Origin of the sequence: Paenibacillus etheri (genome assembly GCF_001012825.1) — a bacterium.
Lineage (GTDB): Bacteria > Bacillota > Bacilli > Paenibacillales > Paenibacillaceae > Paenibacillus_AQ > Paenibacillus_AQ etheri.
Map to the genome: position 1 here is coordinate 57,672 of NZ_LCZJ02000017.1, position 56,719 is coordinate 114,390.

61 protein-coding genes and 1 pseudogene (1 of these 62 running past the window's edge) are annotated in these 56,719 nt (G+C 42.7%); 52 read left to right on the forward strand and 10 right to left on the reverse strand.

What is annotated here, in order from left to right; all coding sequences use genetic code 11:
• The 5 genes from UQ64_RS05180 to UQ64_RS05200 form a co-directional block, all read left to right on the forward strand.
• Window positions 1-445 carry the 3' end of an extracellular solute-binding protein gene (locus UQ64_RS05180; protein WP_060622433.1) on the forward strand. 1,160 nt of this gene lie to the left of the window's left edge, so the window shows 445 of its 1,605 coding nt (coding positions 1,161-1,605); its start codon lies off the left edge, out of view; it ends in the stop codon at window positions 443-445.
• Between the two features lie 79 nt (window positions 446-524).
• Window positions 525-1,448: an ABC transporter permease gene (locus UQ64_RS05185; protein WP_060622434.1), complete on the forward strand. Its 924-nt coding sequence runs from the start codon at window positions 525-527 to the stop codon at window positions 1,446-1,448.
• A 17-nt stretch (window positions 1,449-1,465) separates the two neighbouring features.
• On the forward strand, window positions 1,466-2,389 hold the full coding sequence (locus UQ64_RS05190; protein WP_060622435.1) for a carbohydrate ABC transporter permease: 924 nt from the start codon (window positions 1,466-1,468) through the stop codon (window positions 2,387-2,389).
• A 42-nt stretch (window positions 2,390-2,431) separates the two neighbouring features.
• Window positions 2,432-4,036, forward strand: coding sequence for an extracellular solute-binding protein (locus UQ64_RS05195; RefSeq protein WP_060622436.1), 1,605 nt, complete (start codon window positions 2,432-2,434; stop codon window positions 4,034-4,036).
• A gap of 20 nt (window positions 4,037-4,056) precedes the next feature.
• Window positions 4,057-6,474: a glycoside hydrolase family 31 protein gene (locus UQ64_RS05200; RefSeq protein ID WP_245237861.1), complete on the forward strand. Its 2,418-nt coding sequence runs from the start codon at window positions 4,057-4,059 to the stop codon at window positions 6,472-6,474.
• A 73-nt stretch (window positions 6,475-6,547) separates the two neighbouring features.
• On the opposite strand, the gene UQ64_RS05205 is transcribed toward UQ64_RS05200, so the two are convergent.
• Window positions 6,548-7,891 (reverse strand): glycoside hydrolase family 30 protein, encoded by a 1,344-nt coding sequence (locus UQ64_RS05205; protein WP_060622437.1) that lies wholly within the window; start codon window positions 7,889-7,891, stop codon window positions 6,548-6,550.
• A gap of 134 nt (window positions 7,892-8,025) precedes the next feature.
• Here UQ64_RS05205 and UQ64_RS05210 point away from each other — a divergent pair, with 134 nt between their 5' ends.
• The gene (locus UQ64_RS05210) at window positions 8,026-8,820 is read left to right on the forward strand and encodes an AraC family transcriptional regulator (protein WP_060622438.1); all 795 of its coding nucleotides are present in this window, start codon (window positions 8,026-8,028) and stop codon (window positions 8,818-8,820) included.
• Window positions 8,821-8,876: 56 nt separating this feature from the next.
• Here the strand turns inward: UQ64_RS05210 and UQ64_RS05215 are convergent, their stop codons facing one another.
• A complete protein-coding gene (locus UQ64_RS05215) occupies window positions 8,877-9,905 on the reverse strand; it encodes a glycosyltransferase family 4 protein (protein WP_060622439.1) in 1,029 nt (342 codons plus the stop codon).
• 183 nt (window positions 9,906-10,088) lie between these two features.
• On the reverse strand, window positions 10,089-10,997 hold the full coding sequence (locus tag UQ64_RS05220) for an alpha/beta fold hydrolase (RefSeq protein WP_060622440.1): 909 nt from the start codon (window positions 10,995-10,997) through the stop codon (window positions 10,089-10,091).
• A gap of 175 nt (window positions 10,998-11,172) precedes the next feature.
• Between UQ64_RS05220 and UQ64_RS05225 the strand changes: the two genes are divergently transcribed.
• The 10 genes from UQ64_RS05225 (at window position 11,173) to UQ64_RS05270 (ending at window position 21,922) form a co-directional block, all read left to right on the forward strand.
• Complete coding sequence (locus tag UQ64_RS05225) at window positions 11,173-11,676, forward strand: GNAT family N-acetyltransferase (protein WP_060622441.1); 504 nt, start codon at window positions 11,173-11,175, stop codon at window positions 11,674-11,676.
• A gap of 224 nt (window positions 11,677-11,900) precedes the next feature.
• Window positions 11,901-13,970 (forward strand): bifunctional rhamnulose-1-phosphate aldolase/short-chain dehydrogenase, encoded by a 2,070-nt coding sequence (locus tag UQ64_RS05230; RefSeq protein WP_060622442.1) that lies wholly within the window; start codon window positions 11,901-11,903, stop codon window positions 13,968-13,970.
• Window positions 13,971-14,008: 38 nt separating this feature from the next.
• Entirely contained in the window at window positions 14,009-14,767 is a 759-nt protein-coding gene (locus UQ64_RS05235; protein ID WP_060622443.1) for a DeoR/GlpR family DNA-binding transcription regulator, read from the forward strand.
• A gap of 26 nt (window positions 14,768-14,793) precedes the next feature.
• Complete coding sequence (locus UQ64_RS05240; RefSeq protein ID WP_060622444.1) at window positions 14,794-15,522, forward strand: (Fe-S)-binding protein; 729 nt, start codon at window positions 14,794-14,796, stop codon at window positions 15,520-15,522.
• Window positions 15,519-17,072 carry a LutB/LldF family L-lactate oxidation iron-sulfur protein gene (locus UQ64_RS05245; RefSeq protein WP_060622445.1) on the forward strand — a complete coding sequence of 518 codons (1,554 nt, stop codon included), beginning with the start codon at window positions 15,519-15,521 and terminating at the stop codon, window positions 17,070-17,072. Before UQ64_RS05240 ends, UQ64_RS05245 begins: the two co-directional genes overlap by 4 nt.
• On the forward strand, window positions 17,065-17,793 hold the full coding sequence (locus tag UQ64_RS05250; RefSeq protein WP_060622446.1) for a LutC/YkgG family protein: 729 nt from the start codon (window positions 17,065-17,067) through the stop codon (window positions 17,791-17,793). Before UQ64_RS05245 ends, UQ64_RS05250 begins: the two co-directional genes overlap by 8 nt.
• Before the next feature lie 55 nt (window positions 17,794-17,848).
• Complete coding sequence (gene rhaB, locus UQ64_RS05255; protein ID WP_280818154.1) at window positions 17,849-19,294, forward strand: rhamnulokinase; 1,446 nt, start codon at window positions 17,849-17,851, stop codon at window positions 19,292-19,294.
• A gap of 109 nt (window positions 19,295-19,403) precedes the next feature.
• Window positions 19,404-20,678: an L-rhamnose isomerase gene (gene rhaA, locus UQ64_RS05260; RefSeq protein ID WP_060622448.1), complete on the forward strand. Its 1,275-nt coding sequence runs from the start codon at window positions 19,404-19,406 to the stop codon at window positions 20,676-20,678.
• Window positions 20,679-20,794: 116 nt separating this feature from the next.
• Window positions 20,795-21,433 (forward strand): Vat family streptogramin A O-acetyltransferase, encoded by a 639-nt coding sequence (locus UQ64_RS05265; RefSeq protein ID WP_060622449.1) that lies wholly within the window; start codon window positions 20,795-20,797, stop codon window positions 21,431-21,433.
• Window positions 21,434-21,544: 111 nt separating this feature from the next.
• Window positions 21,545-21,922 carry a YkvA family protein gene (locus tag UQ64_RS05270; RefSeq protein ID WP_082650991.1) on the forward strand — a complete coding sequence of 126 codons (378 nt, stop codon included), beginning with the start codon at window positions 21,545-21,547 and terminating at the stop codon, window positions 21,920-21,922.
• A gap of 16 nt (window positions 21,923-21,938) precedes the next feature.
• On the opposite strand, the gene UQ64_RS05275 is transcribed toward UQ64_RS05270, so the two are convergent.
• Entirely contained in the window at window positions 21,939-22,331 is a 393-nt protein-coding gene (locus tag UQ64_RS05275) for a winged helix-turn-helix transcriptional regulator (protein ID WP_060622450.1), read from the reverse strand.
• A gap of 151 nt (window positions 22,332-22,482) precedes the next feature.
• Between UQ64_RS05275 and UQ64_RS05280 the strand changes: the two genes are divergently transcribed.
• The 12 genes from UQ64_RS05280 (at window position 22,483) to UQ64_RS05325 (ending at window position 29,218) form a co-directional block, all read left to right on the forward strand.
• Window positions 22,483-23,157, forward strand: coding sequence for an NAD(P)H-dependent oxidoreductase (locus UQ64_RS05280; protein WP_060622451.1), 675 nt, complete (start codon window positions 22,483-22,485; stop codon window positions 23,155-23,157).
• Window positions 23,158-23,367: 210 nt separating this feature from the next.
• On the forward strand, window positions 23,368-23,778 hold the full coding sequence (locus UQ64_RS05285; protein WP_082650992.1) for a CidA/LrgA family holin-like protein: 411 nt from the start codon (window positions 23,368-23,370) through the stop codon (window positions 23,776-23,778).
• On the forward strand, window positions 23,778-24,464 hold the full coding sequence (locus tag UQ64_RS05290; protein ID WP_060622452.1) for an LrgB family protein: 687 nt from the start codon (window positions 23,778-23,780) through the stop codon (window positions 24,462-24,464). The genes UQ64_RS05285 and UQ64_RS05290 overlap by 1 nt, the downstream gene beginning before the upstream one ends.
• Window positions 24,465-24,555: 91 nt before the next feature.
• Entirely contained in the window at window positions 24,556-24,735 is a 180-nt protein-coding gene (locus UQ64_RS05295; protein ID WP_042126589.1) for a hypothetical protein, read from the forward strand.
• Between the two features lie 385 nt (window positions 24,736-25,120).
• Window positions 25,121-25,672 carry a putative ABC transporter permease gene (locus UQ64_RS05300; RefSeq protein WP_156417453.1) on the forward strand — a complete coding sequence of 184 codons (552 nt, stop codon included), beginning with the start codon at window positions 25,121-25,123 and terminating at the stop codon, window positions 25,670-25,672.
• Between the two features lie 108 nt (window positions 25,673-25,780).
• The gene (locus UQ64_RS05305) at window positions 25,781-26,083 is read left to right on the forward strand and encodes a 2-thiouracil desulfurase family protein (protein WP_280818152.1); all 303 of its coding nucleotides are present in this window, start codon (window positions 25,781-25,783) and stop codon (window positions 26,081-26,083) included.
• On the forward strand, window positions 26,010-26,246 hold the full coding sequence (locus UQ64_RS32530; RefSeq protein WP_280818153.1) for a 2-thiouracil desulfurase family protein: 237 nt from the start codon (window positions 26,010-26,012) through the stop codon (window positions 26,244-26,246). The genes UQ64_RS05305 and UQ64_RS32530 overlap by 74 nt, the downstream gene beginning before the upstream one ends.
• A 78-nt stretch (window positions 26,247-26,324) precedes the next feature.
• Entirely contained in the window at window positions 26,325-26,453 is a 129-nt protein-coding gene (locus UQ64_RS32535; RefSeq protein WP_279306850.1) for a hypothetical protein, read from the forward strand.
• A gap of 209 nt (window positions 26,454-26,662) precedes the next feature.
• The gene (locus tag UQ64_RS05310; RefSeq protein WP_060622492.1) at window positions 26,663-27,136 is read left to right on the forward strand and encodes an NUDIX domain-containing protein; all 474 of its coding nucleotides are present in this window, start codon (window positions 26,663-26,665) and stop codon (window positions 27,134-27,136) included.
• A gap of 18 nt (window positions 27,137-27,154) precedes the next feature.
• Window positions 27,155-27,772, forward strand: a complete 618-nt coding sequence (locus UQ64_RS05315; protein WP_060622453.1) for a histidine phosphatase family protein — start codon at window positions 27,155-27,157, stop codon at window positions 27,770-27,772.
• 219 nt (window positions 27,773-27,991) lie between these two features.
• Complete coding sequence (locus tag UQ64_RS05320) at window positions 27,992-28,402, forward strand: ribosomal maturation YjgA family protein (RefSeq protein ID WP_082650993.1); 411 nt, start codon at window positions 27,992-27,994, stop codon at window positions 28,400-28,402.
• A 24-nt stretch (window positions 28,403-28,426) separates the two neighbouring features.
• Window positions 28,427-29,218, forward strand: coding sequence for a lipid II flippase Amj family protein (locus UQ64_RS05325; protein WP_060622455.1), 792 nt, complete (start codon window positions 28,427-28,429; stop codon window positions 29,216-29,218).
• Between the two features lie 18 nt (window positions 29,219-29,236).
• Here UQ64_RS05325 and UQ64_RS05330 read toward each other — a convergent pair whose 3' ends face one another.
• A complete protein-coding gene (locus UQ64_RS05330; protein ID WP_060622456.1) occupies window positions 29,237-30,013 on the reverse strand; it encodes a hypothetical protein in 777 nt (258 codons plus the stop codon).
• A gap of 197 nt (window positions 30,014-30,210) precedes the next feature.
• Between UQ64_RS05330 and UQ64_RS05335 the strand changes: the two genes are divergently transcribed.
• A complete protein-coding gene (locus UQ64_RS05335; RefSeq protein WP_060622457.1) occupies window positions 30,211-31,068 on the forward strand; it encodes an SDR family oxidoreductase in 858 nt (285 codons plus the stop codon).
• A gap of 368 nt (window positions 31,069-31,436) precedes the next feature.
• Window positions 31,437-31,832: a DUF4265 domain-containing protein gene (locus UQ64_RS05345; protein ID WP_060622459.1), complete on the forward strand. Its 396-nt coding sequence runs from the start codon at window positions 31,437-31,439 to the stop codon at window positions 31,830-31,832.
• Window positions 31,833-31,971: 139 nt separating this feature from the next.
• Here UQ64_RS05345 and UQ64_RS05350 read toward each other — a convergent pair whose 3' ends face one another.
• Window positions 31,972-32,910 carry an alpha/beta hydrolase gene (locus UQ64_RS05350; protein ID WP_060622493.1) on the reverse strand — a complete coding sequence of 313 codons (939 nt, stop codon included), beginning with the start codon at window positions 32,908-32,910 and terminating at the stop codon, window positions 31,972-31,974.
• 209 nt (window positions 32,911-33,119) lie between these two features.
• On the opposite strand from UQ64_RS05350, the gene lepB reads away from it, so the two are divergent.
• The 3 genes from lepB (at window position 33,120) to mle (ending at window position 35,906) form a co-directional block, all read left to right on the forward strand.
• Window positions 33,120-33,617 (forward strand): signal peptidase I, encoded by a 498-nt coding sequence (gene lepB / locus UQ64_RS05355; RefSeq protein ID WP_060622460.1) that lies wholly within the window; start codon window positions 33,120-33,122, stop codon window positions 33,615-33,617.
• Window positions 33,618-33,743: 126 nt separating this feature from the next.
• Complete coding sequence (locus UQ64_RS05360; protein ID WP_060622461.1) at window positions 33,744-34,781, forward strand: HD-GYP domain-containing protein; 1,038 nt, start codon at window positions 33,744-33,746, stop codon at window positions 34,779-34,781.
• Between the two features lie 264 nt (window positions 34,782-35,045).
• Window positions 35,046-35,906 carry an alpha/beta fold macrolide esterase gene (gene mle, locus UQ64_RS05365; RefSeq protein WP_060622462.1) on the forward strand — a complete coding sequence of 287 codons (861 nt, stop codon included), beginning with the start codon at window positions 35,046-35,048 and terminating at the stop codon, window positions 35,904-35,906.
• 72 nt (window positions 35,907-35,978) lie between these two features.
• On the opposite strand, the gene UQ64_RS05370 is transcribed toward mle, so the two are convergent.
• The gene (locus tag UQ64_RS05370; RefSeq protein ID WP_060622463.1) at window positions 35,979-36,296 is read right to left on the reverse strand and encodes a MazG nucleotide pyrophosphohydrolase domain-containing protein; all 318 of its coding nucleotides are present in this window, start codon (window positions 36,294-36,296) and stop codon (window positions 35,979-35,981) included.
• Window positions 36,297-36,392: 96 nt separating this feature from the next.
• On the opposite strand from UQ64_RS05370, the gene UQ64_RS05375 reads away from it, so the two are divergent.
• The 7 genes from UQ64_RS05375 to UQ64_RS05405 all read left to right on the forward strand — a co-directional run bounded on the left by UQ64_RS05375 (window position 36,393) and on the right by UQ64_RS05405 (window position 41,846).
• On the forward strand, window positions 36,393-36,971 hold the full coding sequence (locus UQ64_RS05375) for an LOG family protein (RefSeq protein WP_060622464.1): 579 nt from the start codon (window positions 36,393-36,395) through the stop codon (window positions 36,969-36,971).
• A gap of 107 nt (window positions 36,972-37,078) precedes the next feature.
• On the forward strand, window positions 37,079-37,462 hold the full coding sequence (locus tag UQ64_RS05380; RefSeq protein ID WP_060622465.1) for a hypothetical protein: 384 nt from the start codon (window positions 37,079-37,081) through the stop codon (window positions 37,460-37,462).
• An 86-nt stretch (window positions 37,463-37,548) separates the two neighbouring features.
• Window positions 37,549-38,298 (forward strand): GTP pyrophosphokinase, encoded by a 750-nt coding sequence (locus UQ64_RS05385; protein WP_042187155.1) that lies wholly within the window; start codon window positions 37,549-37,551, stop codon window positions 38,296-38,298.
• Window positions 38,299-38,486: 188 nt separating this feature from the next.
• On the forward strand, window positions 38,487-39,602 hold the full coding sequence (locus UQ64_RS05390; protein ID WP_060622466.1) for a glycoside hydrolase family 9 protein: 1,116 nt from the start codon (window positions 38,487-38,489) through the stop codon (window positions 39,600-39,602).
• Between the two features lie 124 nt (window positions 39,603-39,726).
• The gene (locus UQ64_RS05395; protein WP_156417454.1) at window positions 39,727-40,476 is read left to right on the forward strand and encodes an ABC transporter ATP-binding protein; all 750 of its coding nucleotides are present in this window, start codon (window positions 39,727-39,729) and stop codon (window positions 40,474-40,476) included.
• The gene (locus UQ64_RS05400) at window positions 40,473-41,231 is read left to right on the forward strand and encodes an ABC transporter permease (RefSeq protein WP_060622467.1); all 759 of its coding nucleotides are present in this window, start codon (window positions 40,473-40,475) and stop codon (window positions 41,229-41,231) included. Before UQ64_RS05395 ends, UQ64_RS05400 begins: the two co-directional genes overlap by 4 nt.
• A gap of 120 nt (window positions 41,232-41,351) precedes the next feature.
• Window positions 41,352-41,846 (forward strand): hypothetical protein, encoded by a 495-nt coding sequence (locus tag UQ64_RS05405; RefSeq protein ID WP_156417455.1) that lies wholly within the window; start codon window positions 41,352-41,354, stop codon window positions 41,844-41,846.
• A 102-nt stretch (window positions 41,847-41,948) separates the two neighbouring features.
• On the opposite strand, the gene UQ64_RS05410 is transcribed toward UQ64_RS05405, so the two are convergent.
• Window positions 41,949-42,806 (reverse strand): alpha/beta hydrolase, encoded by an 858-nt coding sequence (locus UQ64_RS05410; RefSeq protein WP_060622469.1) that lies wholly within the window; start codon window positions 42,804-42,806, stop codon window positions 41,949-41,951.
• A 170-nt stretch (window positions 42,807-42,976) separates the two neighbouring features.
• Between UQ64_RS05410 and UQ64_RS29880 the strand changes: the two are divergent.
• A pseudogene (locus UQ64_RS29880) lies at window positions 42,977-43,564 on the forward strand (cupin domain-containing protein); the annotation flags it as partial.
• Window positions 43,565-43,873: 309 nt separating this feature from the next.
• On the opposite strand, the gene UQ64_RS05420 reads toward UQ64_RS29880, so the two are convergent.
• Window positions 43,874-44,869, reverse strand: a complete 996-nt coding sequence (locus tag UQ64_RS05420; RefSeq protein WP_060622470.1) for an acrylyl-CoA reductase family protein — start codon at window positions 44,867-44,869, stop codon at window positions 43,874-43,876.
• Between the two features lie 219 nt (window positions 44,870-45,088).
• Between UQ64_RS05420 and UQ64_RS05425 the strand changes: the two genes are divergently transcribed.
• The 6 genes from UQ64_RS05425 to UQ64_RS05450 all read left to right on the forward strand — a co-directional run bounded on the left by UQ64_RS05425 (window position 45,089) and on the right by UQ64_RS05450 (window position 50,017).
• Entirely contained in the window at window positions 45,089-45,589 is a 501-nt protein-coding gene (locus UQ64_RS05425; RefSeq protein WP_060622471.1) for a GNAT family N-acetyltransferase, read from the forward strand.
• An 84-nt stretch (window positions 45,590-45,673) separates the two neighbouring features.
• The gene (locus tag UQ64_RS05430) at window positions 45,674-47,092 is read left to right on the forward strand and encodes an NAD-dependent malic enzyme (RefSeq protein WP_060622472.1); all 1,419 of its coding nucleotides are present in this window, start codon (window positions 45,674-45,676) and stop codon (window positions 47,090-47,092) included.
• Window positions 47,093-47,733: 641 nt separating this feature from the next.
• Complete coding sequence (locus UQ64_RS05435) at window positions 47,734-48,597, forward strand: sensor histidine kinase (protein ID WP_245237863.1); 864 nt, start codon at window positions 47,734-47,736, stop codon at window positions 48,595-48,597.
• Window positions 48,590-49,036 carry a hypothetical protein gene (locus UQ64_RS05440; RefSeq protein ID WP_060622474.1) on the forward strand — a complete coding sequence of 149 codons (447 nt, stop codon included), beginning with the start codon at window positions 48,590-48,592 and terminating at the stop codon, window positions 49,034-49,036. The genes UQ64_RS05435 and UQ64_RS05440 overlap by 8 nt, the downstream gene beginning before the upstream one ends.
• Before the next feature lie 52 nt (window positions 49,037-49,088).
• Window positions 49,089-49,532 carry a GNAT family N-acetyltransferase gene (locus UQ64_RS05445; RefSeq protein WP_060622475.1) on the forward strand — a complete coding sequence of 148 codons (444 nt, stop codon included), beginning with the start codon at window positions 49,089-49,091 and terminating at the stop codon, window positions 49,530-49,532.
• Between the two features lie 14 nt (window positions 49,533-49,546).
• Window positions 49,547-50,017 carry a DinB family protein gene (locus UQ64_RS05450; protein ID WP_060622476.1) on the forward strand — a complete coding sequence of 157 codons (471 nt, stop codon included), beginning with the start codon at window positions 49,547-49,549 and terminating at the stop codon, window positions 50,015-50,017.
• 28 nt (window positions 50,018-50,045) lie between these two features.
• On the opposite strand, the gene UQ64_RS05455 is transcribed toward UQ64_RS05450, so the two are convergent.
• Window positions 50,046-51,740 carry an ABC transporter substrate-binding protein gene (locus tag UQ64_RS05455; protein WP_060622477.1) on the reverse strand — a complete coding sequence of 565 codons (1,695 nt, stop codon included), beginning with the start codon at window positions 51,738-51,740 and terminating at the stop codon, window positions 50,046-50,048.
• Between the two features lie 111 nt (window positions 51,741-51,851).
• Here UQ64_RS05455 and UQ64_RS05460 point away from each other — a divergent pair, with 111 nt between their 5' ends.
• The 5 genes from UQ64_RS05460 to UQ64_RS05480 form a co-directional block, all read left to right on the forward strand.
• Complete coding sequence (locus UQ64_RS05460) at window positions 51,852-53,351, forward strand: DUF4153 domain-containing protein (protein ID WP_060622478.1); 1,500 nt, start codon at window positions 51,852-51,854, stop codon at window positions 53,349-53,351.
• A gap of 24 nt (window positions 53,352-53,375) precedes the next feature.
• Window positions 53,376-53,900 (forward strand): hypothetical protein, encoded by a 525-nt coding sequence (locus UQ64_RS05465; RefSeq protein ID WP_060622479.1) that lies wholly within the window; start codon window positions 53,376-53,378, stop codon window positions 53,898-53,900.
• 200 nt (window positions 53,901-54,100) lie between these two features.
• Window positions 54,101-54,799, forward strand: coding sequence for a Crp/Fnr family transcriptional regulator (locus UQ64_RS05470; protein WP_060622480.1), 699 nt, complete (start codon window positions 54,101-54,103; stop codon window positions 54,797-54,799).
• Window positions 54,800-54,870: 71 nt separating this feature from the next.
• A complete protein-coding gene (locus tag UQ64_RS05475) occupies window positions 54,871-55,179 on the forward strand; it encodes a hypothetical protein (RefSeq protein ID WP_060622481.1) in 309 nt (102 codons plus the stop codon).
• A gap of 555 nt (window positions 55,180-55,734) precedes the next feature.
• Window positions 55,735-56,719, forward strand: a 985-nt coding sequence (locus UQ64_RS05480; RefSeq protein WP_156417456.1) for a galactose-binding domain-containing protein, incomplete at its 3' end; no start/stop codon positions are given.

Below are 56,719 nucleotides of genomic sequence, written 5' to 3' on the forward strand. Positions count from 1 at the left end.
TGCGATTGGAACGGTAATTAAGAAGAATGATGACAGCACCTATACATTGATGGATCCACCTGCTGGAACCAGCGCAGATGCCTGGTACTGGGATCAGTCTCTTCGAGATTTCGGACCGAAATATGTGAGCCCGTCCTTTGAACAGAAAATCGTTCTTAATCCTGAAAGTGGAGATGGGCTGAAGCTGCAGCTAGATAAGCTGGGTAGTGAATATGTAACAGAGCCTTTCCCTAACGTTATGTACACCTCCGAGGAGTTCGAAGAGCTGCCAACCTTGACCACGGATATCGATGGTTATGTGAATACAATGCGCGCCCAATTTATTAGCAAAGGCGGAATTGATGAAGGCTGGGAGGATTATGTCAAGCAGCTTAATAAAATGGGACTTGAAAAATTAATTAAGATTCGCACAGATGCTTACAGTCGTTATATGAGTGTGAAATAACCTATTCGTCTTTCGAAAAAGGTGCTGCCCTGCATAAATCTGCAGGGTAGCATTCTCTATTTAATAAGGAGGGGATGTCATGAAATCTGATCCAATTCAATTCAGTCGGAAATTCGGACAAATCAAACAAAACTGGGGTCTGTATACTTTGCTTTTTCCTGCAGTAGTCCTTACGTTATTATTCTCATATAAACCAATGTATGGGGTGCTTATTGCCTTTAAGGATTATAGCCCGGCGTTAGGAATAGGCGGAAGCCCATGGGCTGGATTCAAATACTTCGAGAAGTTCTTTAATTCCTATCAATTTTCAGCAACGATTAAGAATACGCTAGTCATCAGTGTGTATAGTCTGATTACGTTTCCGATTCCGATTATGCTTGCGCTGATGGTTAACCAGATGAGGCCAAACCGTTTTAGACGTTTTTTCCAGACGATATCTTATATGCCACACTTTATCTCCACGGTAGTTATGGTGGGCTTAATGATGATTCTGTTCTCACCTAGCACCGGACTGCTCGGCAATATGTATAGTCTTTTTGGAAAAGAAGCACCTGATCTAATGGGCTCTGCCGGGTTATTCAGCAGTGTGTACGTCTGGTCGGATGTGTGGCAGCATGTCGGCTGGGACAGTATTATCTTTATTGCTGCGCTCTCTGCTGTTGACCCTAGCTTGTACGAGGCTGCCACCGTGGATGGCGCAAGTCGGATGCATAAAATCCGTTATATCGATATTCCGATGTTGATGCCAACAGCGATAACATTGCTTATCTTGCGGGTCGGAGGACTGCTTGGGGTTGGATTTGAGAAGGTATATCTGATGCAGAATGATCTAAACATCACCTCCAGCGAAATTCTTTCCACATATGTTTACAAGATTGGCTTGCTCAGCAGTCAGTACAGCTTTTCATCAGCGATCAATCTGTTCAACACTGTTATTAACTTTATTTTATTAATTATGGTCAATCAGATTTCCAAAAAATTAAGTGAAAATAGCTTGTGGTAGAAGGGAGGAGAATTGAAATGGGAGTATTAGAAACAGCACCTAAAGGGAATGCAGGAAAAATAAAGAAGAATCGCTCATCAGATACTATAATGGAAATTGTAATGTATGTAATATCGGCCACTTTTTTAGTCATCTTGATTTATCCGCTGTATTTTATCGTCATTGCTTCGTTCAGTGATCCTTCCGCGGTAGCAGGAGGTCAGGTTTGGTTATTTCCTAAAGGGTTTACATTTGATGGTTATAAAGAGCTGCTTCGTCATGAGAACATTTGGATCGGATATTGGAACACCATCCTGTACACGGTGGTTGGGACTGCAATTGGTTTAGTTATAAATATCTCAGCAGCCTATGCGTTGTCAAGAAAAGACCTTGTCGGTCGGAAATATATATCACTGTTTTTCATCTTTACGATGTTTTTTAACGGGGGATTGATTCCGACTTTTCTAACGATTCGTGATTTTCATCTATATGATACTTTTTTGGTTATGGTACTGCCTTTCTCTGTAGGGGTCTTTAATATTATTGTGGCACGTACTTTTTTTCAGACGAGTATTCCGGGAGATTTATGGGAAGCCGCTCAAATTGATGGTTGTGGCAATCTCCGTTATTTTGCTCAGATTGTTTTACCGCTGTCGAAGGCAATTATTGCAGTACTTGGATTATGGATCGCCGTGGGCTACTGGAATTCATATTTTAATGCCTTGATCTATTTAAAAAATCCAAACATGTATCCTCTACAGCTAATACTTCGAAATATTCTGATCACTAATCAGATGCAGTCTGGTATGGGAACCGGTGAAGCTGCACAAATTGCACTACGTCTCGCTAATATGATGCGGTATTCTGTTATTATCGTGGCAACAGTTCCGATCATGTGTGTGTATCCTTTTGTACAGAAGTACTTTAATCAAGGGGTAATGATCGGTGCAGTGAAGGAATAATCACATTATCATTCTTAAATATCATGGAGGATCAGGACAGTAATGAAAAACCAACAAAGAATGAGTATGCATAAAACAATCACTGTCATTCTTATGGTGACAACGTTGCTTGCAAGCCTTACAGCCTGTAGAGGAGACAATGGGGTTAATACTGTCGATCCCGAGCCTGGTGAATTCAACGAAGCGGGTCTACCCATTGTCAATAAACCAGTGACACTGAAAGTTCTGACGGTGCGGTGGGGAAGCATGGGAGATCATTTCATTCAGAATCAATGGCTGAAGGACTTAGACAAGAATACGAATGTCAACATTGAATGGCAGGTGATGTCCTCCAATGATTGGAATGAACGGAAGTCTATTATGCTTGCAAGTGGTACGCTCCCAGATATCATCTTAGGGAGTGAAGTCTTCAGGGATGCGGATATCGTTAATAATCTCAGCTTATTCCGCCCGCTGGATCATTATATTGAAGAGAATATGCCTAATCTCAAAACGGCCATGCAAGAAACGCCTGAAATGAAAAAAATCAGCACCTTTCCCGACGGGAAGATCTACTCTCTGCCTTCAAGACTACCCTCACGTCCCAAAAGCTCGCGCCAGCCTGTGATTAACAAAACCTGGCTGGACAAATTGGGTTTGAAGGTTCCGGATACGATAGATGATCTATACAACGTGCTTAAAGCGTTCAGAGAACGTGATCCGAATGGAAATGGAAAACAAGATGAGATTCCTGTTATTGAATTAAGTAATGATCTCATCAGTCCCTTCGGAATCGCAGATCTGAACAATAACGCTATGGTGGTTGAGGACGGAAATGCGGTATATTACCCTGTTTCAGAGGCGTACAAAGAAGGGCTTAAATGGGAGCATCAATTATTTACTGACGGGTTGCTTGATAAAGAATTATTCACTCAAGACGAAACGATGAGATCGGCTAAGTTTCTTAATCCAGATGCTCCTATCGTAGGCTTTACATATCAGTGGACTCCGGACGCTGTCTTTGGCAAATGGAGCGATCAGTATGAGACCATTCCACCCCTTGCTGGACCGGATGGCAAACGCTACACCATAGGAAATCCTTATGGAATGAATCTAGAACGCAATGAGCTGCTTATCACCAGTTCTTGCAAATATCCAGAGATTGCCGCTCGCTGGGCCGACGAATTCTATACGAATGAAGCAAGCATTCAGAATTTCTGGGGAGCCATTGGAACCGTTATCCAGAAGAATGACAACGGCACGTATACATTGATGGACCCACCCATTGGCACGAGCGCAGATGCCTGGTACTGGGATAACTCATTGCGGGATTTCGGGCCGAAATATGTAAGTCCCACTTTTGAAAAGAGTATATTTCTAAATCCTAATAACGGAGATGGATTGAAACTCCAGCTAGATAAGCTGGGAAGCGATTACGCAACACTACCCTTTCCCAACGTAATGTACACCGCAGAAGAATTTCAAAAACTACCAACCTTGACCACGAATATAGATAGTTATGTAAATACAATGCGTGCTCAATTCATTATCTTAGGTGTAAACGACGAAGCATGGGCTGACTATGTGAAGCAGCTAAGAGGGATGGGCCTTGAACAATTAGTCAAAATTCGGACGGATGCTTTCAGTCGTTATATAAGCGTAGAATAACAAGGAAAGAGGTTTGCACGATGGACAATACGATGGAAGAGCTAAAGCCTCTGACGCAACTTTTAAAGCTGCATTCTGAACCAAACGCTAATGCCGAAGTGATCATTCAGGGAGAATGCTATCGTTTTACTGTATTAACTCCGGAGCTCATTCGGATGGAGTACAGCGAGGAGGGCTATTTCGAAGATCGGGCGTCGCAGACTGTTGTGAATCGCAATTTTCCGGTTCCAGCGTTCCGCGTAATTGATCTGGGGAACAAGCTTGAGTTGATTACAGATCGTCTGCATTTAACTTATGATAAGAAGCGGTTCTCCCGGCATGGGCTCAGTGTTCGAGTGAAAAACGAAGCAGGTCACCTTATGAGTGTCTGGAATTACGGTGATACAGTACAGGACTTGAGAGGGACGGCACGTACACTGGATAATGCCGATGGTACTATTCAGCTAGAACATGGACTACTCTCGCGTTTTGGATATACATTAGTTGATGACTCGAGCTCACTTTTACTGGAAGAAGATGGACGAGTTGAGCCACGGGAGCAGAACGGCCTCGATCTTTATTTTTTCGGATATGGTCATGATTACCTGAAATGCTTAAAGGATTTCTATCACCTTTGTGGCCGTACACCACTCTTACCACGTTATGCACTGGGGAACTGGTGGAGTCGGTATTATCGGTATTCAGAAGAAGAATACAAATCACTAATGGAGCGGTTTGAACGCGAGCGTACTCCGTTTTCTGTCGCTGTTATAGATATGGATTGGCATCTCGTTGATATCGATCCGCAGTATGGTAGTGGATGGACGGGGTATACATGGAATCGCGAACTGTTTCCTGACCCACAACGATTTTTAGCATGGCTGCATGGAAAAGGGCTTCGAGTGACGCTCAATGTGCATCCAGCAGATGGAGTAAGGGCATTTGAAGATCCTTATCTGGCCATTGCTGCGGAGATGGGCATGGACCCGGAAAAAGGCGATGCGGTAGAATTTGACATCACGGATCCGAATTTTTTACGGGCATACTTTAAGTTTCTGCATCATCCGCTAGAGGATGAAGGCGTGGATTTCTGGTGGATTGATTGGCAGCAGGGCGGCATAACTAAGATCCCTGGACTAGACCCGCTCTGGATGCTGAACCATTATCACTATCTAGACAACGGTCGGCGAGGGAACAGGAAGCTTACTTTTTCCCGTTATGCAGGTCTTGGTAGCCATCGTTATCCTGTGGGATTCTCTGGAGACACTATTGTGACTTGGGAGTCACTGAATTTTCAGCCTTATTTCACTGCTAACGCCGCAAATGTGGGTTATGGTTGGTGGAGCCATGATATTGGCGGGCATATGAACGGTTATTTAGACGATGAATTGGCCATGCGCTGGGTGCAGTTTGGTGTGTTTTCACCTATTTTGCGGTTACATAGCTCAGCGAGTCCATTTAATAGTAAGGAGCCATGGCGGTTTAATAAGATTGCTGAAGATGTGATGAAGGATTACCTGCGCTTACGGCATAGTTTACTTCCTTATCTTTATACTATGAATCGCTACGCCAGCCGCGATAGTCTTCCGCTAGTACGGCCGATGTATTATCATCATGCAGAGCAGAATGAAGCTTACGAAGTGCCAAATGAATATTACTTCGGAACAGAACTTATTGCTTGTCCGATTACCCAGCCGGTCAACCCTAAGATAGGCGTGGCGGAAATCAAAGCCTGGTTACCAAAAGGGATATGGATAGATTTCTTTAACGGAAGAGTGTATGACGGCGGAAGAAAGCTTTCTCTCTATCGTAATCTGGAGAGTATCCCTGTATTGGCTAAAGCCGGGGCTATCGTTCCTCTGGCGGATCTGACAGAATATACCTCTTCAGTGGATAATCCGAGGCATATGGAGGTCCGTGTGTTTGCTGGGGGCAGTGGCCATTTTCATCTCTGGGAGGATGAAGGCGATACTGCGGAGGACCGTGATGAGCAATGGTGCGACACGGAAATGATTCTGGAGGTAGGAGAAAGAGCTAACTTCAAAATACTCCCTGCTCGGGGAAACACAGAAGCTGTGCCTGAACGACGGTCATGGAAGCTATCCTTTGTCGGCTTTGCGGATACAAGGGTCCAGGTATTCGCTGGTGGCACAGAAATCACAACAGACATGGGATATGACGAAGCTACGCATACATTAACGGTCATGATCTCGGATCTAGCGGTCGATCAATCTCTGGAGGTAATGTTCGCTGATGCTCGGATAGCTGTGAATTCAGTAGATGACGAGGTGTTCAACCTTCTGAACCGTGCGCAAATTCTTTTTCAATTGAAAGAACAAATTTACCGTGTTGTCAAAGAATCGGCAACACTGATGGCAACATTAGCGGCTCTAGCTTCGATGGATCTAGAACATACACTGTACGGAGCGTTATGTGAAATACTGACGGCGAGGTTGTAATAAATTATTTTCTCTTTATTAAATAAAGGAGGTTCTCTCTATGCGTTTGGCATAAAGAGAACCTCCTTATCTTTTACTTAATTAGCAGGGTTTGAATGGCATGAGCCGGAATCATGTTCTCAGCCAAGCTGTCGCGGAAGCGTAGAGTGAATGGAAGCTCTTGTTCCGTACGGTTCATAACGATAACAGCAATAGTACCATCTGGGTTGCGGAAAGCAGTTGTTTCAAGCTTATCTGTGTATTTAGAATGCCCGATTCGTTTAGCGCCTGGGCGAATATATTTACTGAAATGCCCGATGTAATAGAAGGAGCTCTCAAATATAATTTCATCATTTTTTGTATCTCCGATAATTGGAGCATCGCAGTAGTTACCTACATGATTAGGTCCGCCTTGCTCGTCCAAGACAATATTCCAGTCGGTCCAGCTCGACATCCAGTTATTCAGATTGCCAATGATGTCATGACCGTAACGTTCACCAGTGTTCCACGAGCCGAGATGAACGCCACCTTCTTGGCAGCCTTCGCTGAAGAACAGCTTCTTGTCTGGGAAACGATCATGTACGGCCGATAGGGCTTCGAAGTGATCGCCGGAGTACCAGTGGAAGCAAATTCCCCAAATGTATTTGGAAGCTTCTTGGTCTTCGAAGGCAACCTTCGCACGGTCATATACGCGCTCCTTGTTATGGTCCCAGATCATAACCTTTACATGAGCCAAACCAGCTTGTTCCAAGGCTGGACCTAAGTAATCACGAACAAAATCCTTTTCTTCTTCGGCCGTATAAAGACAAGAATCCCATATTTGAACAGCCTTTGCTTCGTTCTGAACACTAACGGCCCAAATATCGATGCCTTCAGCCGCGTAAGCCTGAATATATTTTACGAACATGTTGGCCCAAGCCTCACGGTATTCAGGCTTAAGCGCTCCACCACCGTTCATTTGACCGTTCGTCTTCATGAAAGCAGGTGGACTCCAAGGAGAAGAGAACAAACGGAAATCTTCACCAACAGCTGCTGCAGCATTTTTGATTAGGGGGATAATGGACTCTTGATCTCTGGAAATATCGAACGAACGGAGCTCTGCATCGCCTTCTTCTACATAAGCATAGTTGCCCAGTGAGAAGTCGCAGCTCTGGATATGTGAACGGCAAAGGGTATATCCAATGCCGTGCTCAGGTTCAAAATAAGCGTTGATGATTTCTTTCTGTTTAGCTTCACTTAATTTAGCAATGGTAACAGCAGATGCCTCAGTAAGTGCACCGCCGAAACCTTCCATTTCCTGATACTCCAGGTCATCATAGATATTGATGAGCTCTGATTCGACGCCTGACGTATCGGGCAGGAAGATCAGAGGGTCTTTTTCTGTTAAACGGTCAGTGGTATCTTTTGCTGTTTGAATGACGCGAACAATTTTACTCATAGTGGTTGGTAACCTCCTGTACATATAAATTCTGTCTTTATTATAGAAGGAGATTCACTGCTCTTTGAAGAAACAATATGGCTGAGAACCTCAACAATCTGGTCATCGACTACTAAAAGTAGAGGAGAAATACTATGGAAACTAATAAAGTCCAAATAAGTCTTTGTGGCTTAATTCGTCATACTCAGCCTTTTCGGCAATTATTTCGCAGTGGCCTGGATACCTATATCATCAGGCTGCAAGCGGAAGGGGAATGTGAAGTACTAATAGATGGAGATATGGTAACCGTGGTGCCTGGTGATCTGTTATTATTTAAACCCCAAGATATATACGATCTGAGAATCGGTGAAAAGAAAAGTCCTCTGGGACATAGTGTGGATTATTTTGTAATGTGTACAGGGGAATGGGTGGATCACTGGTGGAAGCTGCGCGAAAGACCGAAGAAGGTTAGAATTGCGGATGATGGCAAGCTGCAAAGTATATGGCAACAGCTTGATCTGGAGAATAGAAGACTAGATGGTGGTAGCCCTGAAATACTTGAGGCGCTGTTTAAAGTGCTATGTCTGCTATTAGATCGGGCTATGGAAGAGGCACCTGCATCATCATCGGCCTCACTACTACACGGGCTAAAGATGAAGAGTTATGTGGAGGAGCATGCTACATCAGAGATCAGGCTTAAGGATGTAGCTGCCCATGCGGGAATTAGTGTAACGAGGGCCGTACATTTATTCAAAATTCAATTTGGCTACTCTATTATGCAATATGCTGGGCAAATTCGGCTTGCTATGGCACTACGATTAATGGACAACACCAATTACACCCTAGAGCGAATAGCAGAGGAGACGGGCTTTGGAAGCTACACCTATTTCCACAGGGTATTTCGAGAACGTTATGGCATTTCGCCAGGCATGTATCGAAAGAGAGAATAAGAGTAGAACTAAAAAACCAAAAAACAGCAAATCTCATCCAGAGACTTGCTGTTTTTTTATAATATATCTCTAATCGCTTGTTCAAATAACTTGACACTATTTTCCCATGTCCATTTGTGTGAGGATTTTTCACCCTGTGCTGCTAATTTTGTTCTCAAGTTTGGGTCTTGAATTAAGCGGATGACATCTTCACCAAGCCGATTCTCGTAACGAAAAGAGAGCAGACAGTTCTTCTCGTGACGTGCGTATTCCATATTACCACCTGAATAAACAGAGACGAGGGCTGCGCCACACCGCATGGCTTCAAGTCCAGGCAAAGAACCCGTATCAAAAATACTTGAACTAACAAAGATATCCGCACCATTGTAATGGTAACAGAGCTCCTCATCATTTGCTGGCGTGAAGAAACGATATTTGCCGGTAGCTTTCATTCTTTGGAGAACTTCTGAAGTGTTGAACTCGTCGGGCGGACTGATAAAGTTAATATTTACATTAGAAAATTGATTTTTCACGTGATCCAGCTGCTCTATAAGATAGTTTTGCTCACGGTGCCATGAGAAACCACGTTCAGCTTTTCTTAATATAGCTGTTATGTTTAAAGGCTCCTGAAGACTGTGACGGATATTCATATTCTTGAAGGAGGAGCTAATGCCAATGGGCACAATGTTTCCTGTGATCCCATGATTTAAGCGAATCAACTCCTGCTGCCAATGCGATAAAACAATTAGATGCTCTGTGACATGATAAGAAGGAAACGACAGCGAACTATCCGGTAAAAAGGGGGGTTCATAACATAATGACAATCTCACATGAATTCCTTTTCCTAGATTACTAGCTGCTTGAGAGGTAGGGACTGTCGTATGAAAATTAGAAACAATCACATCACCTGAGGGATAGTCCTGTTCCTGAAGCGCCATATGTGTGGTGCGCATTAAGGTGGAGTGGACATCATAGGAAACAACCCCATCCACAGGCATAAGGATAGTAACCTGATGCCCCATAGCTGTTAGCCCATTGGTGAGCTCTACCAGCATGCGTTGAGCCCCGCCATGAGATAAGGTCAGAATAGGGAATGTGAATCTCATTGATAATCCCGTCCCTTCCAAGTTAGGGCTTAATCGTCAAACGATGTTACTCTTATTTTATTCAACTCGCTTAGAAAGGTACCATTTATCTAGTATAAGGAAACCTATTCTTGCAATAGCTTTAGATAAAGCCAGTTGAACAAAATCGATATCATAATTCTGAACAAACATAAAGTAACGCTTTCATATGGATGTAAGTGATTTATCATTATCGTCTGTCAGGAAATTGATGATCTCAGTGTTTACTCTATCCGGTTGCTCGTGATTAATGCCGTGTCCCGCATGCGGGATGACTTGATAATGGAATTTTCCATCTTCTAAAAGATCTATGAAATCCTTCGATTGTTTTAACGCGTGTTCTCCAACTAGAAAATAAAGCTTGTCTCTGACTGCAACTGCGGCATTTTTATCGTATGGATGAAGCTTATGAACGAACATAGCCTGCTGATTATGAGTCCGCATTAAAAGGATCAGATGAGCAGCTAATGCTGGATGGTTGTCAAATAAAGGAGAGTTAGGTGCACTTAACTTCTTCAGAACTTTCAGTAAATTACGATCTGTAGGAATCAGAATCTCCGGGAACATCATCAGTAAGGTTTGGATCATGGCTTTGATCGGTGCAGTGACCATCCCGCCCTCCAAACAAACGACACGGTTCACCTTGTCCGGTTGCTTAGTTGCATAATTAAAAGCAATATAGGCGCCATTGGACACACCCGCGATATTAAAGACGTCTATACTTAGATACGTCGCTATTTCATTAATCCATTCTACTTGCTCAAACTTCTGTTTGTTAAAATGCTCGTTAGGTATGCTTTTTCCGGGTCCACCCAAAGTATCAATCGCGATGCAATAAAAATACTTCGATAATTCCTCGATGTTTAGGAGCCACATGACCGCCGAATTATCGCCAACGCCATGGAACAGTAGTAAGGGTGGATTACTCTTTTGTCCAGCAAGGATACAATGCGTCAGCCCAGCTGTAGTAGAGATATCTATCTCTTTAAGTGGAATGGGCCACTGCTCAACCATCTGCTCATAGGATTGCCACACCCGTTCTTGCGCCTTGGCATTCTTAAAGATATTTACCATCACAAACCTCCTTATCCAAAATAAAACATTTGTATCAGGGTGGGAGCGAATACAGCTTAATTGGGGGAAGTTAATTTTAGTTGTAGAAAGTGCAATTAAATAATGCGGACGGCTCTTTTTTGCGGTAGAATTTTTTGATACGGTAAGCAATTTTTAATGTTCCAGGGGGGCGATTATGATGCTAATTGAACTAAAGGAAGCTAGTTTGTCAGATGGACGGGATATTTTTGAAATGATTTTGGAGATAGGTCCTGGGGAGAATGGATTCGTTAACAATGGGTTTGATTTGGCTTACAGTGAATTTCCTGATTTCATCAGGGGTAGAATAGCACTTTCACAAGGCGAGAATCTCCAACCAAACTATGTTCCACAAACCAACTATTGGTTATTGATAGACTCTTATCCTGTTGGTGTTGGAAAGCTAAGACATTCCTTAAATGATCAATTAAGAAAGTCAGGTGGACACATCGGATATAGCATCAGGCCTAGTGTACGGGGACAGGGCTATGGCAAGATTTTTTTGGCAGAGTTATTAAAAAAAGCTGCGGATCTGGGGATTGATAAGGTCATGCTGACTTGTGAGCCGAACAATGTATCTTCGAGAAAGGTTATTGAAGCGAACAAAGGAATACTTAGCGGTATTGAGGATGAAAAATGTAACTACTGGATTAGTCTATGATTCGATGTGCTAAATAGTGGAGGTGAAGGAGTTGCTAAATGGCAACTCTTTTTTTGTTTTTTGCAATGGAAGTCCAGGTCATTCAAGGAGGATTCGTCTAAAATGTGAAATAAATTTTAAATTTTTGTTGAAAACGCTCTATTCAAACACAAACAAATAGATTAAAATCAAAACAAACAAAAATAAACAAAAAAATAAACATTCAAAAACGGAGGTATTCACAAATGGTACAAAGTTTATGGGATTCCGCACGGGAAAAAGACATCAGCGGTGGTCTGGATGCACTGGTCTATCGCTCAAATCTGCTGGGTGAAGATCGTAGAGTCTGTAATTTTGGAGGAGGGAATACCTCTAGTAAAACAATAGAATTGGATTTCCGTGGTCGTGAGATAGAAGTAATGTGGGTGAAGGGTAGCGGCTCTGACTTGGCTACAATGAAAGCAGGCAATTTTACCGGATTGCGGCTTGAAGATATTGTGCCTTTGTTTGATCGCGAGGAAATGCCTGATGAGGAAATGGTGGCTTACCTCGCGAATTGTATGATCGATCCTAAGCATCCGCGTGCTTCTATTGAGACGCTGCTTCATGCTTTTTTACCATTCAAACATGTAGATCATACACATCCTGATGCGATTATCAGCTTGTGTTGTGCTCATAACGGTAAAGATATTGCACGGGAAATTTATGGGGACCGATTCGTATGGGTGCCTTACATCCGTCCTGGGTTCACTTTATCCAAAATGATCGCTGAAGGCGTACTTGCAAATCCACAAGCAGAATTGGTGTTGATGGAGAAGCATGGTCTGGTGACTTGGGGAGATACGCCGGAAGCTTGTTACGCGAAGACGATCTCGATCATTAATGAAGCAGAGCGTTACATCGAAGATAAAATTGAAGATGAGAACCTGTTCGGAGGTCGCAAATCGGAAGCACTTCCGGAAGAAGAGCGGCGGGCTGTAGCGGCGGCAGTTATGCCACTAATTAGAGGCGCAGTTAGTGATGAGCGTAAAATGATACTGACCTTCGATGATGCAGAGGATGTGCTGCGTTTTGTAGGTGGGGTTTACTCGGAGAAACTATCCAGTGTAGGTGCAGCTTGTCCAGATCATTTGGTACATACTAAGATGCTGCCACTATTTGTGAATTGGGAACCAAATGCCAGTGATATTGATGGCTTGAAGACGAAGCTGAACGAAACGATTACTGCTTACAAAGAGCAGTACGTAGCTTACTTCGATCGCAATAAGCATGAGGGAGATGTAATATTCGAAGCCGCGCCGCGTGTGATCCTGATTCCCGGAGTGGGAATGATCAATACAGGAAAAAGCTGGAGCAACTCCAAAATTAGCGGAGATTTGTATCACCGGGCGATTGCTGTTATGCGCGGAGCTACCGCGCTGGGAGATTTCGTCTCTCTTAGTGAGAACGAATCGTACAATGTGGAATATTGGCCTCTGGAATTATATAAATTATCGCTGGCACCAGCAGAAGCAGAATTCTCGCGTAAGGTTGCATTCATTACTGGTGGGGCAGGAGGAATCGGGAGCGAAACCGCTCGTCGTCTAGTGTCCGAAGGGGCACATGTTGTGCTGGCAGATCTCAATCTGGAGGGCGCACAGAAAATTGCCGAGGAGATTAACGATAAATACGGTGAGAATCGTGCGTTCGCTGTTAAAATGGATGTAACACAGGAGGAGCAGGTTACCGCAGCTTATGCGGATACAGCACTTTTTTATGGCGGAGTAGATATTATTGTGAACAATGCAGGGCTTGCGACTTCGAGTCCTTTTGACGAGACTTCATTAAAAGAGTGGAACTTGAACATTTCCGTGCTAGGAACTGGTTATTTCCTCGTTGCACGCGAAGCCTTTAAGGTGATGAAGGAGCAAAAAATTGGCGGTAGTATGGTATTTATTGGCTCAAAGAACTCCATATTTGCTGGGAAAAGCGTCTCGGCTTACAGCTCTGCCAAAGCACTCGAAGCACATTTGGCTCGCTGTATTGCAGCTGAAGGTGGAGAGTTCGGTATTCGCGCCAATACCATTTTGCCGGATGCCATTCTACAAGGCTCTGCGATTTGGAATTCGAATTGGCGGAATGAACGCGCGGCTGCTTACGGCATTGAGCCGGATCAACTAGAGGAGCATTATCGTAAACGCACAACACTGCTTGTAAACATTTATCCACGTGATATTGCTGAAGGCGTTGCCTTTTTCGCTTCATCCAAGTCAGAGAAGACTACGGGCTGTATGCTGACAATTGACGGTGGAGTGCCGGCAGCTTTTACTAGATAAGAGGAAGATGGAATATATAGATATAACGGAGGGAAGCCATGCTGATTGCAGACAGATATGAAAGAATCGTAGAACTAGTGAATGAACGCGGCAGCATCCGTGTCTCGGAACTGAGTACATTATGCCAAGTGACGGAGGAGACCATCCGCCGGGATCTTGATCGCTTGGAAAAGGCGGGGAGACTGCTGCGCTCTCATGGTGGTGCAGTCAGTCTCCGTGATCGTCAGCCAGAGACGCCATATGCTGAACGTGAAATTATGAACGCAGCGGAGAAGCAGCAGATTGCTCGTGAGGCTGTGATGATGATAAAGCCGGGAGATCGAATTTTGCTGGATGCTAGTACAACTGCATGGTATATGGCTTCACATTTGCCGGATATACCCCTAACTGTGCTGACTAATTCTATTAGAGTAGCTGCGGAGTTAAGTGGGAAGGAACGAATAGATGTGATCTCAACAGGTGGTCAACTGAGTCGCAGATCGATGTCCTTTGTTGGACATTTAGCAGAGCGTTCGCTTGAGTTATATCACGTGGATAAGATGTTTTTTTCCTGCAAAGGATTTCATCTCGAACGCGGTGCCAGTGAATCGAATGAGCTGCAAGCGATGGTGAAGCGAAAGATGATTTCTATCGCGGAGCAGGTGATCCTACTTTGTGACTCCAGCAAATTCGGAATTCAAGCGTTCACACATGTTGCCACGACTAGTGAACTGGATGTTGTGATAACGGATTACAGCCCTGCCACAGAACAGCTAAAGCAACTACAGGAGTTGAACATCGCAATAACAACCGTGTAGAAAATAGTGTTGCAGGAGGTGAAGTCATGAAGGTGTCGATGTTTATTACTTGCATCAGTGATGCTGTGTACCCAAAGGTGGGAGAAGCGATGGCACGTCTGCTTGCCAGATATGGTGTACAGCTGGAATTTCCCGAAGTACAGACCTGCTGCGGACAGCCTGCGTACAATAGTGGCTATTGGAATGAGGCGCGTCAAGCTGCGCTTACGATTCTGGAGGCTTTCGAAGACAGTGATTTTGTCATTGCTCCTTCCGGTTCTTGCACCGGGATGCTTCATCATTACCCGAAACTGTTTCAGGATGATCCGATTAATTTGGCCAAGGCGCAGAATTTGCAGCGTAAATCCTATGAATTCAGTCAGTTTATGGTACAGGTGCTTGGTGTAACGGATCTAGGGGCAGTATTTCCGCATAAAGTTACCTATCATCCTTCCTGTCATGGCACCCGGATTCTGGGGATTCGCGATGAACCCATGCAGCTTATGCAGAATGTGAAGGCGATGGAGCTAGTGCCACTACCTTTTGCTGAGGACTGTTGTGGGTTTGGCGGAACCTTTGCCGTGAAGATGTCTGATATCTCCGGGGCGATGGTCACCGAGAAGTCAGATCATGTGCTGGAGTCGGAAGCAGAGGTCTTAACAGGGCTGGATATGGGCTGCCTCATGAATATTGCTGGGAATTTGCGTTATCGCCATAAGCCGGTCCGAGTCATGCATTTAGCAGAGCTACTGTATGAAGGGGTGAGTGGACAATGAGTCAAAATGCTGCTCACACTAAATCGGAATCAAATAATGTGAAGCCAGCTTCGGTAAAAGAGCGTGCCGACTTGGCGCTGAATAATGACTTTTTGCGCAAGGCGGTTCGCTTTACCACGGAAAGGCTGCGTGACGGGAAACAGAAAGCGGCGAATGATCATGGTCACTGGGAAGAATGGCGTGAACGTGGGCGGCAAATTCGCCTGCATACGATCGCTCATCTCGATTATTATTTAAATCTATTTGCGGACAATGCAAGAGCGAACGGCACGCATATTCATTTTGCGGCAACGGGTGAAGAGGCAGTGAAGATTGCCTTAGAGATTGCGCAGCGGAAACAGGCGGCTTCTGTAGTCAAATCCAAATCGATGGTGACAGAGGAGCTGCATTTGAATACGGCGCTGGAATCCATTGACGTGGAGACGATTGAGACAGATCTTGGTGAATATATTATCCAGCTTGCGGGAGAAACTCCGTCACATATTATAATTCCTGCCATCCATAAGAACCGCTATCAGATTGCTGAGCTGTTGTCCAAGGAGGCAGGGGAGGAGCTTTTGCCCGAGACTACAATCCTTGCAGGATTTGTACGGCGCAAGCTACGGGAGAAATTCCTAGAAGCGGATATTGGGATGACGGGATGCAATTTTGCGATTGCAGAGACAGGTTCCATGGTGCTATTCGAGAATGAGGGCAATGCTCGCATGGTAACCACCTTGCCGAAGACGCAAATCACTTTAATGGGGATGGAGCGGATTATTCCTTCTTGGAGCGATCTTGAAGTGATGGCTACGTTGTTGCCTCGTTCCGCAACGGGCCAGAAGCTAACGGTATATATGTCCGGTATTTCGGGACCCCGTAGGAAAGATGACGGTGACGGACCGGAAGAGCAACATATTATAATCCTTGATAATGGTCGATCTGAGCAACTCGGCGATCCAGAATTTCAGGAGCTGCTGAACTGTATCCGCTGTGGAGCTTGTCTGAACGCCTGCCCTGTCTACCGTCATATTGGCGGTCATGCCTATGGTGGAACTTATAGCGGACCGATCGGAGCGGTGTTGACCCCAGCACTGAACAAAAATGTAGATCAATGGGATGATATTGCAGGTGCATCCAGTCTGTGCGGAGCATGTTATGAAGCTTGTCCCGTCAAAATCCCTCTGCATGATATGCTTATCTATTTACGGAGACGTAAGGTAGAGCGAGGTTATGGAGACAAAGTGGAAGGCCTCGGCATGAAAGGTTTTGGTGCGATTATGGCGAAGTCACAACGATTCAGTAATGTGATGAAAGTTGGTAGAATCGGACAAAAGCTGCTTGTGAGAGACGGAGGAATTCCGTCGAAGCTTGGGCCGCTTAAGGGCTGGAATAACTACCGGATCGCTCCGAAGCTGGCGGATGAATCCTTCCGTGAGAGCTGGAAAGGGCTGCAGGAGGAGCTAGACAAAAATAGTCGCGAGATGGACCCCGTGATACAGAAGCGGATGGAAGATTTATTAGCAAAGCGGAAGCTGGAAGAGCTGGAAGGAGGAGCCGGACATGACTGAGGAGACGCACATTAAATGGTTGGAACGTATGGAGCAGGATTCACGCACGAAGCAGCAGGCATTCATGAACGATATCGCTCGTCGCCTGAAGCGGCCGAGAACTACTGAAGCTCCTACCCATCCTTATCGCGGCGCTCCAGATTATTGGCAAGAATTCCAGTGGAGTTCAGTAGAACGCATCGATCAATTTACTGCGAATTTTCAAAGTGCAGGTGGGCATGTGTTTCGCATGGCAGATATGGATGAAGCTAAAGCTTTTATCGTCAATAAAGCGAATGAGATGCTCGCCCGTTATATTCTCCGGCAAAATGTATCCGAGCTCGCGTCACTTCGACTAGAGGAGGAGCTTGCAGATACGCGGGTATCTGTCTGGAATACGAATTTGCAGGAAGCATGGAAAGCTAGAGCAGCGGAAGCCGATATTGGGATTGTTATCGCGGATTATGCAGTTGCTTATACTGGCTCTATTACAGTGCTATCTTCTGCGGATAAAGGCCGCTCTGTCAGCCTGTTGCCAACCGCATTAATTGCTATCATTCCGCTGGAGCGGCTGAAGACTCGTCTGGGTGAGGTGCTTATTGATTTTGATGAAGCGGGACAATCGGGTCTACCCGCAGGTATTCACTTTATCTCTGGACCGAGTCGTTCTGCGGATATTGAGAATGATCTGACGATAGGCGTGCATGGCCCAGGAATCGTATTCGCTTTGCTGGTAGGCTGATGAGGAGATAAGGAGTGTTGCTGGGGCGCATAGACAGGATCAATATCATATTGCTATTGATATCGGAGCTTCTAGTGGGAGAGTCGTCTGCGGAACCTTGCAAGAACCGGGAGGAACCTTATCATTAACAGAAATTCACCGTTTTAGGAATGGGTTCTCTGAGAAGAATGGTAATCTTTATTGGGACGTAGATTATTTATTTGCTGAAATCGTAAAAGGCTTGCAGAAGGCGAAGTCTAAAGGAATCGAGCAGTGTACCGTGGGAATTGATACTTGGGCTGTAGATTATGTACTTTTAGATCAGGAGGGTGCACGGATTCATGAAGTTTTTTCTTATCGTGATTCCCGAACAGATGGAGCGGTACAGAGCCTACATCGCAATATATCAACTGAAAGCGTTTACGAAAAGACAGGCATACAAGTACTCCCCATTAATACGTTGTACCAGCTGTTTGTGCATGATCAGGTAGAACTTGAAGAAGCGCATTCAATCTTGTTGGTTCCTGATTATCTCTACTATCGGCTTACGGGACGCAGAATTAGTGAAGTCACGAATGCTTCAACCACGGGTCTGCTGAATCTGCAAACTCGGGATTATGATGCTGATCTACTGGCACTGCTTGGTCTTTCAAAAGAGCAATTCCCCCCCTTAACGGAACCCGGGGAACGAATTGGCGGGTTCACTGAAGAATTGTCGGCACGCGGTGATCTTCCAGTGTGTGAGTTCATAGCAGTAGCCACTCATGATACAGCATCGGCTGTACTAGGCGTTCCTGCAAGTAGCGACAACTGGGGATTTCTCAGTAGTGGTACTTGGTCACTCATAGGGGTGGAACGAGCTTCGGCAATCACAAGTCCAGAGGCGATGGAGCGCAATTATACGAATGAATGGGGAGCCTTTGGCTCGTTCCGGTTTCTTAAGAACATTATGGGGATGTGGCTGATTCAAAAGGTTCGTGAGGAATATGGCGGACAGTACAGCTTCGGCGAATTGGTAGAGTTGGCAGCGCAAGAGATTCCTTTTAGATCCATTATCTACTGTAATGATGAACGATTCCTGAATCCACCGAGTATGATCAGCGAGATACGGTGCTATTGTGTGGAAGTAGGTCAGTTAGTACCTCAGACACCGGGGGAGATTGCTAGATGTGTGTTTGACAGCCTTGCTCTTTCTTATTATTTCTATGTTCAGGATCTTCAGCTGTTGACAGGCGAGAAGTGGGATCGGCTTCATATCGTAGGTGGTGGGGCGAACAATGGATTGCTATGCCAGATTGCGGCGGATCTGCTAGAGATGGAGATTTACGCTGGTCCAACTGAATCTACCGCGTTAGGTAATGTGGTTATGCAAATGATCAGTGTGGGCACGGTTGCAGACATTAAAGAAGCAAGAAAAATTATATATCGTTCATTCGATGTAACAACCTATCCTCCACAAGTGATGGACTCCACCTTAAAAACCGCGGCATTGGCTGAGTTTGCTCGACTGCAGGTCGTATAAGAGTAACCAGTAAAATAACTCTCATCGAGCGAATAAGCGGATAACAGGCAAAAGAGAGGCAAAAATACCCCTAAATGAAATCACTAACACAATATCAGGAGGCTCAAGCATGGAGCAGAATACAGAAAGCTTAAAGAGCATTCAGACGAGCTATAATGAGGCGAAAAAGCTCTACGCACAGCATGGCATCGACGTAGATAAGGTATTAGAGCAGCTTGCAGCAATTAAGATTTCTTTGCACTGCTGGCAAGGAGACGATGTAAAGGGCTTCCTGAATAAAGAAAAGGAACTAAGCGGCGGGATCGCGGTCACAGGCAGCTACCCGGGGCGAGCAAGGAATCCGGAGGAACTGCGACGTGATTTGGAGCAAGCCTTAGCGCTTATCCCTGGCCGTCATAAAGTTAATCTACATGCTATTTATGCCGATACAGAAGAGACAGTAGATCTTGATGCATTAGAGCCTAAGCATTTTGAAAGATGGGTGAACTGGGCTAAGGAGCAGGGACTTGGATTGGATTTCAATCCCACTTGCTTCTCTCATGAAAAAGCTAATGATGGCTTCACACTAAGCCACTCGAATCCTGAAATCCGCAACTTCTGGATTGCTCATTGCAAGGCTTCACGCCGAATCTCCGAATCTTTCGGGCAGGCACTAGGTCAGCCTTGTGTAACCAACTTCTGGGTTCCAGATGGATACAAAGATACACCGATCGACCGTCTATCGCCGAGGGTACGGCTTCAGCAATCACTGGATGAGATTTTCAGCGAGGAGATCGATCAGCAATATAATATTGATGCTGTAGAAAGCAAGCTGTTCGGAATTGGCTCAGAAAGTTATGTGGTAGGTTCGCATGAATTTTATATGGGTTATGCACTAAACCGGGGCAAAGCGGTTTGCTTCGATGCTGGACATTTCCATCCGACCGAGACCATCTCGAATAAACTATCCTCTTGGCTGCTGTTTGGTGATCAATTGCTGCTACATGTTAGCCGTCCAGTACGCTGGGATAGTGATCATGTGGTGACTATGGATGATGAACTACTAGAGATTGCCCGTGAACTAGTAAGAGGTCAATTTCTTGACAGGACTCATATCGGACTGGATTTCTTTGACGGGAGCATCAATCATATTGCCGCTTGGGTGATCGGAACACGGAACACAATCAAAGCCTTGCTACGTGCGATGTTGGAACCGATAGAGCTATTGAAGCAAATTGAACGGGATGGGGATTATACTACTAGACTTGCACTTGTAGAGGAATTGAAATCTTATCCTTTCGGAGCTGTTTGGGATTATTATTGTGCGACGAATGGTGTGCCTGTCCGTGAAAATTGGCTGAACGATGTGAAGCAATATGAAGTAGATGTTTTAGCGAAAAGGTAAAGTAGTTATTGGACGGTTACCAAATGGTGGCCGCTTTTTTTGTTTGACTACCCAGTCTATTTGAAAAAGAGTGTAATCTCTGCTATGTTTTATCAAAAAGAGAGAGAGGCGTTATTATGGAGAAATATGGACCGGATCCGAATGCGCTCTATCCGAATGAACAGATTAAAAGTATCTGTTATATCAAAAATGTGATTACAAGAAAAAATATTATGGTTGGCGATTATACGTACTATGATGATATAGACGGTGCGGAAAAGTTTGAGGAGCATGTGACTCATCATTATGATTTTATTGGCGACAAGCTCATTATTGGGAAGTTCTGCGCAATTGCCAAAGGCATTGAATTTATCATGAATGGTGCGAACCATCGAATGCATTCTGTTACGACCTACCCTTTCAATATTATGGCTAATGGCTGGGAGCATGCAGTGCCAGAGCTATCAGATTTACCCTTAAAAGGAGATACAGTAATCGGTAACGATGTGTGGATTGGGCAGAATGTTACGGTTATGCCTGGTGTACATATAGGAAATGGAGCCGTCATCGCAGCTAATTCAACAGTTGTGAAAGATATCCCGGCTTATAGTGTGGCTGGAGGAAATCCCTGTAAAGTGATTAGACAACGTTTTGATGATGAATTGATCGAATATCTTGAAGTGCTTAAATGGTGGGATTGGGATGCCGAGCGAATCTTTAATAATCTTGAAGCGTTATGCAGCAGTGATTTGACTAAAATTAAAGAAATTAAATGATATTGTGTAAGTTTCATAGAACGAGCTATAGTTTATCTTAAAGATATAAATAATAGCTGAGGGTATACTGACTGTATGTACTTCATATGAACCTTGCGGAGGGAACAAATAATGAAGAAAGATGATGATAAGATCACTGAGGAACTCACAGCAGAGAAGTTTCCATACAGCAAAGAAAATGAGGATATGGTAACTCAGAATTTTTGGACAAAAACTAAAAAGTTCGCAGGCAAGATTCCATTTACTAAAGATGCTATCGCGATGTATTATTGTGCCGTCGACGCTAAGACACCTTTATGGGCAAAAGGAATTGCTTTCGGTGCATTGGCTTATTTTATTTCTCCAATAGATGCGATACCCGATGCGATTCTCGGCCTTGGATTTACAGATGATGCAGCGGTCATTGCAGCAGGCATTAAAGCGATATCTGGTCAGGTAACTAACGAACATAAGGAAAAGGCCGAAGCATTTTTTAATGGGGAAAAATAAAAGGTGCAGCTTTGAGCTACACCGTAATATTTGTACCTTCTGGACAGCTTTCTGCGGAAAGCTGTTTTGTTTTGTAAACCTCGCCCCAGTCTTTCATGAGTTTAATAATAGGGGTCAGTGTCTTGCCAAATTCAGTTAAAGAGTATTCGACTTTCGGGGGAACCTGATGGTAGACCTCACGGTGTACAACCCCATCTTCTTCCAGCTCTCTTAGTTGCAGGGTTAACATGCGTTGAGTAATTCCTGGGCATATCCGGCGAAATTCGTTAAAGCGCTTCGTTCCATCCATCAAGTGATAGATGAGAATCCCCTTCCATTTTCCTCCTATAACATCGAGCGTAAATTCCACAGGGCAAGCTTCCTTATTGCCTCCTGGGAAATCTCCGAATCCACCTTTTCGATCACGCATTGCCGTTCAACTCCCATAGTATCATTTTGTATACTACCTAACATTAATGTGCGTACTTTTAAAGAAGTGATATATATTCTAATATTAAGCATGAGAACGGCAAACAGTCAAATGGGTCGTTGATTCTAAGCAAACAAAAGGAGTGTTAAATATGGATACTTTATCATTAAACAAGAATGAAATTCTGTCTGCCTACCAGTTCAGACATGCAACTAAAGAATTTGATAGTCATAAAAAAATTAGTGAGTCAGACTTTCAGTTTATCCTGGAAACAGGACGTCTGTCACCAAGTTCATTCGGATTTGAGCCTTGGCGTTTTGTCGTAGTACAAAGTCCGGAAATACGCGAGAAATTACGAGCTCATGCCTGGGGAGCACAAAAGCAATTGCCAACAGCAAGTCACTTTGTACTTATTCTCTCTCGTCTTCCTAAAGATATGGCTGCTGATTCTGATTATATTAAAGGGTTTATGGAGCATGTGCAGGAGCTACCTCCAGAAGTGATGGAAGGGAAAGGTAATATGTACGATAAGTTCTTGAAGGTTGATTTTGGGTTGATGGAGAATGAGCGTGCTATGTTCGAATGGAGCTGCCGGCAGACTTATATAGCCCTTGGTAATATGATGACATCAGCCGCTTTAATCGGAATCGATTCTTGCCCAATGGAAGGTTTCGATAAGGCGAAGATAGAGCAGATTCTTACCGAAGAGGGGATTATGGATGCAGACCATTTTGGAATCTCCTGTATGGTAGCCTTTGGATATCGTTTGAATGAACCACGTGGCAAAACAAGACAAGTCGCAGAGCAAGTCGTTCAGTGGGTATAACTAAGCTGGAATCTCATTCCTGAGCAGCATAACGAAGATAACTAAACCTGCAAAGTTTCCGGTGTACTGGAAATGATGCAGGTTATTTTTGTTTAATTCTTACAAGATTCGAAAAGTAATTGAAATTTTCATGAAAACTCTGATACTCTTATTGAGGTGACCTGTTTTAAGCTTTATCGAGTTAATTTAATAATGAAGGGATCCTGCATCATGAAAATCATTCGCATTATTATTCAAGTGTTCCTGCTTTATTTGTTCTACTTGGCTGGGGACTTCCTGCAAAAGCAGCTGCATCTTCCCGTTTCTGGGAGTATCGTCGGATTACTGTTGCTCTTTGTTTTATTGTTATTCAAGGTCGTACCAGTGAAGTGGATTGAAGATGGTGCAACAACAATATTAGCTTACCTTCCGTTATTTTTTATTCCAGCGACGGCTGGGATCGTGAAGCATATGGATATTTTTAGTGGAAGAGGTTTGCTATTAATCTTGATTCTTATCGTTAGCAGCGTCCTCACAATTGCAACAGCAGCACATACCAGTCAATGGCTTTCAACCTTGAAAGGTAAGACCAAGGTGGGCTGGAACAGCAAGAGCTTAAGCGAAAAGGGGAAGGAAATATAATGTTTTTTATCGCGACAGGAATTGTCCTGCTTAATGTTGCTATTTATTTGATGATGTCTGTAATATATAGACGTTTTCGGTTTCCTGTATTGATTCCAGCGCTAACAGCAACAGTCCTTGTTGTAGCAATACTTCTATATTTTCATATTCCGTATGATACATATATGATAGGCGGTCAGTGGATTAATCAGCTGCTCGGCCCTGCTGTAGTAGCGCTAGCCTACCCATTGTATAAACAACGTAATGTGTTAGTTGAGAATCTTCCGGCCATCCTGGGGGGAGCGATTGTAGGTCTGTTATTAGGAATGTTCAGTGGTTTGCTTTTGGCGGCAGGCCTAGGATTCTCTAAATTATATGTTCTGTCCATACTGCCAAAATCGATCACAACGCCTGTAGCGATACAGATCTCAAATGGTTTAGGTGGGGACTCCTCGCTAACCTCCGTATTTGTAATGATTGCCGGATTTACAGGTGCGATTGGCGGTCCTCTAATCATTAAGCTGTTTAGGATTCGAAGCGAAGTTGGGATTGGAATCGGTTTAGGAACGGGTTCCCATGCTCTAGGAACTGCAAAGGCACTGGAATATGGTGAACAGTCAGTTTCAATGAGCTCGGTAGCGATGACCGTTTGTGCTATTGTCGGTTCATGTATTGGTCCGGTAGTAGCTTGGATCATGTACCCTTAAATTCATTCATCGTAATCATGTTTGCAAAACACTCCATCGGGTAACTATAACTAAGGAACAAATAAAGCAAAGTACCTGAGGAGGATTTCACATGTCAGATTATTCTCAAGATGAAGCGGAAATCCGCAACAAGGAAAATAAAGACGGCGATTCATTAGCTGAAATTAAGAAGATGGAGAATGGCGTGGACATCGAGCCAGAAGCAGACGATTGGGTAGCCAAGCCTGCAGAGTCCTCCCATCCTGATCCGCTTCCTAACGATTTGGACTAAATGATTCGGAAGACAGACTGTCCTTCACTGGGCAGTCTGTTTTGCTTGAGACGAATTTAGCAATTATTGTATAATGAATTCAGGTACAACCTCATCAGAGAGTTTCTCCAAGTTCCTAATAGCTACTCGCAAATTTCACAGATCTCAGCCATTCTTGTAGCAGGGAGTAAATGAAATGCGTAGTCGGAATGAGAACAGCCGATATCGGAAAAAACGTGGTGAGGCCCTAGCAGGCAACTTTGAGAAAAAGTATGGTAGTTTGTAATGAAGGCATAACCTTTGGGTTATGTCTTTTTTCTATGCGCATATCTCCTGAAGAATTAAGGCATAATAGGGCCGGATGGATATTTAAGAAAATAATGACAGCTAGGAGCGGAGTATAAACATGATGACGACTATATTTTCTTCAAGCGGAGATACGGGCCAATATTTCTTTTATTTTATGATCTACTCTTTTTTAGGTTGGGTATTGGAAGGTACATATAACTTATATAGCAATGGAAGCTTTCGCAAAGAGGGGTTTCTAAAAGGTCCCTTTAAACCAATGTATGGATTCGCACCACTGCTTCTACTGATTGCCAGAGACTTAACTCTGCCTTTCCCAATGTTCCTTCTTCTTGCGTTAGTCATTCCTTCAGCTGTTGAATATGTAAGTGGTTGGTTACTGAAGACTGTGTTTCAAAAGCAATGGTGGGATTACTCAGGGATGTCTTACCAGCTGCAAGGGCATATTTGCCTTCGTTTCTCCCTATATTGGTGGGCGCTTTCGATAGCTTGTGTATATGGGATTCAGCCCTTTATGGAGCGTTTATATTCTCAAGTCCATAACGTTTGGGAACTCATATTTCCTTTGGTGGGTCTATACCTTATGGCAGATTTATTATGGACTTGCTGGAGTCGGTATCGGAGTGAAAAGACCCCTCAATATCAAGATTAATGCGTTCTTTATGGACATTATGAGCATTCTTTTGTGTATGAAGCACAAACATTTCAGGGACTAGCATCTCAATCTTGCATATCAGTTTCGCCTCGTAAATGGATAACGATGACAGGGAAGATTCTAGTAAGCGCATGTCTGTTAGGACATAAAGTACGTTATGATAATGGCGATGTGCCGTGTCTCGATGCTCGTTTCCTGAAGTGGTATGAGGAAGGGCGTTTTGTCCACATTTGTCCTGAGGTAGTCGGTGGATTATCAACGCCTCGTCCAGATGCTCAGCGGCAAGGTGAGCGGGTAGTAAACAGGTGCAGGTGTGGATGTTACGGAACCCTTTATGAAAGGTGCTCAAGCAACGCTGAAGCTGGCTGCAGAACATCAAGTTACATTAGCGATTTTAAAACAGGATAGTCCTTCTTGTGGTAGTCTTTATATTTATGATGGTACTTTTATGGATACGAAGATGCCAGGAGAAGGTACAACTACGGAGTTATTACGGCAGAATGGGTTTAAGGTGTTCGGTGAAGATCAAATAGATGAAGTAGAGAAAGAACTAGCTCGTATGGATGGGTAAGTCATTTTTAAAGTAATAAATCGAACTCATGTTACATAGTGTGTATAAGGGGAACTAAGCAGGTCCTTGGGAGAGGAAATGCCGTCCGAAGAGCCATCCTTCATTTGGGATTGGAGGCGGACGCAGATGAGTATTGATCAGCTCATTTCATTGCTTGTTCTTGTCATCATGATCGTACAGCTTGCCGGCTACAAAGGGAAACATTAAGTTAAAAGTCTCACCTCATTGTAACTGCTTCCGGACCTCAGAAAGTATTGAGCCGTTCGGAAGCTTTTTTTGTTCCACGCTAAGCATATTGCTGAATCTAAAGGATTCCATCACAGGATGTCTAATATATACATAATGTGGATTTTTGGGAAGCCGGAGGAAAATAGGATAATGTTCTACAAAACGGTGTGAGAGGATGGATGAATAGCGTGCCGATGTCTGAGTATTATCAGGAGATCCGAGGAAAAGTGGGTTCAGAGTTATTAATGATGCCTTCCGTAGCTGCAGTAATAAGAAATAAAGAAGATGAAATTCTGTTTATTCGAAAACCTGAAGAGTCCTTGTGGGGATTGCCAGCAGGCGCCATCGAGCCAGGGGAACGGCCGGGAAGAACTTTGCGAAGAGAAGTATATGAAGAGACTGGATTAATGGTGCTTCCTACTTCCATTCTTGGGGTTTTTGGTGGAGGAAAATATAGATACGAATATAACAATGGAGATCAGGTGGAATATACAGTCATCGTATTTGAGTGTTCTATCATCCGTGGAACGCTGAGAGCAATGGATGGAGAAGTCGAAGAATTTAAGTTTTTTAAAGAGAGTGAGCTGCCCGAGATGGCCATTCCCTATCCAGTAGAGATTTTCAAGAAAGACCGCGAGGCGGCAAAAACGATATTTGAGTGAGCTGGAGAGGAGTAACGCATGAAGACTTTTATTTATATGATTAGGCACGCGGTATCACCTTTTGTGCTTGGAGATGAGAGGGAACGAGGATTATCTGATAAAGGGCATGAGGACGCTTATAGAATTAAAGAAATATTGGCGGAGGAAGAGATCACACATTTTGTCTCCAGTCCTTATAGACGAGCCATAGATACAATTAAGTATTTGGCTGAAGCTTCAGATCAAGAAATTAAGCTGTATGAGGAACTTAGAGAAAGAGCCATCGCAAGTGTGGAAATTGAGATCAGTGAACAAGAATTTCTTCAAGGTATCCGGACATCATTCACAGACTTACAATATAAAATGCCGAATGGAGAAAGTACTCAGGGAGCGCAAGAGCGTGCGATTCCTATCATGAAGCAATTAATCGAGACGCATAAAGGCGGCAAAATTGCACTAGGTACCCACGGGAATATCATGACCATTATCCTGAATTACTTCAATAAAGAGTATGGTTATGAGTTCTTTGAACAGACTTCGAAACCAGATATTTATAGGCTGGAATTTGACGAATTAGAGCTCACTAGTGTGGAACGAATGTGGAACCCCGAAGTACTTAGGGTTTGTTTGGATGACAAAAAAATATTTGAACGGTAAAAAATCTATGTATTTCACTACGATCCTGTGTTTTCCCTACTTGGTTCTGTTCATTAATTTATTCGCAGCATGGTTCCCAATTACAGAAACTGCGGATAAACCAGTACCGGTAACAGGGTTAATCATAATAGGGTCATGATTATTTATCCGTTTTATATCATGATGATTAATATCATCGCAAGCATAAACTTCAAGTCAGACGCAGGATAGAGGATGGAAATGAGAGTCAATGCTTTAAAAGAAAGAGTTATTTATGCATGCATCTGCCTAATTGTTATTGTACTGGGGTTATGCTCTAGAGCATTCTCTGAACAGCTACCCTTGTTTGTAATAAGACATTTTGGAGACGCGCTTTGGGGCAGCATGGTTTACTTTATGTTTCGTGTACTGCTAGTGAACCGGAAGCTGTGGATCGCTTTTATGTGGAGCCTGATGTTTAGCTTCGGCATAGAATTTAGCCAACTGTATCAAGCGGAGTGGATCAACAGCGTCCGTGCTACCATAATCGGCGGGTTGATTCTTGGAAAGGGGTTCCTTTGGATTGACCTTGTTCGATATACCGTTGGAATTACGCTTTCTTATGGATTGGATCAATACTTTCGTCCAAAACTGCACCGAATAGATAAATAGCTTTCATTGGAGATGAACCTACAAATGGTAAATAGCTTGATTGTAGTATGCTTGCTTACAATGATTATTCATACAGCGGAAACCTTATCCTATTCGGTAAGATACGCCGGAGTGAAGCTGAACAAGATAGCAATTGCTCTGTCTCTGACAGGCATTATTGTTCTCGTGTCAAGAACTGCAAACATGATTCAAGCTCCACTGACGGCTAAATTCGTAGATTATGCCAAAATACATTCTGATTTCCCACTTCTTAATTACTTGAGAATTATATTGTTAGCTTCTTCATTAGGGACATTAATTGCCATTGCTATTTTCCCTACTTTTGTAGGCTTGTTTGGGAGAATCATCTCAAAGCTTGAAATCGAAGGTTCTATTCCCAAGCTGCTTACGAGCGTAACGATCGGGCAGTTAAAAAATACTAGAAAATACATAAGAAAACCAAAAGTGAATTTATATAACTTCAGATACCTGGGAATTCCTAAACGTTTTATTGTTATGAATGTTTTTGTTACAGCCTTTTACACCGTAGGGGTCATATCATCTTTGTATGCTGCTCATCTAATGCCTCAATATAGCACGACTGCTTCTCAAGCCTCAGGATTGATTAACGGAATGGCGACTATACTGCTGACCATATTTATCGACCCACAGCTTGGTCTTATTACCCATAAAGCCACTGAAAATGTAGAATACCGTGATCAGCTAGGGAAAATATATGTGGTATTGATGGGTTCACGATTTCTAGGTACTATATTTGCTCAGCTCCTAATTGTGCCCGCAGCCCAACTAATTAGTATGTTAGTGAAGCTGATATGAGCCGGTGGGAGTGAATCATTATGGAAGCTTAGACTCTGCTGCTCGTAGAGCTAGCGAGATCTTCTGCTCCCAGGTGTAAATATTCTGTTGCATGGAATGAATCCGCAACATTTGTTCATAGGATGCTCTCATTTTTGTTGCTGCCGTAATCGCATCTCCTTGTTTTACAGCCGATTTATAGAGTTTATCTGCGTCTGAACGAGCTTTCTGTGCTACAGAGATATTCTTGTTCTCTGCGGTAATTTGCTTCTTCAAAGCTGTGATCGGTGCTAGAGCATCTTTGATAGGCTTGATCTTGGCAGCGGTTTGCTTGCGGGCAGTTGCCAAAGCGTCTGTCTTCGCCTTAATTTCAGTTCGGGCGAGCGTTACTGCAGCCTTGAGCTTATTGCGTCTTAGATCCAGGAGAGTGGCAGTCTTAAAGTCCCTAGCTTTCTTGGCTGCGGTAGACTGCTTACTGAGTGTGCTGTATTGTTCCAGTAGGGGAGCATGTTTCTTCTGAGCTGATGTAGCTTCAGATGATAAGCGACTCAGCAGAGCCTTATCTGTTGACTCTATGACAGAGTGAATTGATTTCAGCGTATCATTATTCTGCTTACGCAGTATTTGAATTTTTGAGCTATCGGACTTGAGGCCTGTTTGAAGCGAGGTATAGTTACCATGGAGACCGTTAATGTCATCTAAGGCAGAATCCCAATCTGTACCTGCAGAAGCCATTGTAAGGTTGCTGTTGAGGAGAGCTACTACAAGGATTAATTGGACGAACCTCTTTAAATAACTAAATTTGTGAATAAACATTCGTTTCAGCTCCTTAATTAGTCTATGCGCGCAAAAAAGCACCTCCAAGATAGGCAGGAATGCCTATCTTGCGAGGTGCTTCTCCCGCAGAAATATAAATGATACACTTACTATAACTTGAAATTAATGGATAGTCAATCTGGAGTAGAACATTTGTTTGCTTTTTTTGAAATAATGGAACATAAGGAGAGTCAAATATGAATTCACATCTAGATCGAATGCATGATCGAGTGGCCTTAATAACTGGAACCTCTAGTGGATTTGGACTGCTCACAGCCCTCAAACTAGCTGGACAGGGATTCAAAGTTGTAGCAACGATGCGCGATTTGAGTCGTAAAGGCGAGCTTGAACAGCAGGCAGAGCAAGCAGGACTCTTGAAGCAGCTTCATTTTATGACCATGGATGTTACCGATAGTGATTCTATACAGGCGACTATATCCTCTGTACACGAAACATTCGGAAGAATCGACGTTCTGGTAAATAATGCAGGCTTTGCTATAGGTGGCTTCATAGAAGAGATATACATGGAGGAATGGCGCCAGCAAATGGAGACGAATTTTTTCGGATTAGTCGCGGTGACAAAAGCTGTGCTGCCAGTTATGAGGGAACAGGGAAGTGGTACGATTATTAACGTGGGGAGTATAAGCGGGTTGACCGGTTTCCCAGGGTATGCACCATATGCAGCTTCCAAATTTGCAGTAGAAGGATTCAGTGAAAGTCTGCGTCATGAAATGTCTCCTTATGGAATACGTGTAGTATTAATTGAACCTGGCTCCTTCCGTACCCCGATTTGGGGAAAAGGAATGGCACAAATTCGTCAAACCAAGGGTTCTCCTTATAGAGACCGTCTGGACGCTGTGCTACGATATTCCAAGCATACCGCTGAAACTGCACCTGATCCAAAGCAAGTGGCAGATCTCATCGGTCGTATTACTGAAATGAAGTCACCAAGGCTTAGGTACCCTATCGGCAAAGGCACCCGGATCTTGATCTTAGGCAAAACGCTGCTCCCGTGGAAATGGCTGGAGAGAATTATTGCGAAAGAATTGAGGTGATGGAATGGAGCAATCCATAAACTTAACAATCATTAAACTCATTGGATATGTATCCAGTTTGATGGCCGTTTTTTTATGGTTTATATTTATATTCATTAATCCTTATGCTGAGGTTACGAATCAATCCAGTATTATAATTAGTATGGTAATGTTGGTGTTGCCTGCCGGATTACTAGCGATAGGTGTCTCTTTAAACAGAAGTCTTCTCATGCTTCTCGCCTTTATTTGGAGTTTTCCATATAGTTTATATATGTTTTTAACGCCGGGAATCTTCAGGTTGTTCGGGATTACAAGCTTAATGTATTTATTGTGTTTTGTGTTATTTAGAATCATCAAGATCAGATTTTGAATAGAATTGAGGTGCGCCGATGCTAGATTCGTCAGGACTACATATTTGCTTCGATCCAGCGGGCCGTGAAATTGAAATCCTAGATGTTACTCCAGTTGGTAAAGATAAATACCGCATCGAAGAGACGCCGATTTTTAATCCAAGTGTTACAATGGGTGATATTATACGGGTGAAAGAAGAACTAGGGATCTATTACTATCAGGAAACTTTACAGAAATCTCATTTCAAAAGGTACGCTTGGCTCCTCAGTAAAGAGGCTGTTGATTCAACAGCCATTTCTGCTTTTAAACAACGGATCACAGAGAATGATGGGAAATGTGAACAGATCTTTGGCGGTTTGTTGGTCATTCATATTCCTAAGAATACTTTGATCGACGTAGATGGGGAAATGAATCGCATTATTGAGCGGTTTTAGAAGTGAGGGTACGTAAATATTAACGAGTATGAATAAGAAAAAAATGCTGCGGCATGAAATGCAAGGAAGCTTGCACATGATGCAGCAGCATGGAGAATAGGTGAAACGGTTTAGACAATCTGAGCGATACAATCTATACTTATTTTATTTCTTTCATAAATGTCTTAAAATTTTCGGCGATTTCTTTTGATTTGGTATGGTGCAGATAATGTCCTGCATCAAGTTTTACCAATTTTCCTTGTACGGAATTTTTGACTTGCTCTTCATGCAATGATATCCAATCCTTTAAGAGAGTATCATCCCCTTGTACAAAGAGCAAAAGGGGAAGATCCTTTGGAAAAGTTGAATTTAGAGCCCCTTTATAATTAGAAGACATATGTTCCACTTCATTTAAGTGAGTGTAATTATAAGTGTTTCTAAGCGTAAACAATCTCAATTGTTCTTTAGTTTCATCATCAAACGGCAATCCAACATAGGGGTTTCCACTTGTTTTAAATAACAATCTGCCCAAGCCTGATTTTCTAAGTAGTTTTAATTTTCCTGTTGGTATTTTAACATTTGTTCTGTCTTCTGTTGCAATACTGTTATCAATCCCGACAAATGCACTTATTTCGTTTGGATATTTGTTCGCATAATTCAGACTGTACATACCGGAAATAGAGTGTGCCATTAGAATATAACGGTCAATATTAAGCTGCTTTACAGCTTCATGAATCTCACTCACAATATTTTCCGTGGTTCGCTCTTTTTCAGTTCTATCACTTAATCCATAACCGAAAGGCTCAATCGTGACAACTTTGTAAAATGGAGATAGTTCATCTATTAGCAGCTTAAAATCAAGTCCCGGTGCCACTGTTCCATAACCAGGTAAGAGCACGATTGTCTCTTCACCTTTTCCTTGAATCAAAACATTCATATTTTTACCATCGACGCTTACAGACTGACCATAGGGTTTTATTTTAGCTTGGTCCGATTTATTGAGGAAAATATTAGCGACAAAAACAGTCACTAGAAAAAGTACTATTGCAGTAGCTAAAGCCCCTATGGAAATAAGTATAATTCGAAGCGGTTTACCCATCCTTTTTTTTATTATTTCTTCTGTTGGTTTCACTCGTATCTTCACCTGTCCTCATTAGTTATTCTAGCTATATTAACGACTCGCCAAAGAAAGCTTACCCGATGAAGGTGAACCCTACATGACGACAATATGAACTGAATATGAACGAGCGAAAAAAAAGCTTCTGCACCGATCAAAGAGTCTATAAAATGAATATGAGGTGAGCAATTATGTTGAAATTTATTAAACAATATTTGCCTAGTGTTGCTATCGCAGTGGTCCTATCTTTGTTTGTAAGAACTTATGTTGCTGAAGCCATGAGGGTTCCTACTGGCTCTATGATTCCTACAATTGAAATTAATGACCGTCTAATCGTAGAAAAAATGTTATGGATGACGACACTCGATCATGGTGACATCGTCGTGTTTACGCCCCCGGTAGCAGGTGATGAGAATAAAAGATATGTAAAGCGGTTGATAGGGTTACCAGGTGATACCATTGAAATTAAAGATGGAGTACTTTACAGAAATGGAACGGAGATCAATGAACCCTATCTTAATGAGCGGATGGACTATACTTTTGGACCCGTTACGGTTCCGGCAGATCATTACTTTTTTCTCGGAGATAACCGGAATATAAGCTATGATGCTCATCTCTGGGCTACTCCTTTTGTAGCGAAGGATCAGTTGATTGGAAAAGTGATAGCGGACTTTAGTATTCCTTTTTAGGTGATGTAGCGGGGGTCTTTTGAACTAATTGAGAGTGTTAATGAGACTTTAACCATATTGTGACTTTGGAATAATTTAGCTATCCTTAAGGTAAAATATACCTATTGATAGGAAGGGTGCAGAATTTTGAAAGCTCATGTCACAGATCTCAAACATGGCGATTGTCTTATGCTTGACACTTTTAATAGTGTTGGTCTACACGTGCTCCCAAAAGGGACAATTGTTTACCAAGAAGAAATCACCCTCCTGATGAGGCATCGTATCGATTATGTCGATATTGAACCTCGCAGCATTGCGATGGATGATGAGGGAACGAATCTGGCGCAAAGCCTGAATGGAAACTTTGATTTAGCGATCCAAAACTATGAATCTATTTTTCTTGAGGCACTCAGCAAGGGCAGTTTCACGCAGTCAGATGTAGATCTAACGCTGCAGCCCTTGCTGGAAAAAATGGATGAACATAAGGATGTAGTTTCCTTATTGCTGTTGCTTGAACGAGAAGACGTTGGTACATACAATCATTCATTACAGGTCGGACTGCTATCATTTTACATAGCGACTTGGTTAGGTTATACCAAAGAAGAACGCTACGAGATTAGCCGGGCAGGGTATTTACACGACATTGGAAAAAGTCAGATCGCCCCATCTATCTTAAATAAGACGGGGATCTTAACCCCTGAGGAAACTGAAGAACTAAAGCGTCACACTTCATACGGATACGATATTATTCTTAAATCTATGAATGACGAGAAGACCGCTCTGGTGGCGCTTCAGCATCATGAATTCGAGGATGGGACTGGTTATCCTAATATGCTTCGTAAGGCGGACCTGCACCCGTATACACTGATTGTGGCCGTCGCTAATGCCTATGTTGGGATGACCTCTGCAAGAGCGAGTCAACCCAAACAAGGGCTGATTACCGTTCTGCGTAAGGTGCATGAGCTGGGCTTTGGCAAGCTGAATGGAAATGCGGTACAAGCTCTGATTGGACATTTACTGCCGAACTTCGTAGGTAAAAGTGTTCAGCTTAGCAACGGAGAGCAAGGTACGATTATTATGAACAACCCTTTGGATATTTTTAAACCGTTAGTGAAAGTAGATGAAACTACGTTTAGGGATTTATCCAAGGAGCGAAATTTGACCGTTGAGGAAGTATTTATTTAACGAATAGTTTTGTCTGGAAAAATGGAAAGGCTATCTCCTGATTCAAAATCAGAGGATAGTCTTTTTATGTTATAATCGAAATTGGGTTAACAACCCTTTAATATGAAGTAGGAGAGTGCTTATCGTGATTATCAAGTTCATTCGTTTGCGTTAATTCGAGGTACAATTCAATGATACCGTCATCATTTATTTCAAAATGTGACAGGTCCTTATTTAAGTGTGCATTCTTTGATTACCAAATTCGAATGAAATGAGGAATGAACAATGAGCGAAAAGATATTTAAAGTAAACGGAATTGATATATGTTCGGAAAGTTTTGGAGACCCCAACAATCCTGCAGTTTTACTGATTATGGGTGCCACTTGTTCAATGGTTTATTGGGATGAAGAGTTTTGTCAACGATTAGCAGATACCGGACGTTACGTTATTCGGTATGATAACCGGGATGTGGGACGTTCTGTTGTTTATGAGCCTGGGAGTTCCAATTATACTGTGATGGATATGGCCGAAGATGCTGCGGGGCTACTTGACGCCTATAATATAGAACAGGCAAATATCGTGGGGATGTCCTTAGGTGGTATGATTGCACAAGTTCTTGCTATTCGCCATCCTCAGAAAGTTCTAACCTTAACCTTGATCGTATCTAGTTTTTTTGAATCTGATGATAATGATCGGAACTTGCCTCCAATGGATGAGAGGATTCTCGCTTTTCATGCGGATGGAGCTACTCTGGATTGGTCCGATGAAGAAGCTGTAGCAGATTATTTGGTTTCAGGTTCCGGCATACTCTGTGGTTCAAAACATAAATTCGATGAGAAAAGAGCGTATAAACAAGTTAGGATGGAAATAAAACGTGCCAACAACTTGCTCAGTATGTTTAATCATGCGCTTCTTATAGGGGATGATAAATACGAGGGTAAGGCGAAAAATATCATGGTTCCTACATTGGTAATCCACGGTGTAGAAGACACGGTACTTCCTATAGAGCATGGCCTGGCGCTTGCTGATGAAATTCCTAATGCGTCGCTACTAACCCTAGAAGGAACGGGTCATGAAGTTCACCCGGATGATTGGGAAACAATAATTAATGCGATTTCGAGTCATACTTCAGGTGGTAATGCTTAACGAGGCATAAATAGTTAGATAAAGAAGGGTTACAATCGGTGATGCCGATTGTAGCCCTTTTTCTACTACTCTTTAGGAATTAAAGCGTTTAACTAATTTTTCCTTATGCGCAGTAAATGCCTCTTCTAAAGTGATACCATACAAATCGGCTAACAATGCTATATTTCCTAGCACATCACCAATTTCCTCAATCAAGTCATTTTTCAGTTGCTCTGGTGGAGGGGTAGATTCATCTGGGCGATCTCTTCCGATTTCATAGGACCGTACTGCCCGAGCGACCTCACCGGTTTCTTCCATAAGAAAGCCAACCCGTATAAAAGGACCATAATCGGTCCAGCCTCTTTGTCCATAATAACTTTTAATCCATTTCTGCACTTCATTGATCTCCATATTATGTAGCACTCCTAATCTTTTACATGATTTATTCTCCAACATATAGTATATTAGATGTCGGATATTATCAATATATAGTTTGGAGATGAGAAATTGAGATCAATTTGTGTTTTTGCAGGATCGAATTTAGGGGCACACGAGGAATATAAAACTAAAGCTGTTGAACTTGGAAACTACATGGCTATGAATAATTATCGCTTAGTTTACGGCGGCTCAAGAATTGGGTTAATGGGTGAAGTCGCTAATGCTGTTTTGAACGGTGGAGGTGAGGTAATCGGGGTTATGCCTAGAGGATTGTTTAATGGAGAGATGGTACATAGAGAATTAACGCAGCTGATAGAAGTGGACGATATGCATGGACGAAAAGCAAAAATGGGAGAATTGGCGGATGGCTTTATTGCTTTACCCGGCGGTTTTGGAACATATGAGGAGCTGTTTGAGGTTTTGTGCTGGTCACAAATTGGCATCCATAAGAAACCGGTAGGCGTTCTAAATATCAGGAATTTTTTTGATCCTCTGATGAATCTAATTCAACACAGCATTAACGAGGGGTTTTCTAACGCTTCACATCTTAGTTTGTTAAACGTATCAGATAAGCCGTTGGAACTTCTACATCTATTGAAGGGCTATGTCCCTCAAACGTTGGAACAAAAGTGGAAACAGCTTAACTAGAGAACAGTTACTGTAACAGATGAAAGGGCTGCCGAGAGGGAGCTCTTTTTCTGCTAATCATTAGATGTGGTAGAATATGGGTATGCTTCAAGGAGGTGTACGAGCGAATGAATGTAAAAAAGAACGTACTATTCATTTTATGTGCAGTTGTAATTGTAGGTATTATTGGATGGATCATTATAGAGGTTGGGCATTCCAAATGGAATTTTGAACGTCAGTTAAATGCGGATATACAGAGACTCCAAACCATAAATGAAGTGAATTATAGTTCCGATGCTGATGCAGTGGAAGAAATAAGCCTAATGAAGCATCCTTTGAAAATAAAAGTCCTCTCTATAACTCCTGTAGAAGCTCCAAGACCTGATTATTTTCGCGATGTAACGGTTGAAATTAATGATAAGCCTTTTAAAGTACGAATGGCTTGTTATACTAAACCCTTGTCTAATACCCCATATGAAATATGGGATTTGAATCAGATTAACTTTGAATAACCTCACATCATACCACTGAATTTGAATTTCACTAGTGGATTGGCTATGATAAATATAGAGAAACGCTACAAGAGGAGAAATGGATAATGACCCCCGAGAATCAAATCGAACAATTTAAGAAGCTTAAGCACGAGATCACACGTTTTATGCTGATTTATAAATTTGCACTAGATGAGATGGAGACGAAGATTGAGATTCTCAAACAGGAGTTTCAATCTCTGCATGATTATAGCCCTATTGAACATACCAAATCGAGAATCAAGTCTCCCGAGAGTATTATGAACAAAATGCTCCGCAAGAATGGTGAATTATCTCTAGATTCTGTGAGAAATTGTATTAAAGACATTGCAGGTCTGCGGATTACATGTTCTTTTATCTCAGATATTTATCATGTGAGTGAAATGCTTCAGAAGCAGGACGACTTAACAGTACTTGAGGTGAAGGATTATATTAAGAATCCAAAACCTAATGGATATCAGAGCCTTCACTTGCTGATTCAAGTACCTGTATTTATGTCCGATCGTCAGGAGCTCGTATGTGTTGAAGTACAAATTCGTACTATTGCTATGGATTTCTGGGCAAGCCTCGAACATAAAATATTTTATAAATATAATAAGTCGGTACCCGAGAGCATGACGCGTGAGTTGAAAAATGCTGCGGATGCTGCTCATGCACTTGACCTACAGATGGAGCGACTGCATCGTGACATTAAGGAAATTAAAGACGACGATGAAGATGATGATCTTAGTTCCTTTGAGGAGCTTCGCAGAATAGTGATTCACAATCAGCAATTCACACTTCCGGCTAACTTTATTAAGCTGCTTGGCGACAAATAAGCTGTTCATATCACCTAGAGTTACCGTTTCTGGTTAACTCTAGGTTTTTTATTGGATAGATCATTGCCACTTACAACTAGAATAGAGTATTCTCAACTTAAAAGAGAGACTTGTAATCTTTGGCTTCATCAAATTGATAGGAAGGAGAATGAAGATGAGGACCCGGAGCCAAGGCCATCGCTGATCTTTTGCTTGCCTATGAGTTATATCCATCCGCTTTTGTAAGCGCTGTCACGATACCTGAAAGTGATGGCCATATGCCAGATGTACTGCTTGAATGCAAAGTGGAGCTGGATTGGTTGTTCAAAATGCAGGACTATAGAACAGGTGGAGTGTACCACAAACTGACTACGTTGAGCTTTCCTGACCTGGATGTGATGCCTGAGGATGATGCAGCAGATCTATATTTCTCACCGGTGTCAGCCACCGCCACTGGAGATTTTGCTGGAGTCATGGCTATGGCAGCACGGATGTATGAGCCCTTTGACTCAGTCTATGCGAAGAAATGTCTGGATGCCGCAACACTAGCTTGGGAATGGCTTGTTCAACATCCAGATGCACCAGGGTTTACGAATCCGCCAGAAATTAGCACCGGAGAATATGGAGATGGGAACGACAAGGATGAGCGGTATTGGGCAGCTGCGGAGCTTTATCGTACGACGGGGAAAGAAGAATATCATGAAGCTGTTCTACAGCTGGCGCAGTTGTCTTTTTCAAAATCCAGTCTAGGCTGGGCAGATATGGGGGGCTATGGCACACTTGCGTATCTGTTAAATGGTGGAGACCAAGCAGACCGTGCGTTGTATGCTTCTTTAAAAGAAGGGCTTCTAGATGAAGGGGAACGGTTAGTAGAACAGAGTCGTGAGGATGGCTATAGGATCTCCTTAAAAGAGGACGACTATATTTGGGGTAGCAATATGCTCGTAATGAACAATGCGATGCTGCTGCTGCTGGCTGAATATTTTAGTGGCGATTCGAGATTTGCAGACTGTGCGCTAGATCATTTGCACTATCTGATGGGGCGCAACATACTGGATATCAGTTATGTTACCGGATTTGGCAATCGTCCAGTGATGCATCCGCATCATCGTCCATCTGTTGGTGACCATGTGGTTGATCCTGTGCCGGGTCTTGTATCTGGGGGGCCAGATCGTGGGCTTTATGATGAATATGTAGTAGAACATCTACAGGGCAAACCAGCCGCTCAGTGTTTTGCCGATCATGAACTTAGTTATTCTACGAATGAGGTAACGATCTACTGGAATTCACCAGCAGTGTTCGTTACGGCTCGGTTTAATCAATAATTTCAATTCACTGAAGGGAAAAGCGTATCTCTTAGAGAGGATGCCTTTCTCTTTTTTTGTTAGCTAAAATGCTATAATACGAAGTAGTATGATATTTTTGCGCGTGGCAAAAGGAGGTAAGGCATTGAGCAGTATTTTTGAAATTCAAGGACTTGCAAAATTGAACTGGAAAAGCAGCGATCAAGCTACGAAATATCTATTATCGGACATTTCCGCAGAAATATCTGAATCGGACCGGATCGCTTTGATTGGTGCCTCAGGTCAAGGTAAAAGCACACTCCTTAGAATAATGGCTCTGCTGGATGCTCCGGATGAAGGGGATATGCTTGTCAATGGCACTTCATTTAAAAGCATGGATTCAAGGCTGTGGAGAATGAAAATCGGTTTTGTGGCTCAACAAGCGGTTATGTTGCCTGGTAGTGTGGAGGATAACCTAAGAACCGTCAGCAAGCTGCATGATAGACCTTATGATCTTAAACTTGTAGAAAGACTGTTAGAACAACTAGGGTTGGAACAACTGGATTTAAGTAAAAAAGCGACAGATTGCTCTGGCGGTGAGAAGCAGCGGATATCCCTGATTCGGTCATTGCTGCTGCGACCTAATGTTCTACTGCTCGATGAAATTACTGCATCACTAGACATTGACAGTACTCAAAGGGTTGAGGATCTGCTAGAACAGTGGCATAAAGAAGAAGGGACTTCAATGATTTGGGTGACCCATGACCTTAAACAGGCTAGCCGAATTAGCACTACCACATGGTTTATGGGGAAAGGTAAGCTGGAACAACACTTGAGTGAATCTTTTTTTGCTGAATCTGCGGAAGCTTTGGCCAAAAGGTTTGTTCGACCGTTAGAAGGAGCGTCATTTATATGAGTTATACTGCATTGAGTTTTACGCTATTGTTTGTGTTAGGGACGATGTTGGTCTCGGTTTGGCAAAAGCTCGGACTCGAAAAAGACATTATTGTAGGCACCATAAGGTCGGCGATTCAATTGCTTGCGGTCGGATATGTACTGCAATTTATTTTTAAAACCGATCAGATGATCTATGTTATTTTGATTATTATCTTCATGATAAGCGTAGCCGCATGGAATGCAGCGAAAAGAGGGAAAGGGCTACGTGGATTAGTCTGGAGAATTGGACTTGCGATCGCTACTATGGAATTTCTCATGATGGGCATTCTCCTTGGCTTACATATTATTGAGGCGACCCCACAATATATCATTCCAATTAGTGGCATGACCATTGGTAGCGCTATGGTTGTCTCGGGTTTGTTCATTAACCATATCAAGCACGAAATACAGCAGAGCAAAGGGGAAATCGAGACCCTGCTGTCACTAGGTGCAACGGTTCCACAGGCGATCCATGAAGTTAGAAAAAGATCTGTGAAATTCAGTATGATCCCAACCATCGACGGAATGAAGACAGTAGGACTTGTCCAGCTTCCAGGTATGATGACGGGTATGATTATTGCAGGCGCAGATCCAGTAATCGCTGTTCGCTACCAGATTCTGATTGTGTTCTCATTCACCGCTTCAGCAGCTATAACAAGTATACTGCTTAGTGTGCTGAGCTACCGACTCTTTTTCACACCGGACCTACGGCTTAAGCAATCGGTAGAACTATAATAGAATTCTATTTCTCACAAGCGATTCCGTCATTATAGAGCTCTTTGAATACATAAAAGTTAGCGATGACGGGGAATAATTAGAATTCAATTCACAAGTGGTGAAAAAGCTATCTATGAGGTGATTCTAATTAGCACAAAGAAATTGGCGGTCGCCCTAATCGCTGGCGTATTGCTTTTGCCAGGAATCGCAATAGGTGCGCCATATAACGGAACGGTAATCCAGTCTAATGGAAAGCTACTCTCAGCAATGCCTTTGCCAGCCCCCGAGTCTAAACGAATTATATTGCCAACAGCATTTCAAGCGGCTGAGCTATACGGGTTCGGTTTGCAGCACCGGAATGCGTCGATTCAATATTCGATCTTCTCCAAAGAACTTAAAAAGGTGATGTATCCGCAGTTTGTTGAACTGAACTGGGTAACTGGCGTATCCAGCCCATGGATCACAAAGTACGAAGTGACTAAAGAAACAGTAATTGACCCGAATTCAGAGGTCATAGAAATGCGCATAGATTCCGCAACCTCAAATGGTCCTGAACCCTCCATGCTACTGACGATCTCACTTGTTAAAGATCATAATAGCTGGGTGATTACCGGAGTGAAGCCGAATCCTTAAATGTTGTTATGTGGAGAATTGGAATAAGAGCAAGCGTGATAGGGAACGTCCCCATTCGCTTGCTCTTTTTATTGTCTGACTGAATTATTCTACTTTTCGTTCCTAATCTCTCCCTGCCTTGACCATCAACTCTGCCATCATTTTTGGCTCGGTTCGGACAGTGGTCATATGATCACCTTTGCCCTCGATGAAGCGGAAGACGCCTAAATGACTGGACTGAGTCGGATGAAATCCATATGGGCCTTGTGGGATGGCCGTGTCTTCCGTCAGATAAAGATAACTTTTAGGGATTTGGAGACTGTAAAATTTCTTGAGATCTAGCTTTTCGAATAATGGAGTAGCTGGTTCAGGTGGAGCTTGTTTATAAAAGGTTTGTGCTTGCGCAAGACTTGCAGTGTTTACGAATGTATCCCGGAAGAGCGGGAAAGGAAGCGTTATGGTGTTATTGCCGGAAGCGTCTCTTAGCTGTTCAAAAAATTTAAGCGAATCAGCCGGAAACTGGTCCGCCACACTTTGCCCGTCCAGCGGTACAAAGGCATCGAAGAACACGATCCGTTTGATCCGATCAGGGACTTGCTGGGAAACCGTTTGGATGACGGATCCCCCAAAGCTATGTCCGAGCAGAATGAAATCCTTCAAGTCTTTTTGTTTGATGTAGTCGACAACGGACTTTGTGATTTGCTCATGCGTTACGTTAGTATTCTTATCCGCGCCATGTCCGGCATATTCCGGCGTGTAGACGGTGTGCCCTAACTTACGAAGCTCGGCTGCTGTTTCATCCCAAAAACCTGCTGTAGCCCAAGACCCATGAATTAGAACAAAGGTTAATGGAGTTTGTTTGGTAGATGATTTGTGGTCAGCGGCTGCAACCGCCGAGTGTTGATTGATAGGCAGTAAACCAATAATAGAGAAAAAAGTGATACATAACGCTAATACTATTTTAGTGTGAATCGATTTCATACTTTGCCTCCTGTAGTGTGAGAATTTAACACTATAGAGGATACCCCGTTTAACAGGGAAAGATGAATTTTTAATGGAGTCAGTGGATCTCCGGCACCTAGGCATAGGCAAACGCATATGTTGTTCTAGGGAATTCAAAATTTATAGGAACAGAAGGGTAGGAATAAACAGTGACTTCATACATGGACTATACGTCCCCTGATACACAATTCACTTTCGATGTGAACACTAACACTCTATTTAAAAAGGATGCCCACAACTTCATCAATATGCTATCAGTTAAGCAGTTGAACACACTGGAGAATACTTCGCTTCTTGATATTTTTCTTAATAAATCGAATGTGGTGGAACCCCATTATCATCAAAATGCGGCAGAGCTTGTCTATTGTATCTGCGGTTCAGCAGTAGTGTCCTTAATCAATCCATTTACAAATGAACTTTTGCATTTCCCGATTTGTCCCGGTCAAGTGGCGAACGTACCGCAAGCTTGGTGGCATTATGAGGTAGCAACCTCCGATAATACACATTTACTTGCGATTTTTAATGCCCCTATTCCAGAGGTTATCTTAGGCTCGGATATCCTGAGCAAAACTCCTGCGAATGTATTGGCTCATACTTACTGTTTGAATGAAGCCTTGGTAAAGGAAGCATTGGCTCCGATTAAACCGGGAACCTTCATTGGCCCGCCTGCCGACTGCTGTGAGGAAGATAAAGTAAAGGGAGTCAGTAATATGGCTCCAAATATGGCTCCAAATATGAATATGCATGCAAATATGAAACCTAACATGCATCCGAACATGCATCAAAATATGCAGCCTAACATGCAGCCATATGCTCATATACAAGCTCAACCCATCCCGATATCTTCACAAATGCCCCAAGCAATACAGGCATTCACATATCAGCCTTATCCAATGCAAGGATACTACAATCAAGGCTATGAACAGCATTATCGCCAACAGCCTTATGTACAACAACAGCCGAATTATCAATATTCGAATAATCAAGAGTAACTACACAAAAAACCTCCCGAGATTAAATTTCTCGGGAGGTTTACTTGTTATGGCTTAAGATACATGGACAAGTACTCTGCCTCGTGTGTTTCCTTGCAGAATATCTTCCAATGCTTGTGGCAATTCATTTAAGGTTACTTCACGATCTACAAGGTTCTCAAGCTGTGCAGGCTTCAGATCAGTTGCCATCCGTGTCCACGCCTTTTCGCGAAGCTCAGCAGGGCACTCTACGGAATCAATGCCGAGCAGGTTAACCCCCCGAAGAATAAATGGAAGGACGGTAGTTGGAACAGAAGTACCTCCGGTCAGGCCACTTGCAGCAACAGAACCTCTGTAGGATATTTTACTCAAAATCGCGGCAAGTGAGTTCCCGCCAACAGAATCTACAGCTCCTTGCCAACATTGTTTGTCTAAAGGTTTGGTTGAACTGCCAGTAACATCTTCGCGTGAAATGACCTCTTCCGCACCAAGAGCTTTTAGATAGTCGTTAGCTCGGGTATTACCAGTGCTGGCCACTACGCTATAGCCTTTTGTGCTAAGCATGGCGATAGCTGATCCACCCACACCTCCGGTTGCTCCCGTTACGAGCACCTTTCCTTTGTCCGGCGATAAGTCATGGTCTTCTAGCGCTAGAATGGACAAGGCAGCAGTTAATCCAGCTGTACCATAGATCATAGCTTCTCTTAGTGTAAGTCCTTCCGGTAGCGGGATGATCCAATCGGAGGGAATACGCGTGTATTCGCTATACCCTCCAAAGTGTGATACACCAATACCATACCCTGTTGCAATAACTTGCTGCCCTTCATGAAACCGCTCGTCAGTGGAAGACACGACAATACCGGATAAGTCGATGCCAGGAATAAAAGGGTAAGATCTTACAATTTTCCCGTTAGGGATACTGGCTAATCCGTCTTTATAGTTCACGCTGGAGTATGCAACCTTAATTACAACTTCTCCTGCGGGTAGTTCTTCTAAGGTAACCGGCTTAACAGCGACGGAGAACGATGATTCTGCTTTGTCGACAACTAATGCTTGAAACGATTCTGTCATAAGTGTAAGCTCCTTCAACTACGTTATAGGTAAGACATGTATATACTATTTATTCTGCTCAGTCAACTTGTCATTGTCTATGATATAACGCAAGCTAAGTGGATGACGCTTAAATTGTGAATTGTAACATTATAATCAAACTCTCCATATTATTTGTACAGTGGACATGTTAAGTTCAGACTGCTGGTATATAACTTTTTTTGAAGGAGAATTGTTGAAATGTCTACTATAAAATTAGTCCTTGAGCATGATATCGAGCCGTATTTAGATCTCTTAGCAGAGGTTGAACATATCCATCTGGATAGAAACAATCCTAACCATGAGCAGTGGCTGAGACGCCGCATACAATCACATTTTCAGCGGGGGGCATTGTTTTATGCCTATCATGAGAATGAACAAGATGATGCTTTTGGTATTGTTGCCGTTCTGCATGAGGAGGCGCCAATTGGCATTCCCGCGCTCGGAGCTAGAGCTGAAGTCCTAGACATTGGAGTAAGTAAAGATCATCGTAGAAAAGGAATAGGAGGTATTTTACTACAGCATGTAGAAAAGGTTGTTAAGAGTAGGGGAGCTTACTGTTTACTTATGATGACCTATGCAGAAGATTATGATGTGATTGCTTTTTACGGTAAAAATGGCTTTGTGCCCGTCGCTACAATCCCTGATGTATTTGGTCCGGATGCGGAAGGGAATACTATCTTAAGAAAAATACTAAGGTGATCTATTCAATAGGATGAAAGTTTGTTTAAATGGTATAGTATAGTGTATTTGAAATCTTAGGGTTGAAGAAAGAGAGGCTAATTCATGGCTATTGCAACAACGATGATTGTCAGGCTCGAAATTCGGAAATCGGTTGCTTCTTTTGGTGATGTTGCTTCAGGAATTGCCACTGCAGGCGGAGATATCGTCGCTATTGACGTGATTCGTGCAGGTAAGGATGTAACAACTCGAGATATAACAATAAACGTGCAAGATGCCTCGAATGGAGAAATGATGTCTATACTATCGAAGATGCCAGGAGTCAAAGTAATCAATGTATCAGATCGAACTTTTCTAGCTCATCTTGGTGGAAAAATTGAAATCACACCTAAAATGCCTATCAAAAATCGGGAGGATTTATCGCTGGTGTATACGCCGGGAGTTGCCCGAGTGTGTACGGCGATTGCCGAAGATCCGAACAAAGCCTACTCCTTGACGATGAAGCGGAATACAGTAGCCGTTGTTACAGACGGTACGGCTGTACTTGGACTAGGGGATATTGGACCGGAGGCGGCTATGCCTGTTATGGAAGGTAAGGCTATGCTGTTTAAGCAATTGGCGAACATCGATGCTTTTCCACTATGCTTAAATACCAAAGATCCAGATGAAATCATTAATATCGTAAAAGCAGTGTCCCCTGGATTTGGGGGAATCAATTTAGAAGATATCAGTTCTCCGCGCTGTTTCGAGATTGAACGTCGGCTTGCCGAAGAGCTGGATATTCCGGTATTTCATGATGATCAGCATGGTACATCTGTTGTAGTTTTGGCAGGTCTTTTGAATGCACTTAAAGTAGTAAATAAATCTATCGAGGATGTTCGAATTGTCGTTGTGGGTATAGGTGCGGCTGGGGTATCCATCTGTAATATGCTTCTGGCTGCAGGAGCTCGCAACATCTATGCGGTAGATCGTGATGGTGTTCTTAGAAAAAATCTTCAGTATGATAATCAGGAATGGCGGAAGCTAGCGGATGCAACTAACCCGGAAGGTATTGAAGGTGGACTGACGGAGGTTATGCAGGGAGCAGATGTCTTTATTGGGGTCTCACGTGGTGGGATTCTATCCGTCGATCATCTCAAAAGTATGGCCAGCGATAACATTGTGTTTGCAATGGCTAATCCGACACCGGAGATTGAACCAGAATTGGCCGAGCCTTTTGTTCGCGTGTTAGCGACAGGCAGAAGTGACTATCCGAATCAGATTAACAATGTTTTGTGTTTTCCGGGTATCTTCCGTGGTGCACTGGATTGCAGAGCTAAAACAGTGAACCTTGAAATGAAGCTAGCCGCGGCAAAAGCGATTGCTTCAGTCGTTCATCCGGATGAGGTAAATGAGCAATACGTAATCCCAAGTATTTTTAACGAAAAAGTGGTAGAGTTAGTGCGGCTGGCAGTGATCCATGCAGCTATTGCAACGGATGTGGCCCGCCGGATCCCTAAGGATATTGCTAAAGATATGGAATAAGGCGATACTATAAATGGACTGCTTTGCTTAGTGAGAGAGCAGTCTATTTTTTTATACATTGACACATAACTGAGAGTCGTATCATAATTAGGGCTAAAGTATTTATTCCCATTTTAGTAAAGTGGCTGATATAATCACTATAATGTATGAGATGAATGAATTGAGATTGATGCATTGATATGTAGAAAGGGCATCCAAGTGGGTGCCCTTAAATTTTTCCTCTAGAATGACTAGTTTTATGATAAGGGTTAAATTAATTTAGAAGTGGTGAATTCATGAAAGAGTTTTACAGTCAAGTGAATCGAAAAATCTATTACATTGTAATGTTATTAAACATTATTCTTATGATATCTGGATTAATACTAGCTACATCAGAGTTGAATGCGATTGATTTTGGTTACATTGTACATTTTTTGTGTGTAATGTTTCTATCGGTTTGTTTATGGATCTATCCAAAGTATGAGACACATACCTTTAGAAAGATCATCATTCTTTTTGGATTTGCTTACTTCTATACCCTTTTCTTTTTATATCCTCAAACTTGGTCCACCTATATTTTGATTTGTCTTATTCCCGCACTTTCTATTCTATTTTTCGATTTAAAATTGTTCTACTTTTCCTTTATTATAAATGGAATATTAATGGTAATTACATTTAGTTATGTCATCTTTATTGATGAAGGTGAATTATATACTTATTTACATCATGACATTGTAGGCAACATTATAAATATAATAGCTGTTCAAGCGTTATTATTTTTCATATTTCATTTATCATTTAAACGGATGAAAAAGCAGCAACTGTACTATGAACAATTACAGCAATCTGAGCGTTTAAAGATGGTAGGACAATTAACAGCTGCTGTTGCGCATGAAATTAGAAATCCAATAACAGTGGTTAGAGGTTTTTTGCAATTGTTCAAAGAAGACACCTCATTTGATAATACTAAGAAAAGTAAGTTCAACTTAATGATTGATGAATTAAACACAGTAGAACAGATAATCTCTCAATTTCTAACCCTATCCAAACCAAATGGAGATCAAAGACTCGAGAAAGTAGATGTGAAGGATGTTCTTCAAAGTGTTGCGGGTCTGCTTCATTCCTATGCCATGCTATCTGATAATCAAATCGATATAAAGGTAGAGGAAGATTGCTTTATTTCTATTAATAAAATTGAGTTTAAGCAGTTACTCATTAATATTATAAAAAATGCGCTGGAAGCTTCAGAAGTAGGTAAATCCGTTTCAGTCACAGCAAATAGAAATAATAATTTTATCGAGATCATGATCACGGATGAAGGAAGTGGAATGTCCGAAGCAGAGGTTAAGTCGCTTGGCACACCTTTTTATTCATTAAAAAGTAATGGAACCGGTTTAGGGTTAATGATTTGCTTTAATATTGTAGAAAAATATGATGGGGAAATCTATTATAATAGCTCTAAAGGTAAGGGGACAACCGTTACTATTCGCTTTTTATCAGAATCGGGAGGGATCTATAATGATTAGGAAGCTATCCGTACTGATGCTGTCTGGAATGATGATAGTTCTTCTTGCTGCCTGCAATACAACTACGTATAAGCATAACTATACATTTTCAGGTGAAGGGGACGTATGGTCGGCAGAATATGTTCAAAAGGCAACGGAGAAGTTCATCGATAAAAAGGGTGAGAGACCAGATTATGAAACCTCGCAGCAATCTACCTTCGAACTTAAGTATAAAGGGGAACAAACAGATCTGGATAAGATCAATTCTTTTAAATATAGCTTCAAGGGAACATCGGGTGGAGGAAGTAACACCTTAGAAGATGCTAAGGGAGTAAGGAAAAGTGAGTTGAAGTCCGAGAGATCCGGTAGTGGGGCGTTCGAACATGAGGACTCTATCATTAAGGTCGTTGTTGAGTGGGATGGGCAGAAGGATGAATTTGAACTGAAGGTTCGTAAATAATGGAGCATATATGAAAAAGATTCTTAAATTAAAGAAAGCAGGTTGAACATTCATGGTCGTTATTAAAGAAATAGAATTGGAGTCTCTCCATGAGCTTGGTGAATTATATCAGGAGCTGATGAATCAACCTTCTGATCTCAATAAACTTGAACAAGTATTTAAAGTGATTAAGGCAGATCGTCGGTACATATTGTTGGGCGCTTTTGTGGATGGGGAGTTAATGGGGTCTTTGATGGGGATTGTCTGTCATGACCTAGTAGGGGATTGCAAGCCGTTTATGGTGATTGAAAATGTGGTAGTTTCATCGCGTGCCCGCCGTCAAGGTGTGGGCAAAAAACTGATGCTCGCCATAGAAGAAATAGCTCATGAGAGAGACTGTTTTTATATCATTTTAGTCTCTGGAGAAAAGCGGAAGGAAGCGCATGTTTTTTATGAATCGTTAGGGTATAGAGATGAGAAGGTGGAAGGGTACCGGAAACATCTAAGTTCCCATTAAAAGGAGGTCTTGAATTGCAAACATTCTTTCAATATAACTGGATAGTTCGTGAACAATGGTACGAGTGGTGTGAGAGTATTTCTGAGGAAGAGCTACTTGGGGCACGTACGGGTGGTGTAGGCAGTATATTGAAGACACTCTTCCATATTGTTGATGTGGAGTGGAGCTGGATTCAAGTGTTGCAAGGTAAACCGGATTTTCAGGAGGATTTCGAACATTACAAGTCTTTACAGCAGGTAAGAGAACTGGATGCGAAATTCCGGCCCGATGTGGAACCCTTTGTACTTTCGTGGCAAGAGGGTTTGGAGCACAATATTTTTGAGGATCACCTGGCGGATGGCCGGATCGTGACTGATACTTGGGGCGAAGTGATGCGCCATGTGATCGCTCATGAGATTCATCATGTCGGACAGTTGTCCGTCTGGGCAAGGGAAATCGGGAAGGAGCCAGTTTCTGCTAATTTGATTGGAAAAGGGCTCCGATGATTCTGCAATCGACTGGGCATTGCGTATATCACGAAGTACTGTCGCTGGAGAGCAGCGGCGGGAACCACAAATGACGAAGATCAACCCAACCCTGACTATTGAAGCTTACACCTCGGACAGAGGGTAGATAAGCAGTCTGGGTCGGTTTTTCATACAAGATGTGCAGATGATGCTCCTCAAGAAGACGGTTCTCGATAATACTAAAGCTCTCAGACCTAGCAACAGGATTTGGTTCCCTTGCAATTGTATAGAGCCAGCCTTCAATATCTGCCCGGGTATGTGGTTCTATATGCTGGGAGAGCGTAAGGTATAAATCAAATAAACGAAGCTGTTCATCCTCGTCTCGAAATAAAGAGAAAACAATCAGGTCAGATTCCAGCCGGACTGGGCCTTTGAATTCCTCTGGAGACACGGAAACAACCGTGCATGAATACCCTTGAAGCTCTAGCTTGGCAGCAATAAATTCAGCATCGCTAGCATATTGCGGAATGGTGGATATTTGCAGGGTGACTTCTTGATCTTCTATCGACTTATGCGTTACAGATGCTGAATCGTCTTTTAAACAAGATACGATCTTTGCCCGAAGAAGGGGATCGCTAAGCGGTCCTTTTTTTTGTGTATTGCAGGTAACAAATTTACGAATGTAGGACTCCGAATGAATCCGACTCCAAGACGAAGAATTGGTGGATGAAGGATTCTGAATCACATGAAAAGCCGAGCCTGTATCTGAGGAATCGGTCTCAGTATCCCACGGAACATATAGTATTTCGACTCGATCTAAATGGGCTCGTCCTTGAAAATAATAAGGGAACACCTCCAGCACACAAGTATCCTCATTCATGTCCACCACCTTAAATGGGCCTGTCCCCACCGGTCTGCGGCCAAAGCTAGGTTCGTCCATTCCTTCTAAATCACGCGGTACAATAGCAGCTCTGCTCGTACACAAAAAAGGGAGGAATAGCTCATTAGGCTGCTTAAGCGTAATTTGTACGGTAGATGGATTTAGCGCGGTTACCCGCTGGATTTCTTTGAAAATATAGCTATAGAGTGTTCGCTTAAAGGTTTGCATCAGCCGTCCCAAGGAGTAGACTACGTCTTTTGCTGTAAGTACTTTTCCGTGATGGAACAACACTTCCTTGCGGAGGAAAAAAGTCCAGATCGTACGGCTCTCATCGACTTCCCAGGCATGAGCAAGACTAGGCACAATCTTATCGCGTTCCCCGCTACGTCTCACTAATCCGTCGAAGACATGACTGGAAACAAAGGACTCTGCCAAAAGATTCATATGGAGTGGATCGAAGGTATGTAGCTGCTGAGTGATGGGAAGTCGTAGGGTATCGATTTGTTTGTCACTACGTATTTCGGAATGATGCCCAAAATAGGTCAGCAGCCAACCTTGTAATGTATCCTGCAGCGAGGAGGAGCTGGCATGGGTTTTGATGCCTTCAATGGCTTTGTGAACATCTTTACGGCTAATGGCCTGCATCATGGATTGCAGTGCAATTTCTTCAGAGGGGACAAGGAGCTGTAATAAGGAACGACTTCCCCGTCCACGCTTAGGCGTCCATTGAACCCATTCGAGTTGTATCATTTTATTCACAATGTGCATGGCATTACGATGTGTACATCCGAAGCTTGATGCTAGTTCATCCATCGTAACTGAGATTTCTGTCGCTCCCCCAAACTGAGAGTGTAGTTTTAAATATTGGCTGTGCAGCTTCATAGTTTAGATCCCTTCAGAAAATAGGAAATTATTAAAAAATTCTTTCTCTTTTTTTTCTTATTTTATCATTTAGAATAAGGATAAGAAAGTAAGAATATGGGGGTGTTTACCATGACCGATGGAACGGAGCTTAAGCTTAATCGATCACTTACCGCTTTAATTGTTGCCTTCTTACTGGCGATTGTTCATCAGTTGTTGTTCTACGGAAAGTTGCCGGGTGTATCTTATCCTATTTTTGTTTGTCTGTTTTATGTGTATATGCTTTATTACGCTAAGGCTAAACTGCGCAAACTAACTAAATTCAGTTACTTCTGGTTCGGAGCGATTTTTCTACTCTCGTTGACCTATGTGTTATTTCATAATCTGTTCTACTTTGGGTTGAACCTATTAGTAATCCCGGTGTTGATTTTATTACATATGACGTATTTGCTAAGTGATAAACGTCCCTCTTGGAGTCAGTTCACAATGCTTTGGGGTACGCTGGAGCATGTGATTCCGCAGAACTTTCGTCACTGGGGCACTGTGTTCAAGGACATCAAAAGAAGTAGTGAAAGTAAGGTGAAGGATGAGCGCAAGCAAGTGCTGGGGAAAGTGTTTACAGGACTTGCAATCTCATTTCCGATACTGCTTGTTGTGATCACCTTGCTTGCCTCGGCTGATGGCGTGTTTCATCATGTGCTAATTTGGCTGCCAAATTTGCTGGATCGAATTTCATTTGGCGAAATTATTGTGCGGACGCTGTGGATACTCCTGATGGGCATGGGATTTTTCGGATTAGTGTGGGGTTATGTAGATTCGAAGATCTATGACTGGAATGTGCAGCCTAAAGAGTATGGCCCTGTGCTGGCACCTGTCACCTTTAAGGTTGACCCAGTAATTATGACGACAATTCTTATAGCCATTAACACGGTATATGTTCTGTTCGTAATCGTCCAATTTTCTTACTTGTTTGGAGCTTGGGAAGGGATGGTACCAGAGGGTAGTTCTTATGCTGATTATGCTCGTAGTGGATTCTTCGAGCTTATTATGGTGACCGCGATTAATTTCGTGATTTTAATGCTGGCATTGGGATCGGTCGGAAAGAGAGGAGGGCTGCTCCAAAAAGTCATTAATATTCTGTTGTATATCTTGGTTGGCTGTTCAACTGTCATGTTGTATTCTGCCTATACTAGACTAACTCTATATGAAGAGGCGTATGGGTATACTACGATTCGATTCCTAGTTCATGCATTTATGATTTTTATGGGATTGTTATTGATTCTTGCAGCTGTACGTATAGCCGCTCCGCGTTTGCCGCTGGCAAAATGTTATATTGTGCTAGGTCTGGCCTCTTATGTTGTAATGAACTATATCGGGATGGATCTCATTATTGCGAATAAGAATATGGAGCGTTATGAGGTAAGCGGTAAGCTGGACGCAGATTATTTGGTCGGTTTGTCCCCGGAGGTCATCCCTTCACTGATTAAGTTCAGCCGTAAGGAAGACGGGATGCTGGATCAATTTTTGAAAAATGAATGGTGGGACGGTGCTCAAAGAGAGCGGAAGTGGCAGTCCTTTAATTTCCCGGAATATCGGGCACAGCGTGAGCTGGAGAAGTATTTTGCACAGTAAAGGTTAGAAGAAGGTGTGAGGACAGTGCGGAAGAAGCCATTTAGTAAAGGCTGGTCATTTATCATCATTTTTATTACGGTAGGTTTAAGCTATGGAATCTATCATATTTATTTATACAATGCCCCAAGGCAAAGTCATTACTCGCGCGTATCCAGCAGTAATCTAGAACAGGAACGTCTGGGAGACATTCAGCTGCTTCAGAGCCTCGAATCGCTCACCCAGGCGCCTAAACCCCGAGACGATATTGAACGGTATCAATATTATAATTTGGATAACGAGACAACAGTAGCCACAGCGCGTGGTGATGATAAAATCATTCTAATCAGCGTCTATTCCGATCAGAAGATGAGCACTGCCAGAGGTATTCGCGTCGCGTCATCTGCAGACGATGTGATTGAAGCTTACGGCTCTTCTTATTATAAAAGAGGGGAACAAGGGGCTGATATTATCGGGTATGTGGATAAAATCAATCATCGGAGTTTAGAATTTTGGTTACAAGATCACAAAGTGAATATGATCCGATATAGTGTGGACTCAGTTGTGATGTAAGATATTTTAGGATATTGTTACAATTATAAACGCCTTCGGCGTCCTTATAAGGACGCCGAAGGCGTTTAAGCGAGAAATATAAGACATAAAGTATGTTGTGAAACTTATACTTTCTTATATTTTAAAAAAGGACATATGTCCTTTTTTTGTGGGGTATTCTAAATTACACTTATTTGAGCAAACAATAGAGGGGGCACCACATGCAAACAATAAATGACCGTGAAGCTGTCCGTGCCTTGGCAGTGAAGAACGGTCTGGACGGAATTTTTAGCCCGCTGGTAACGCATAGAATGGAGTTGAGACGTTATGCGGATGAAGAGAAGCTGTGTTTGGTTGGCGATCAATTGGATGGGATGTTCATATTGGTCGAGGGCAAGCTCAAAATTCAGACGCTGTTGCCAAACGGGAAGTCTATGCTGGTGCGGTTTACAAATCCGATATCTGTAATTGGGGATGTGGAGCTGCTTCATCGCTTTCCTGTTAAGAATCAAGTGGAGTCCGTGGGGGAGAGCTTGATTCTTTTTGCCGGGAGAAGATTACTGCTAAGAGAGCTTGAGGAAAATACAGCTTTGTTACGTTTTCTCGTAGGGGAACTTAGTCACAAATTGCATACGCTAGGCCAAGCCTCCGCACTTAACCTGTTGTATCCGGTGGAGAATCGATTTGCCAGTTATTTAATGTCTTTATTCGCCGATAAAAACGGTGACCGACGTGTGGAGGAGATTCGGACCTCTAGCCTTATAGAGACAGCAGAACTGCTTGGAACAAGCTATCGGCATCTTAATCGAATCGTACGTCGTTTTATTGATGAAGGAATTATTGCACGAAATCGTGGACGCTTAAGTGTACTGGATGAATCGAAGCTCGCTGAGCTGGCAAACGGAAATTTATACGAATAGACAGATGTTTGAAGACCATTATTTCCTGCCCAGAGGCGGAGTAATGGTCTTTTTTAAATACAAGAACTTTTATGTTTTACACTTTAAAATATCTTTATATTTCTCGCATGAACGTTTGCAGTCGAGTAACAGCAGGTGCAACAGAACGAATATCAGATATTATGGGTGAAGTGGCTTCGGGAACAGATAAACAGATGAATGATCTGCAGACCAATACCATTACAATCTCAGAAATATCGATAGGAATCGGTCAAATTGCCTCGCATCGATCTGCGTCGTTTGCTATTGCCGGAGATGAATCACTTCAGGCAGAAGGCAGCAGATGGAATCCATTAATCGATCCATACAATCTTTGTCACAGCAAGTTCAAGGCTTTGTGAATCGATCACAGGAAATTGGCAGTATTGTAACAGTCATATGATGAGCAGTATGAGTGAAGTAAGGGGAGGCATGGCATGTGTCGGCAGCATCACAAGAGCAAAGGGCTTCGGTGGAACAAATTGCTTCCTCTGCAAGCGAATTAAACTTAATGGCTCATGGACTACAGAGGTTGGTAGCTAGATTTAATGTATAGGGTGAGCTTCAGAGAGTTGAGGGGTAATCCCAGAGCTCTCTGGAGCTTTCTTTTTTAATTTGGTTGAACGTAAGATCCCACATACTAAGCATAGAAATCGCCATCGACGTCCACCTACCTATAACTTATATTATTACCATTATTAGTTAGTTTGTGGTCAACCTCTGGGTATTGATCAAAGACTTAGTGAAGTGAGAGTCAAGGATACTGGAGGACAGGCAGCTAATAATGAAGCGATTGTTAAGTCTCGTTGAAAACTATCAGGTCCATTTTAGGAGGCGAATGTCTATAACAATACTATTTTGAAAGCGTATTCTTATTAGCTGCATAGCTTCACAAAACTTTGGGAGGTGGTTCTCTAATGATAGCAGCTTCTAAAAAAATTACGGGTAAGACAGCAATAATGTATTTATTGATTGTAATATTATTTGTAGGTCAATTAGCATTATATCCCTCGGTGAGTTTAGCAGCGGGAAATTTAGCCCAAGGGAAGAGTATTACTTCAAGCACATTTGGTGATGTATATGTACCAGCTAATGCTAATGACAGCAACCAGGGAACGTATTGGGAAAGTGCAAGTAACGCATTCCCGCAATGGATAAAAGTGGACTTAGGTGACGTAAGCAACGTCAATCAGGTTGTTCTAAAACTGCCGACGAACTGGGAAACAAGAACTCAAACATTATCGGTACAGGGGAGCTCAGATGACTCTTCGTACACTAACTTAGCAGCCTCTGCTAATTACACCTTTAATCCAGCAAGCGGATCTAATACTGTAACCATTGACTTTACGGCTGCAAGCGTTAGATATGTTAAATTGAACTTTACAGCAAATACAGGATGGCCAGCAGCACAGTTATCGGAATTTGAGATTTATGGCAGCACAACGACACTCCCAACGACAGGATATGAAGCGGAGAACGCTGCTTTATCCGGTGGAGCAAAAATCAATACAGACCATACTGGTTATACCGGAACCGGATTTGTAGATGGCTATTTGACTCAAGGAGCAACGGCTGCCTTTAGTGTTAATGTTGCCTCTGCTGGAAACTATGATGCCGCATTGAAATATGCAAATGCTTCAGGCAGCACAAAAACAATAAGTATTTATGTAAACGGGACGAAAATAAAGCAAACTTCGCTTTTAAATCTGGCCAACTGGAACACATGGTCAACAAAGATTAAAACGCTTGCCTTGAATGCTGGCGCTAACACGATTACTTATAAATATGATGCAGGTGATACTGGAAACGTGAATCTGGACAACCTGATCCTTACTCCATCTTCAGCACCGACAGCAACACCAACCCCAACGGCAACGGCAACGGCAACCCCAACCCCAACCC

Coding starts and splice junctions, on each gene's coding strand:
- UQ64_RS05240 (WP_060622444.1), top strand. CDS start 14,794: ATGAAGGTGTCGATGTTTATTACTTGCATCAGTGATGCTGTGTACCCA.
- UQ64_RS05220 (WP_060622440.1), bottom strand. CDS start 10,997: ATGGTAAATATCTTTAAGAATGCCAAGGCGCAAGAACGGGTGTGGCAA.
- UQ64_RS05300 (WP_156417453.1), top strand. CDS start 25,121: ATGATGACGACTATATTTTCTTCAAGCGGAGATACGGGCCAATATTTC.
- UQ64_RS05270 (WP_082650991.1), top strand. CDS start 21,545: ATGAAGAAAGATGATGATAAGATCACTGAGGAACTCACAGCAGAGAAG.
- UQ64_RS05290 (WP_060622452.1), top strand. CDS start 23,778: ATGTTTTTTATCGCGACAGGAATTGTCCTGCTTAATGTTGCTATTTAT.
- UQ64_RS05325 (WP_060622455.1), top strand. CDS start 28,427: ATGGTAAATAGCTTGATTGTAGTATGCTTGCTTACAATGATTATTCAT.
- UQ64_RS05250 (WP_060622446.1), top strand. CDS start 17,065: ATGACTGAGGAGACGCACATTAAATGGTTGGAACGTATGGAGCAGGAT.
- UQ64_RS05445 (WP_060622475.1), top strand. CDS start 49,089: ATGGTCGTTATTAAAGAAATAGAATTGGAGTCTCTCCATGAGCTTGGT.
- UQ64_RS05320 (WP_082650993.1), top strand. CDS start 27,992: ATGAGAGTCAATGCTTTAAAAGAAAGAGTTATTTATGCATGCATCTGC.
- UQ64_RS05330 (WP_060622456.1), bottom strand. CDS start 30,013: ATGTTTATTCACAAATTTAGTTATTTAAAGAGGTTCGTCCAATTAATC.
- UQ64_RS05195 (WP_060622436.1), top strand. CDS start 2,432: ATGAAAAACCAACAAAGAATGAGTATGCATAAAACAATCACTGTCATT.
- UQ64_RS05185 (WP_060622434.1), top strand. CDS start 525: ATGAAATCTGATCCAATTCAATTCAGTCGGAAATTCGGACAAATCAAA.
- UQ64_RS05440 (WP_060622474.1), top strand. CDS start 48,590: ATGATTAGGAAGCTATCCGTACTGATGCTGTCTGGAATGATGATAGTT.
- UQ64_RS05265 (WP_060622449.1), top strand. CDS start 20,795: ATGGAGAAATATGGACCGGATCCGAATGCGCTCTATCCGAATGAACAG.
- UQ64_RS05280 (WP_060622451.1), top strand. CDS start 22,483: ATGGATACTTTATCATTAAACAAGAATGAAATTCTGTCTGCCTACCAG.
- UQ64_RS05430 (WP_060622472.1), top strand. CDS start 45,674: ATGGCTATTGCAACAACGATGATTGTCAGGCTCGAAATTCGGAAATCG.
- UQ64_RS05335 (WP_060622457.1), top strand. CDS start 30,211: ATGAATTCACATCTAGATCGAATGCATGATCGAGTGGCCTTAATAACT.
- UQ64_RS05305 (WP_280818152.1), top strand. CDS start 25,781: ATGACAGGGAAGATTCTAGTAAGCGCATGTCTGTTAGGACATAAAGTA.
- UQ64_RS05245 (WP_060622445.1), top strand. CDS start 15,519: ATGAGTCAAAATGCTGCTCACACTAAATCGGAATCAAATAATGTGAAG.
- UQ64_RS05200 (WP_245237861.1), top strand. CDS start 4,057: ATGGACAATACGATGGAAGAGCTAAAGCCTCTGACGCAACTTTTAAAG.
- UQ64_RS05190 (WP_060622435.1), top strand. CDS start 1,466: ATGGGAGTATTAGAAACAGCACCTAAAGGGAATGCAGGAAAAATAAAG.
- UQ64_RS05215 (WP_060622439.1), bottom strand. CDS start 9,905: ATGAGATTCACATTCCCTATTCTGACCTTATCTCATGGCGGGGCTCAA.
- UQ64_RS05315 (WP_060622453.1), top strand. CDS start 27,155: ATGAAGACTTTTATTTATATGATTAGGCACGCGGTATCACCTTTTGTG.
- UQ64_RS05235 (WP_060622443.1), top strand. CDS start 14,009: ATGCTGATTGCAGACAGATATGAAAGAATCGTAGAACTAGTGAATGAA.
- UQ64_RS05385 (WP_042187155.1), top strand. CDS start 37,549: ATGACCCCCGAGAATCAAATCGAACAATTTAAGAAGCTTAAGCACGAG.
- UQ64_RS05435 (WP_245237863.1), top strand. CDS start 47,734: ATGGTAATTACATTTAGTTATGTCATCTTTATTGATGAAGGTGAATTA.
- UQ64_RS32530 (WP_280818153.1), top strand. CDS start 26,010: ATGAAAGGTGCTCAAGCAACGCTGAAGCTGGCTGCAGAACATCAAGTT.
- UQ64_RS05205 (WP_060622437.1), bottom strand. CDS start 7,891: ATGAGTAAAATTGTTCGCGTCATTCAAACAGCAAAAGATACCACTGAC.
- UQ64_RS05425 (WP_060622471.1), top strand. CDS start 45,089: ATGTCTACTATAAAATTAGTCCTTGAGCATGATATCGAGCCGTATTTA.
- UQ64_RS05230 (WP_060622442.1), top strand. CDS start 11,901: ATGGTACAAAGTTTATGGGATTCCGCACGGGAAAAAGACATCAGCGGT.
- UQ64_RS05370 (WP_060622463.1), bottom strand. CDS start 36,296: ATGGAGATCAATGAAGTGCAGAAATGGATTAAAAGTTATTATGGACAA.
- UQ64_RS05460 (WP_060622478.1), top strand. CDS start 51,852: ATGACCGATGGAACGGAGCTTAAGCTTAATCGATCACTTACCGCTTTA.
- UQ64_RS05470 (WP_060622480.1), top strand. CDS start 54,101: ATGCAAACAATAAATGACCGTGAAGCTGTCCGTGCCTTGGCAGTGAAG.
- UQ64_RS05295 (WP_042126589.1), top strand. CDS start 24,556: ATGTCAGATTATTCTCAAGATGAAGCGGAAATCCGCAACAAGGAAAAT.
- mle (WP_060622462.1), top strand. CDS start 35,046: ATGAGCGAAAAGATATTTAAAGTAAACGGAATTGATATATGTTCGGAA.
- UQ64_RS05225 (WP_060622441.1), top strand. CDS start 11,173: ATGATGCTAATTGAACTAAAGGAAGCTAGTTTGTCAGATGGACGGGAT.
- lepB (WP_060622460.1), top strand. CDS start 33,120: ATGTTGAAATTTATTAAACAATATTTGCCTAGTGTTGCTATCGCAGTG.
- UQ64_RS05350 (WP_060622493.1), bottom strand. CDS start 32,910: ATGGGTAAACCGCTTCGAATTATACTTATTTCCATAGGGGCTTTAGCT.
- UQ64_RS05275 (WP_060622450.1), bottom strand. CDS start 22,331: ATGCGTGATCGAAAAGGTGGATTCGGAGATTTCCCAGGAGGCAATAAG.
- UQ64_RS05420 (WP_060622470.1), bottom strand. CDS start 44,869: ATGACAGAATCGTTTCAAGCATTAGTTGTCGACAAAGCAGAATCATCG.
- UQ64_RS05210 (WP_060622438.1), top strand. CDS start 8,026: ATGGAAACTAATAAAGTCCAAATAAGTCTTTGTGGCTTAATTCGTCAT.
- UQ64_RS05475 (WP_060622481.1), top strand. CDS start 54,871: ATGTTTTACACTTTAAAATATCTTTATATTTCTCGCATGAACGTTTGC.
- UQ64_RS05400 (WP_060622467.1), top strand. CDS start 40,473: ATGAGTTATACTGCATTGAGTTTTACGCTATTGTTTGTGTTAGGGACG.
- UQ64_RS05380 (WP_060622465.1), top strand. CDS start 37,079: ATGAATGTAAAAAAGAACGTACTATTCATTTTATGTGCAGTTGTAATT.
- UQ64_RS32535 (WP_279306850.1), top strand. CDS start 26,325: ATGCCGTCCGAAGAGCCATCCTTCATTTGGGATTGGAGGCGGACGCAG.
- UQ64_RS05455 (WP_060622477.1), bottom strand. CDS start 51,740: ATGAAGCTGCACAGCCAATATTTAAAACTACACTCTCAGTTTGGGGGA.
- rhaA (WP_060622448.1), top strand. CDS start 19,404: ATGGAGCAGAATACAGAAAGCTTAAAGAGCATTCAGACGAGCTATAAT.
- UQ64_RS05285 (WP_082650992.1), top strand. CDS start 23,368: ATGAAAATCATTCGCATTATTATTCAAGTGTTCCTGCTTTATTTGTTC.
- UQ64_RS05410 (WP_060622469.1), bottom strand. CDS start 42,806: ATGAAATCGATTCACACTAAAATAGTATTAGCGTTATGTATCACTTTT.
- UQ64_RS05345 (WP_060622459.1), top strand. CDS start 31,437: ATGCTAGATTCGTCAGGACTACATATTTGCTTCGATCCAGCGGGCCGT.